Here is a 55,651-nt window from a genome sequence, read left to right on the forward strand (position 1 = left end):
GTGAGGAGGAAATTTCTCTGCGAAAGACGGAACTGAATGCGTTGCAGGCGCAGATCAATCCTCATTTTCTGTATAATACGCTTGACTCCATTGCCTGGATGTGCGAGGAAGAGAGGACAAAGGAAGCGGTGGAGATGGTGGAGGCGCTTGCGCAGCTGTTTCGAATCAGTATCAGTAAGGGACATGAGCTGATTACGCTGGAAAAAGAGGTGCAGCATGCCCGCAACTATCTGAAAATACAAAATTACCGGTACAAAAATCAGTTTACGTATCATTTTGAGGTGGAGGAAAGTTGTCTGTCTTATCTGTGCAATAAGATCACATTACAGCCGATCATTGAGAATGCCATCTATCATGGGATTGACCGGATGGTGGACGAGGGCAGCATCTCGATCCGTATCTGTGAGGAAGCGCAGGCAATCCGCATGACCGTCACGGACAATGGAGTGGGCATGACGCCGCAGCAGTGTGAGGAAATCCTGTGTCGGGATGCAGGCGACCGTACCGGGATCGGCATCAAGAATGTCAATGACCGTATCAGAATTTATTTTGGAGAGGAATATGGGCTGTGTATCACAAGCGAGCTGGACGAAGGGACAGAGGTAGAGATCCGGATTCCTAAAATACGGGAGGGCGATTATGAAAACAAATAAAGAGAACAGAGTGATGCGCTACTTATTATCTGTCGTCGGTATTGTGCTTTTGATCGTCTGTTATGTGACAGGAATCCGCTATATCGTCCACAGTTTTCAGACGCCGGAGTCTGAGCGGGGCGAGGGCAGCAGACATTATGTGGCTGTGATCACGAAATCGACGACATCCGCTTTCTGGAGATCAGTGTTTGCCGGCGCCAATGCCGCAGGTACGGAATACAATCTGACGCTGTGTATGGAAGGACCGGACAACGAGGAGGATTACCAGACGCAGAACGAGATGATCGAACAGGCTGTGGAGGAGGGGGCGGAAGTGATCGTTTTCTCCGCAGTCGATTATCAGGCCAACGCCAATGCCATCGATGCGGCCGCGGCCGCCGGGGTCAGGATTGTCGTCATTGACAGTGATGTGGACAGCGATATGGTCAGTTGCCGGATCAGTACGGACAACTACCAGGCGGGACGGATGGCGGGCAGAGCCGTCCTTGCCGGCGATCAGGAGAAACTGAATGTTGGCATCGTCAATTTTGATAAAAATACTTCCAACGGACAGCAGCGTGAAAAAGGCTTCCGGGAAGAGATCGGGGAGGACCCGAGAGTGCAGATTGTAGATGCCATCAATGTGATCTCCACGACGGAAGATTCCAGGGAGCAGACAAAGGAAATGCTGCGCCGTCATCCGGAGATCAATGTGATTGCCACGTTTAACGAGTGGACAAGCCTGGGTGTCGGCTATGCCATCCGCGAGCTTGGTTTGTCCGAAGAGACCTTGGTCGTGGCGTTTGACAGTAATGTCGTATCGGTGGGAATGCTGGAGACCGGGGAGGTCGATGCGCTCGTCGTACAGAATCCCTATGCGATGGGGTATCTCGGCGTGGAATGCGCCTATCAGCTGATCAATAATATTCCGGTGGAACAGCCGCAGGTGGATACTTCTACGATGGTGATCACGAGAGAGACAATGTTTGAGGAAGAATGTCAGAAAGTGCTGTTTACGTTTGACTGACAGTTTTCTGACAGATGGTGTAAGATTTTGTACAAAAATCATAAAAATTTACATGGATTTTCCTGTTCTTTGTGGTATACTGATAATCACAACAGAGGTTGTAAATTTTTTAAAGGGAGGATTTTAAAATGAAAAAGAAAATTCTTGCTACATTGCTGAGCATGGCAATGGTAGCGACTCTGCTCGTTGGTTGCGGCAGCAGCTCTGATGCGCCGACAACAGCACCTGCAGAAGATGCGGCTGAGGCTCCTGCGGAAGCAGAAGAGGAAGCACCTGCAGAAGATGCAGCAGAGGCAGAGGACGGCGATGCGGAAGCAGCATCGGGCGATTTCGCTGATAAGAAAGTCGGCGTATGTATTTATCAGTTTTCTGATAACTTCATGACTCTGTTCCGTACAGAGCTTGAGAACTATCTTGTAAGCCTTGGTTTCTCTAAAGACAATATTACAATCGTTGACGGTGCAAATGACCAGGCGACACAGACAGGACAGATTGATAACTTTATTTCTCAGGGCGTTGATGTACTGATCATCAACCCGGTAAACTCTTCTTCCGCAGAGACAATTACGGACAAAGTGGTTGAGGCAGGTATTCCGCTTGTATACATCAATCGTGAGCCGGATGAGTCCGAAGAGAAGAGATGGGCAGATAACAACTGGAATGTTACTTATGTAGGTTGTGACGCTCGTCAGTCCGGAACATTCCAGGGCGAACTGATCTCTGACCTTGGTCTGGAGACAATCGACAAGAATGGCAACGGCAAAGTTGACTACATCATGATCCAGGGTGATCCGGAGAACGTAGACGCACAGTTCCGTACGGAATTCTCCATAAAAGCACTGGAAGATGCAGGATTTGAAGTAAACGAGCTGTTTAATCAGGTAGGTAACTGGCAGCAAGATCAGGCACAGTCTCTTGTTGCGAATGCACTTGGACAGTTTGGTGATGATGTGGAAGTTGTATTCTGCAACAACGATGCAATGGCACTTGGCGCTCTGCAGGCAATCGAAGCAGCAGGACGTACAGTAGGCGAAGACATCTTCTTAGTTGGTGTTGACGCTCTGTCCGAGGCTCTTGAGAACGTTATCTCCGGCAAGATGACAGGTACCGTATTTAACGATCACTTCTCACAGTCTCACAGTGCAGCAGATGCAGCAGTGAACTATCTGACAGGTGCAGGCAATGAGCACTATATTGGCTGCGACTATGTGAAGGTTACTACTGAGAACGCACAGTCTGTACTTGACAGCGTTAAATAATAACGTCTGACAGACAAAACAGATGAATCGGTGCGGGTGTTGGATGACGGCACCCGCACTTTTCTATGTGAAACGGGATACGGAGGGCAAGCGACTGTCCGTATTCACATACATAAACAATAAGGAGAAGCAGAATGGCTGAATACAAACTGGAACTAAAGGGTGTCTGTAAATCATTCCCTGGTGTGAAGGCGCTGGACAATGTAAATTTGTCCCTCCGCCCCGGAACAGTCCATGCGCTGATGGGGGAGAACGGTGCGGGCAAATCTACCCTGATGAAATGCCTTTTCGGCATCTATAAAATGGATGAGGGAGAGATCTTTCTCGACGGGAAAAAGATCGTGATCGGAAATCCGGATGAGGCGATGAAACACGGAATTGCCATGGTGCATCAGGAATTGCAGCCGGTACCCGCAAGAAGTGTGGCGGAAAATCTTTATCTGGGACGATTTCCCACCAAAAATTTCGGTCCGCTGAAGATGATCGATCATAAGACGATGTATGCGGAGACGGAAAAATGGCTGAAAGAAGTGAAAATGGATTTTGACCCGAAGGCACAGCTTGGAACATTGTCGATCGGGCAGATGCAGTCTGTGGAGATCGCGAAAGCAGTTTCCCAGCAGGCGAAAGTCGTTATCTTTGATGAACCGACTTCTTCACTTTCCGATAATGAGGTGGAGGCTTTGTTCCGTATTATGAATGATCTGCGGGATAAAGGCGTGACGATGGTATATATTTCTCATAAGATGGATGAGATTAAGAGAATTGCTGATGACATTACGATCATGAGGGATGGTACTTACGTAGGGACATGGCAGACAAAAGATCTCACAACCGACCAGATCATTGCCAAAATGGTTGGCCGGGAGCTGACAAATGTATATCCGCCGAGGCAAAATGAACCCGGTGAAGTTATCATGGAAGTGAAAAATCTCTGTTCCATTCATGCCAATTCTTTCCAGAATGTCAGTTTCACCCTTCGAAGGGGCGAGATTCTCGGATTTGGCGGTCTGGTAGGTGCACAGAGAACAGAGCTTATGGAAGGCATCTTCGGTATCCGCGGCGTGGAGTCCGGAGAAGTTTACATAAACGGGAAAAAGGTGAAGACGAAACATCCGATCGATGCGATGAAAGCCGGCATCGGTCTGATCACAGAAGACCGGCGCGGAAACGGTATTTTTGGCTGTCTGTCGATCAAAGATAACGTAGGTGTGTCGATCTATAATAAATACCTCAAAGCAGGATTTGTACTGGATCACAAAAGGATCAACGGTATCGTTGATGAAAATATTGAGAAGCTCAGAATTAAGACGCCGAGCATGAAAGAGCATATTTCCAATCTGTCGGGCGGCAATCAGCAGAAGGTTATTGTTTCCAGATGGCTGGCCAATGATCCGGACGTACTGATCATGGATGAACCGACCCGTGGTATCGACGTGGGGGCAAAGCACGAGATCTATGAGATCATGAACGAGCTGGCGAAACAGGGAAAGGCGATTATTATGATCTCTTCCGAAATGGCAGAACTCCTTGGTATGGCTGACAGAGTCTACGTGATGTGTAATGGCAGGATGACCGGTGAGATCACGGAGAAGGAAGAGATGAATCAGGAACGTGTCATGAGTTTTGCGACCCAGTTCTGACAGAGAAGGAGGATAAAAAAGAATGGATAAGACAAAGAAGAAAAAAATAACAGACTTTCTGATCAATAACGGTGTCATTATCGTTATGTTTGTGCTGGTAATCTATACCGGTCTGACAGCGGATAATTTCTTTACAAGCAACAATCTGTTGAATACATTGATGAACATGAGCTTCCGTCTCGTCATCGCACTCGGCATTGCCGGCTGCGTGATCACTGCCGGCTGCGACCTGTCCGCAGGACGTATGATCGGTTTTGGCGGCTGTATCGCCGGTGTGCTGTTGCAGAGAATGGATTTTTCCGGTAAGTTCTTCCCGGATATGGAACCGATGAATGTTTTTCTGGTAGCGATCATTGTTATGTTGATCTGTGCGGCTTTCGGTTCCGTTACCGGATTTTTCATCGCGTATCTGAGCGTGCCGCCTTTTATTGCGACGCTGGCGATGATGGAGATCGTTTATGGTATCAATATGATCTTTACGAATGCGACCCCTCTTGGCGGCTTTGTGAAGGAATATACGGACGTAGCGAGCGGCAAGTTCCTCGGTATCAGTTATCTGATCTGGATTGCGGTCATTGTGGCGGCGATCACCTGGTTTATCTTTAATATGACCCGTCACGGAAAATATATGTATGCGGTAGGCGGAAATCCGCAGGCGGCGGAAGTAGCCGGTGTCCCCGTAAAGAAAACGCTGATTCTGATTTATATGAAAGCGGCTGCGATGTATGGTCTGGCTGGATTTATGCTCGGGGCGAAGTCCGGAGGCGCTTCCGTGCAGCTTGGATATGGTTATGAGATGGAAGCCATCGCTGCATGTACGATCGGCGGAGTATCCGTTACCGGCGGACGAGGCAGAGTGTCTTCCGCGATCGTCGGTGTTGCCGTGTTTGAACTCTTAAAAGTGGCATTGCAGTATCTTGGCGTCAATGCGAACGCACAGTGGATCGCGATCGGTATCGTTATCTTTATCGCAATCTCGCTTGACATCAGAAAATACATTGCGAAGAAATAAACATAAAAATAACAAGAACTATAACAAGAATAAGATATTGTTGTTATTTATGTTCCAGAGCGGCCGGAGAGAATATCCGGCCGCTTTTAGGTGTGCGGGGGGGCATCGGTTGATATAATAAATTCCGTGCATAATTTTAGTACAACCTGTATAGAATTATATGGGTGAAGAATTATGTATAAAAAATATGGACTTTTACTTGTTCTCAGTAATCTGGTCGTGCTTGCGTCCTTCTGCTGTCTTAAAATTGCGGAGAGGAGTCAGTATGCGGCCACACCGGCGTTTCAGCTACAGCTTGAAAATATCATGCTGGAAGAGGAAGCGAGCAGTATGATCGGCAGTATGGAGCGCGCCGAATCAGGGCAGCGTATTGTGGATTATCAGGTGTTGGAGCGGCCGGAATTTTCCTTTACGGACAATGAGTTCCAGATTCTGTGCAGGATCGTGGAGGCGGAGGCTGGAGGCGAGGATATGAATGGCAGGATACTGGTGGCCAATGTGATCCTAAATCGGGTGGAAAGCCAGTCATTTCCGAATACGATTGAGGGTGTTGTGTTTCAAAAAAATAACGGGACATTTCAGTTTTCTCCGATTCGTGACGGACGCTATCAGAATGTTAAAGTGTCGGAGGAGACAAAAGAGGCGGTGCAAAGGGCGCTTTTGGGAGAAGATTACTCAAAAGGGGCTCTCTATTTTGTTTCCAGAAAGGGAGCGGCACCGGACAAGATGCGCTGGTTTGACAATCATCTGACACGACTGTTTCAATATGGCGGACATGAGTTTTTTCTCTGATCGCCCGCCCCCCTGAGAGGTTCGGCCAAAGTTTCATTGCGGGGAAAGTTGCTTTATGATATAATATCGAAGGATATTAGATCGCCGGATGGCGTTGATTTTCATGTCTGAAGGACAATAAAAGGAACGCAGATTACGGGTACATAAGAAAGGAACGGAAACAGGATGGAAGTTTTATATAAGAGCACCAGGAGCGACAGCAGATCGGTTACGGCATCGGAAGCCATTTTAAAGGGACTTGCCGATGACGGGGGACTGTTTGTTCCGGAGCGCATTCCTGCGCTGGATAAGACGCCGGATGAGCTGGCGGGGATGACATACGCGGAGACAGCTTATGAAGTGATGAAGCTGTATCTGACGGATTTTACAGAAGAAGAACTGAAGGCGTGTATTGCAGGCGCCTATGACAGTAAGTTTGACACAGAGACGATCGCTCCGCTTGTGGAGGCGGAAGGCGCCTATTATCTGGAACTTTTTCATGGCGCGACCATCGCTTTTAAAGATATGGCGCTTTCTATCTTACCGCATCTGATGACGACAGCCGCCAAAAAGAATCAGATCAAAAATGAGATTGTGATTCTGACGGCGACTTCAGGAGATACGGGCAAGGCGGCGCTGGCAGGATTTGCCGATGTGAAAGGAACTCGGATCATTGTCTTTTATCCGAAAAACGGAGTCAGCCCGATCCAGGAGAAGCAAATGGTAACGCAGAAGGGGGCCAATACGTCTGTCGTCGGTATTCACGGTAACTTTGACGATGCGCAGACAGGTGTGAAGCGCATTTTTTCTGACGCGGAGATGAAGCGGAAACTGGCGGATAACGGATTTCAGTTTTCCTCGGCCAATTCGATCAATATTGGCCGTCTCGTTCCTCAGATCGTATACTATGTGTACGCCTACGGTGTTTTGCTGCGGGAGGGGAAGATCAAAAGCGGAGAAGAGATCAATGTAGTGGTACCCACCGGCAATTTTGGAAATATACTGGCCGCTTATTATGCGAAGCATATGGGTCTTCCGATTGCCCGTCTGATCTGTGCTTCCAATGAGAATAAAGTGCTGACAGACTTTTTTCATACGGGTATTTATGACAGGAACAGAGAATTTGTGCTGACAAGTTCACCGTCCATGGATATTCTGGTCTCCAGTAATCTGGAACGTCTGATCTATCGGATCACAGGGGAAGACGCACAGGCAACGGAGCGGCTGATGCGTCAGCTTGGCGGTGACGGGAAATATGAAGTGACGGAAGAGATGAGGAAGGAACTGACTGCTTTTTATGGCGGTTATGCCACCGAGAAAGAGACTGCCGAGCGGATCAGAACTTTGTATGAAAACAGCGGATATGTGATTGATACTCATACGGCAGTGGCGTCTGCAGTGTATGAGACGTACAGACAGGAGACCGGAGACGAGAGGAAGACAGTGATCGCTTCCACGGCCAGTCCCTTTAAGTTTACAAGAAGTGTGATGGATGCCGTTGCTCCGGACTGTAATGAGATGGATGACTTTGCGCTCGCGGACGCGCTTGCGAAAATTTCCAATACGCCGGTACCGGGGGCGGTGGAAGAGATCCGTAATGCGCCGATTCTGCATGACAATGTATGCGGGAAAGAGGAAATGGCGCAGATGGTTTGCCGTCTCCTCCAGACAGAGATCGGATAAGGAGCTTTTACAAAAGAGTTTACGATAAGAAAGGACAGTAGTATGGATTTTATGATGGATGTTCTGATCGTCGGTTTTGGACTGTATCTGATCTATTGTGCGGTCAAGATGAAACGAACGGGAGAACTGACAAAAGGGGTAATTATCAGAAAGGATGCAGATCTTACAAAAGCGCCGGATGTACCGGGATTTATCCGTTACATGTATGCCAAAGTAATTGCAATCGGTATCTGTACCTGTATCTGCGGAACGCTCGGTATCATCAATGATACGTATATGCAGCTTGGCATGATGTATCTCGGTGTGATCGGGATCTTTGTTGTAGCGATCGGAATTTTTGCATTTGTCACAGTGAAAGCACAAAAAAAATATCTGGGAATCTGACGATTCCCGGATATTTTTTTGTATGTTTCTGCCTGTGAAGTTCTGAATGTCAGCGTTCTGTCATTGGTATATATGGATGATCGGTACATAATGTCATATAGGCAGGGCGCATAATCTTACCGTTTGTTGCCAGTTCTTCCAATCTGTGTGCGCTCCAGCCGACGATTCTGGCAATGGCAAAGATAGGTGTATACAACTCCATTGGCAGATGTAGCATTTTATAGACAAAACCGGAATAAAAGTCGACATTAATGCTGACACCTTTGAACATCTGACGTTCCTGGGCGATGATTTCGGGTGCCAGCCGTTCCACGAGGGAGTAAAGGGCAAATTCTTTCTGCAGGCCTTTTTCCTCAGAGAGATTTTTGACAAAATCACGGAAGATCTCGGCACGGGGATCGGATTTGGAATAAACCGCATGTCCGACGCCGTAAATAAGTCCTGCCTTGTCAAAGGCTTCTTTGTGGAGCAGACGGCGCAGATAGTTTCCAACTTCCTCTTCGTCGGTCCAGTCGGATACCTGCTCCATCATATCGTCAAACATTTTTACAACTTTGATATTGGCGCCGCCGTGCCGCGGCCCTTTCAGGGAACCGATGGCGGCTGCGATCACCGAATAAGTATCTGTCATCGTGGAGGAGACAACATGGGTTGTAAACGAGGAGTTATTACCGCCGCCGTGTTCCATATGAATCACGAGAGCGATGTCCAGCAGCTTCGCCTCGAGTGGCGAATAAGAGCTGTCGGGGCGGAGAATGTGGAGAATATTCTCTGCCGTGGACAGGTTGGGCTGCGGCTGATGGACATACAGACTGTCCCCGTTGTGATAATGATTGTAAGCCTGGTATCCGTAGATGGTGAGAAGCGGAAAGAGGCTGATCAGTTCCAGACATTGACGCAGTACATTGGGAATGGAAGTGTCATCCGCGTGTTTGTCATAAGAATACAGTGTGAGTACGCTTCTTGACAGCGTGTTCATCATATCTTTACTCGGCGCCTTCATAATAATATCCCGCACAAAATGAGTGGGCAGGGTACGGTAATCGGATAGTAACTGCGTAAACTCTGCCAGTTCTTTTTCCGTGGGGAGCTTATTGAAAAGGAGCAGGTATGTAATTTCTTCATAGCCAAACTGTTTTCTGGCGGTAAAACCAAGGACCAAATCTTTGATGTCATATCCCCGGTAAAAGAGGCGGCCCTGGGCCGGCACGAGTTCCCCGTCTATCATTTCCTTGGCGCGGACATCGGAAATATTGGTCAATCCGGTGAGAACACCTTTCCCGTTCAGGTCACGAAGTCCTCGATTCACGTTATATTTTGTATAAAGGGCAGGGTCGATAGTACCGGCTTCTTCGCTGAGTTCTGCCAATGCCAAAATTTCCGGCGTAATGCTTGAGTAGATATTGTGGTCCATAATGATCGCCACCTTTCTGAAAAAATAAATCAATTTACAGTATCGGATAATATGTCTCGGGGATATTATGTGTTCAAGTGTTTTCTATTACTTCCTGAAACATAGACTGGTAAAAACCAAACCGAAAGACACAGCGCATACAGGCTGCATTTTGCGAAATAGATTAGTTTATCATATCATAAAAGTTAATTTGCAGGCAAGTAAAAAATCAGATTTCACATAATTTTAATATCACGAAAATTGCTTGTAAAAAACAGAAAAAGAGAATATCATAGTAAAATAGACAGGTAAGAAAACGACGGGAGAGACAGGAGGAATTGCTATGACGAACGAAGAAATGCTGTGTCATGTTGACCATACGCAGTTAAAACCATTTGCCACATGGGAAGATATTGAGAAATTATGCGAGGAGGCGGTAAAATATCAGACAGCCTCGGTCTGTGTGCCTCCGGCATACATCAAACGGATTGCGGATCAATACGCCGGCCGGCTGACGATCTGTACCGTAGTCGGATTTCCACTGGGATACAGTGTAACGGCGGCCAAAGTGACGGAAGTGCAGGAGGCGCTGCGCGATGGTGCCAGTGAGATTGACATGGTAGTCAATATCAGTGATGTAAAAAATCATTTGTATGACAAGGTGGAGGAGGAGATCCGGACATTAAAAGAAGTCTGCAAAGATCATATTCTGAAAGTAATCATTGAGACATGCTTCCTGACGGAAGAGGAAAAAATTGCCATGTGCCAGGCAGTGACAAAGGCGGGAGCGGATTACATTAAGACGTCCACCGGCTTCGGGACTGGCGGCGCCACGATGGAGGATGTGCAGCTGTTTCAAAAGAATATCGGTCCTGATGTAAAGATCAAGGCGGCCGGCGGTGTGAAGACGAAAGCGGATCTGGAGGCTTTCTTACAGGCCGGGTGCGACAGGATCGGCACTTCCTCTGCGGTGAGTATTTTAAATGGGGAATCGGCGAAGGGATATTAAAAAGGGAAACCATATGATGGAAAAGAAGATAATCAGGCAGAGAATACGAATGATGCGCACCGCCATGCGGGAGATGAGGATTGACTATTATCTTGTGCCGACGGCGGATTTTCATAATTCGGAATATGTGAACGATTATTTTAAGGCGCGTGAGTTTTTATCCGGATTTACCGGTTCTAACGGGACACTTGTCATCTCTCAGGAGGAAGCGGGCCTGTGGACGGACGGGCGCTATTATGTGCAGGCGCAGAGGGAGCTGGAAGGTACGGAGATCCGGCTTTTCCGCATGAATGAAGAGGGAGTACCGGATATTCCCGCATATCTGTGTCAGCATATGTGGGAAGGCCAGAGCCTTGGCTTCGACGGAAGAGTGGTCGACGCCGGGTTCGGGAAACGGCTGGAAGCCGCTCTGTCAGAGAAAAGGATCCGCTTTGCGTACGAGAGAGATGTCGTGGACACAATATGGCAGGAACGTCCGGCTTTTCCATGCAGCAGGGCGGAGATCGTCCCTGAGCGGTACTGCGGGGAAAGCGTGAGAGAGAAGCTGTCCAGGGTGCGGGAAAAAATGAGAGCGCACAGGGCTTCGTGCTTTTTCTTAAGCCGTCTGGACGATCTGATGTGGCTTTTTAATCTGCGGGGCAGTGATGTGGCCTGCAATCCGGTTCTCATGTCCTATGGATTTATTACGGAAAGTGACGCCTGGCTTTTTCTCCAGGCACAATCTCTGCACAGGGAGACGATAGACAGTATGCGGGATTCACAGGTGCAGATCAGAGACTACCGGGTGATTCTTCCGTTCCTGCGGGAATATCTGTTCGGAGGAAATGGCAGTGTCTCTGCCGGTGGATATGGTTCAGGGCGGGGCGGCGCCAGAAACAGGGGGCTTTTGCTATGTGACAGCAGGAATATCAGCTATTCCATGTACCGGCTGTTCAGAGAGTATGGGAATTATGTGGAGCGGAGCAACCCCACGGAGCTGATGAAAGCCGTAAAGACGGACACAGAGCTGGAATTTATTCGCAAAATCTATCTCAAAGACAGTGTGGCGGTGACGAAGTTTATTTACTGGATTAAAAATGCAGTCAACGGACAGATGGCAGAAGATCAGACAGCAGAAGACCAGGCAGCAGACAGTCAGCCGATGGACAGCCAGAGTCTGGAGTCAGGCGATCAGGAAACGCCGGCCTGCAGGCTGACGGAGTACACAGCCGCACAATATCTGGATGATCTGCGCAGGGCGATCCCGGAATTTCTTGACAGTTCGTTTCCGACGATCAGCGCTTATATGGAAAATGCTGCCATGATGCACTATGAGGCCGACCCTCAAGCGTGTAGTCAGCTGGAGGCGAGAGGAATGCTCCTTGTTGACTCTGGCGGCCAATATCTGGGCGGGACAACCGATGTGACGAGAACGATTGTGCTCGGAGAACTTTCGCAGGAGATGAAAGAACATTATACGGCAGTCGCCACCGGGATGCTGAGGCTGGCGCGTGCGCAGTTTCTGCACGGCTGCACGGGAAGGAATCTGGACATTCTTGCCCGCAGCCCTCTGTGGGACAGAGGACTTGACTATAAATGCGGCACGGGACATGGGATCGGCTATATGCTCAATGTACATGAGGGCCCTCACAATATCCGCTGGAAATATCAGGAAGGCATACCGGAGACAGTTCTGGAGGAAGGAATGCTCGTGACGGACGAGCCGGGCGTTTATCTGGAAGGAAAGTACGGAATACGGATCGAAAATGTCCTGGAGATCAGGAAGTCGCTGAAAAACGAAGAAGGACAGTTTATGCAGTTCGCGCCTCTGACATGGGTACCGCTTGATCTCGATGGCATTTTGCCGGAGCAGATGCCGGAGCAGGAGAGACTGGCGCTGAATGCTTACCACCGGGATGTCCGTGAGAAGCTATCTCCCTATCTGACGGAGGAAGAGAATGCGTGGCTGGAAACAGCCACCCGGGAAATCTAAAAAGATTGTGAAACTTTAGAAAAATCCCCGGTTCATTCTTGACTTTTTGCAGGGGGTTTGAGATAATACTTACGGTGTACTGGAAGCCGGTACATCAGGTGAAGCATATATCTGTCCGGGACTTTTGAGGGGCCGCGGACATGATATGAAATACATATTTTTTAAGGAGGACGTAGTATGTCAACAAAAGCGTATTATCCGTTAAACGAGATCGGTGCTGGAAAACCGGGTTTTTCCAAGACACGTTCTATCGTTGAGGCAGCTTTCTATGGCAATAATGTTGTGAAAGTCAACACATTAAAGGAAGCGTATGAATTAGCGAAAAATTCTCCGGGCACTGTTGTAACAGACATGCCGGTATATCACGGAGAGGAATTTGGTCTTGAGAGAGACGCAAAGGTTCTTTTGTTCAATGACGGCGCCGTTACGGGACGTTATGCAGCAGCGCGCCGTATTAAGGGAGAACCGGGCGTAGACGAAGCAAAACTCGATAAAGTAGTAATGGATGCTGTCTATGAGACACGCTGGAAAACGATGTATCATGCAGAGTGCTTTATCGGACTTGATCCTGAATTTATGGCAAAAGCTCACCTCCTTATTCCGGAAGGTGAAGAGAACATCCTTTACAACTGGATGTTGAACTTCCAGTATATGTCTGACGAGTATGTGAAGATGTACAAGAACTCCAAACCGATCGGAGACGGCAAAGAGCCTGATATTTATATTTTCTCCGATCCACAGTGGGCACCGCACGATGCACCGGATGTGGATTACAGCTGCCTGAGCGATCCGCTGACACTTTGCTATTTTGATACGAACCAGAACTGCGCGGCAATTCTCGGTATGAGATATTTCGGCGAGCATAAGAAAGGTACGCTGACAATGGCATGGGCACTTGCTAACAGAAACGGTTATGCTTCCTGCCACGGTGGTCAGAAAGAGTATACGCTTGCGGACGGTTCCAAGTTCGTTGCTTCCGTTTATGGTCTGTCAGGTTCCGGAAAATCCACACTGACACATGCAAAACATGGCGGCAAATATCCGATCACGGTTCTGCATGATGATGCGTTCATCATCAATACGGATACCTGCTCTTCCGTAGCGTTAGAGCCTACTTATTTTGATAAGACTGCAGATTATCCGACAGGCTGCCCGGACAATACCTATCTTTTGTCCGCACAGAACTGTTCCTGCACGATGGATGAGGACGGCAAGATCCAGCTTGTGACAGAGGATGTAAGAAACGGTAATGGCCGTGCAATCAAATCCAAACTTTGGTCTCCGAACCGTGTAGATAAGATCGATGCACCGGTTAATGCGATCTTCTGGATTATGAAAGATCCGACGATTCCGCCGGTACTGAAATTAAAAGGTTCCGCACTTGCTTCTGTTATGGGTGCTACACTGGCTACAAAGACTTCCACTGCAGAGCGTGTTGCAGCAGGTACCGATCTGAACGCACTCCGTATCGTGCCTTATGCAAACCCGTTCAGAACATATCCGCTCGTACATGACTATGAGAAGTTCAAAAAACTGGTGGAAGAGAAGAATGTTGCCTGCTATATCGTAAACACAGGTGACTTCATGGGCAAGAAGGTAAAACCGGCCGATACACTTGGTATTCTTGAGACGATCGTAGAAGGAAAGGCTAATTTCGAAAAATGGGGTCCTTTCGAAGACATCGAAATCATGAACGACTGGTCCGGTAAGACAGGCGACTTTACACCTGACCTGAACGATAAAGATTATGCGGCAGCACTGAAGAATGCTATGCAGAATCGTGTTGATGCGGTAGAAGGTTTCGCAACGAAGAAGGAAGGCTATGACAAACTTCCTGATGAAGCACTGGAAGCAGTGAAGAAACTGGTAGATGCGTTGAAATAATTCCGCTATATCAATTTTTATAAACAGAGAGGAATCTGCCTGAATACAGGCAGATTCTCTTTTTTGTCTGAGCTGGAGCATATAGACGGATGTCGATTCAGGGAATTAGAAATAATATTCTCAACACGCAAATTATGGTAGAAGATCGGAGGATTTTTGTATGAAAAAACTGGTCGCAGATCTGCATACACATACGATCGTCAGTGGACACGCATACGGAACGATTCGTGAGATGGCGGCGGCTGCCGCTGAAAAGGAACTGAAGATTCTGGGAATCAGTGAACACGCGCCAGGGATTCCCGGGACGGTGGCTCCCTTCTACTATGGAAATTTGCAGGTCATTCCCCGCATCTTATATGGAGTGAAGATTCTTCACGGCTGCGAGGTCAATGTGCTCTCCGGCGGACGGCTTTCTCTGGAACAGCAATATCTGGATTGGCTGGACTATGCGATCGCGGGGATACATCGCCCATGTTATGAGGATGAAGGGCGGGAGAAAAATACAGAAAATGTGATCGCCTGTATGAAGAATGAAAAAATTCGTTTTATCTCTCATCCGGATGATGATCATACGCCGTTTGATTATGTAGAGCTGGTAAAAGCTGCAGAGAAGTATCAGGTGGCGCTTGAAGTGAACAACAGTTCTCTGGTAAAGAAGGAATTGCGGCAAAACTGTTATGAGAATTATAAAACGATGCTGCAGCTCTGCATGAAACATGGCGTCCATATCATTGTAAACTCTGATGCCCATGATCCGAGCTGGGTCGGTGAATTTCGTCTGGCAGAGGAATTGTTGTCAGAGCTGAAATTTGACGAGAGTCTTATTTTAAATAATAATATGGAAAAAGTGGAGCAATTTCTTCTTGCAAAGGAAAAGCGTAATTTCCCTGAGAAATCGTACAAGAACTGACAAAGCAGCCATTTAGAAAATATTTTCCATCGCCTACATATTGTAATTTTTGAACTGTTTGGGTATAATGATAGTAACCTCAGATGTGGATAAAATTCTTGTTATTTTTGAACCTACATTTACTTTAAACGGGATTCCTATATCGCCGGACTAATGTCAGGCCTTCATTGCGCAGAGGAAGACAGGCATCCGTGCTGCGGTCACCCACCTGGCGTCAGCTAGGAGTCAAAAGACAGGAACCACATTTTGGGGATACAGAAGATAAAGGCAGTTGCGGGACAGCAACTGCCTTTTTTTCATATCAGCAGGCGCGGCGAAGAAGTCTGTGCGAACAGGGACGAAGCCCATGAAATGCAGGCGCGGCGAACAAAACGGTAAATTCAGGAGGCGGAATGGAAAAGAGACATAGAATGTGGCTGAAAGCGTTTATGATTATAGCGGGCCTTTTGCTTTTCTGTTTTCTGGCGGGAAAGCGTGGACCGGAGGTGGATTACGAAAAAGAGGCGCGGATCAGGCAGTATGAGGAAGATGAGAGCATTACGAAGACAGAAACAACACTGTTGGCATACGGGGATATGATACAGGGAACTGCGACAGGACCGGAGGACAACACGGTACTGACAACAGACGGAATCTTTACATATGAGAACGAGGAAGTGGAAAGCTGCAGATTCAAGCAGGTGACAGCCTACGTCAGGGATAACAGGATTCTGGAAGTGGTAGAACGCGAAGATCAGAAAGAGGTGGTGCTGCCTAACCTGTGGATCAGTGAAGTGGAGGAGGACACCATTCTCTGTTTTCTGTCGGGGATCAGTTTCTATGTACCGTATCAGGCTGAAAACAGCGACCGGGAGCAGGTGGCAGATCTCATACTCTATGACGGGGCAGTGAAAGACTGCATCTTCAAAAAGGAAAAGGTGACAGGGAAGCTACTCGGTGTGACAGAGCAAGAGATCAGGCTGGCAGGGCAGAACTTTGCATTGTCGGAGGATGTCAGGGTATACCGGCTATATGGGGAGATGAAAGAGATTACCCTGCAGGATTTGCCGATTGGTTATGAGAATACGGACTATGTGATAGAGGATGGAGAAGTATGTGCCTGCCTTGTGACCTGTGAGGAGAACATGGAAACGATTCGCGTCCTCTTACAGAGTGGAAATTATAACGGGCGTTATCATGATAGCGTTCTGTTATCGGCGGATTGTGAGTATACGCTGCGCTATGGAGAGGAAGAGGAACGGCATGGATCAGGGGAAGGCATCACCATCGATGCAGACAGTAGTTATTTTAAAGAAAATGAAAGAATAACTCTGACTCTGGCAGTCAATACAGGCAAGATTACCTTACATTCGATTCAGCGGGGACGTGAACAGACAGATTACAGGGGAAGCATGGAGATCATAAAGACAGAAGAGGGGCTTGTCGTGATTAACGAGCTTTTGCTGGAAGAGTATCTGTATGGGGTCGTTCCGAGTGAGATGCCGGCTTCCTATCCTCCGGAAAGTTTGAAGGCACAGGCAGTCTGTGCCAGGACATATGCTTATCGGAATATGGAGAAGGCAGGTCTGCCGGAACTTGGTGCACATGTAGACGACAGTACGGCATTTCAGGTATATGGCAATACGGACGAAAAAGCGGAGACGACAGCAGCGGTGAAGGCGACAAAAGGAGAACTTTTGCTGTATGAAGGAGAGCCTGTCAATGCCTATTATTATTCCACTTCCTGCGGATATGGGACAGATATGCGGGCGTGGAACGGATCGGAGGCAGACACGCTTCCTTATCTGCAGGCGAGAAGCATCTGCCAGGGCGGAGCGGAAATTGTCACTGCTTCCGGACAGACGACAGCAACACCGACTCCGGAAGAGATTCAGGAAGAATCATTGTTTGCACAGTTTATCATGCAGGAACAGACAGATTTTTTTGAGAGCGAAGAGGCATGGTACCGATGGAAGTATATTGTCGATGAAGTCGATGTGGAAGAGATCGAGCGGCGGCTTGCGGAGCGATATGCGCTTCAGCCACAATTCATACTCACAAAAACGGGAGAGGATGACTATTCCAGTCTGCAAACCGAAAAGATCGGTGACCTGAAGGAAATCAGCATTGTCGGGAGAACTGCGGGAGGGAATGCGGCAGAGCTGCTGATTGAAGGCAGTGAGAAAACGTATCTCGTAATGACAGAATATAATATCAGGTGTATTTTAAATAGCGGTCAGCATCCGGTAATCCGTCAAGATGGAAGTGAAGTCGCATCTGCCACCTTGCTTCCAAGCGCTTTCTTTACAATAACGACTGCTAAGGAAAACGGAAAGGTAACAGGATATAGCATAACAGGTGGTGGCTATGGTCATGGGATCGGTATGAGCCAGAACGGGGCCAGACAGATGGCTTTGGCAGGTATGAGTGGGGAAGAAATACTGGCATTTTTTTATAACGGGAGTTATTTGGAAACAATTTATTAAAAGGTGATTTACAACGGAAATTGATTTGTTAAAATATGATTTAGAGAGAAAATTGGTTTGTTAAAGGACAATTTATGACCAAATCGGTCATTAAATGGCGATTTATGAAGGCAAGAAAGGTATGTGGCGTAAAATATTTAATATCATACGTAATTTTACAAGAAAGGTGTCACGGGACAATGTGAGCGCCCATGCGGCCAGCACAGCTTTTTTTCTTTTTCTGTCTCTGATCCCGCTGTTGATGCTGGTCTGTTCAATTCTTCCCTATACGCCGGTGACAGAATCGATGCTGATGCAGTTCATGGTCGATCTGACACCGGATTCCGCGGATGGTTTGATGGTATATCTTGTGGGAGAAGTTTACGATCAGTCTGCGGGCGTTATTTCTATCGCGGCTGTGGCGACGATATGGGTGGCTGCCAAGGGAATGCTGGCATTGATGCGGGGGCTGAATGCTGTCAACGGCGTGACAGAGCGGAGAAATTATTTTCTCCTGCGGGTGGAAGCCTGTTTCTATACTGTGTTGATGCTCATCTCGATGATAATCGCTCTGCTGATTCTTGTATTTGGCAATAAACTGTCAGGAGTCCTTTCTGATCAGGTACCCGGGATTGGCGCATTTTTGCGTATCTTCATGTATATCCGGTTTGTGCCGGTCTGGCTCATACTGACAGCCGTGTTTGCAGTTCTCTATACATACATTCCAAGAGTGAGGACGCGGCTGCTCTATCAACTGCCGGGCGCTCTGCTTGCGGCTGTGGCATGGAGCTGTTTTTCCTGGGGATTTTCCATCTATGTTGATAAATTTAACGGTTTCAGTATGTATGGAAATCTGACGACGGTCATCATTGTGATGTTATGGCTCTACTTCTGCATGTATCTGCTGCTTATAGGGGCCAACATTAACCGCTACTTTTTGCCGGCGATTGAGTTTCTGCACAAAAAACACCGTTATCAGAGAAGCGCTGGTCATTAGAGAGGTCAATGCGTATGGATGAATTTTCCTGTGTGAGAAAGCAAGGGATGGGAGATCAGCGGATGGGAAGAGGATTCAGAAATCAGGGGACAGGGTCCGCCGCTGAAAATAGTATTTGACAATCTCCGGCGTTCCGGCTAGAATAGAACTCAGATTTATTTATGAAAAAGGCAGAGATGGTGTCAGTAGAAGTACATTTTCTTCCAGAGAGAGGAGGTCATCGGCTGTAAGCCTCCTTAAGTGCAGATGTATGTTCGAATTTCCCACCGGAGCCGTCTGGCGGAAAGCAGCAATGCCTGTCAGTAAGCCGGGCCGTGAGCGCACGTTATGCGTATGGAGTGCCTGCCACAGAGCAGGAATATTGGGTGGTACCGCGGAGAATTTCGTCCCTTGCATAGAGTTATGCAGGGGATTTTTTATCGTAACAGGAAATTCCTAATACGATGAAAATCAAAATGTGCAGCTCGCGGAGTGGAAACAAATATGACAAGGAGAAGAATATGAGAGAGAAATTAAAGCAGATCAAAGAAAAAGCACTGGAGCAGATTCGGGAGGCGCAGGCTCCGGAAATGCTGAATGAAGTGAGAGTGAATATTCTCGGAAAAAAGGGTGCGCTCACTGCCGTGCTGAAAAGTATGAAGGAAGTGGCTCCCGAAGACCGGCCCAAGGTCGGACAACTTGTCAATGAGACGAGAGAAGAGATCGAGAGAGTGCTGGAAGATGCCAAAAGAAAGATGGATCAGATTATCCGCGAGCAGAAGATGAAAGAAGAGGTCATCGACGTCACGCTGCCGGCTGAGAGAAATATTCTTGGACACAGACATCCCAATATGATCACGCTGGAGGAAGTGGAGCGGATCTTTATCGGCATGGGCTATGAGGTCGTGGAAGGGCCGGAAGTGGAAAAGGATTATTATAATTTTGAGGCGCTCAACATTCCCGCCGACCATCCGGCGAAAGATGAGCAGGATACCTTTTATGTGAACGGCGATATTTTGCTGCGGACGCAGACTTCTCCGGTGCAGGTGCGTGTGATGGAGCAGGGGAAACTGCCGATCCGTATGATTGCGCCTGGGCGGGTATTTCGCTCCGACGAGGTGGATGCCACCCATTCGCCCTCTTTCCATCAAATCGAAGGGCTTGTTGTTGACAAAAACATTACCTTTGCCGATCTGAAAGGGACGCTGGCAGAGTTTGCCCGGGAACTGTTCGGGGAGGATACGAAAGTGAAATTCAGACCGCATCACTTCCCGTTCACGGAGCCGAGTGCGGAGGTGGATGTGAGCTGCTTCAAGTGCCATGGCAAGGGCTGCCGGTTCTGTAAGGGAAGCGGATGGATCGAAATCCTTGGCTGTGGTATGGTGCATCCTCATGTGTTTGAAATGTGCGGCATTGATCCGAAGGAATATACGGGTTTTGCGTTCGGGATGGGTCTGGAACGGATTTCTTTGTTAAAATATGAGATTGACGATATGCGTCTGCTGTATGAGAATGATATTCGTTTTTTAAGACAGTTTTAGAAGGCAGACAATCCAAAACCGGCCGCTGTGTTTTTTATTGACACGGCATAATATCAGAAAAGGAGAAAATAATAATATGAATACAGCATTATCATGGGTGAAAGCATATGTACCGGAGCTTTCCTGCACGGATCAGGAGTATTGCGATGCCATGACGTTATCCGGTACGAAAGTGGAAGGGTTTCAGCGCAGCGATAAAAATCTGGAAAAGATCGTCATCGGAAAAATTCTGAAGATCGAGAAACATCCGGATGCCGACAAACTGATCGTCTGTCAGGTGGACATTGGTGGGGAAACGATTCAGATTGTCACCGGTGCTCCCAATGTGAAAGAAGGAGATAAAGTGCCTGTCGTGCTGGACGGCGGGAAGGTGGCAGGCAGCGCACACAGCGATGGACCGCTCCCGGAGGAGGGCATTGCGATCAGGGCCGGCAAACTGCGGGGCGTACCTTCCAACGGAATGATGTGTTCCATCGAGGAACTTGGCTCTGACAGGGGTATGTATCCGGAGGCGCCGGAGCTTGGTATTTATATTTTCCCGGAAGATGCGGAAGTCGGCGCAGACGCTGTGGAAGCGCTGGGACTCAGAGATACCGTATTTGAGTATGAGATCACGTCCAATCGGGTGGATTGTTACAGTGTGCTCGGCATCGCCAGAGAGGCGGCAGCGACCTTTGGTAAACCGTTTGTGCCTCCGGTTGTGGAGATCAAAAACGAGAAGGGCAGCGCACAGGACTATATCAGTGTGGAAGTACAGGACAGCGATCTGTGTACGCGCTATTGTGCGCGGGTATGCACCAACATCAAAATCGGGCCTTCCCCGAAATGGATGCAGCGCAGGCTGGCAGCCAGCGGCATTCGTCCGATCAACAATCTTGTGGACATTACCAATTATGTGATGGAAGAATATGGACAGCCGATGCACGCTTATGATCTGGATACAATCGCGGGACATAAGATCATCGTGCGCCGGGCAGGGGACGGAGACGAATTCCAGACGCTTGACGGGCAAGTCAGAAAGCTGGATCATGACGTGTTGATGATCTGTGATGCGGAGAAGGAGATTGGCATCGCCGGGATCATGGGTGGTGAAAACTCGAAGATCACGGACGAGGTGAAAACGGTGCTCTTTGAGGCGGCCACGTTCCATGGTCCCAATATCCGGAAATCGGCAAAGAGGATCGGTCTGCGCACGGACGCCTCAGGCATATTCGAAAAAGGTCTGGACCCGCGCAATGCACAGGCGGCGATTGACCGGGCCTGCCAGCTCATCGAAGAGCTTGGCTGCGGGGAAGTCGTGGGCGGTATGGTGGATGCCGGTGCGCCGCTTGCGCCTTTGCGTAAAATCCCCTTTGAGCCGGAGCGGATCAATCAGCTGCTCGGCACGGACATTTCTGCGCAGGAAATGCGGAACATATTCGAGAAATTAGAACTCGTCTATGCGGAAGAAAAGAATGCGCTGATCATTCCTTCATTCCGCCAGGATCTGGAAGGGTTTGCCGATATTGCCGAAGAAGTGGCGAGATTTTTCGGTTATGATAAGATTCCGACGACACTGCCGCGGGGAGAAGCGACGACGGGGAAACTGCCGTTTAAGCTGCGTATCGAGCAGAAAGCGAGAGATATTGCCGAGTACTGCGGCTTTTCGCAGGGGATGAGCTATTCCTTCGAGAGTCCGAAAGTATTTGACAAACTGCTGCTGCCACAGGACAGCGGCCTGCGGGAAACCGTGACGATTTCCAATCCACTCGGAGAGGACTTTTCCGTGATGCGAACGACATCGCTGAATGGGCTTCTGACATCGCTGTCCGTCAATTACAATAGAAGAAATAAAGATGTGCGGCTGTATGAGCTTGGCAATGTGTATCTGCCGCATCAGGTTCCGGTAACGGAGCTGCCGGACGAGAGAATGCAGTTTACACTCGGTATGTACGGGGCGGGCGATTTCTTTACGATGAAAGGTGTCATCGAAGAATTTTTCATAAGTATCGGGATGACGAAGCGCGTACAGTATGATCCGCAGGCGGGGAAACCATTCCTGCATCCGGGCAGACAGGCGCTCATCCGCTATGAAGAGATGGAAGTCGGTTTCCTTGGGGAGCTTCATCCGCAGGTAGCCGACAACTATGAGATCGGTACGAAAGTATATGTGGCGGTACTTGATATGCCGGAAGTGACCAAGTTTGCCACATTTGACAGGAAATACACCGGAGTTGCCAGATTCCCGGCGGTTACCAGGGACATCAGTATGGTCGTGCCGGGAGATGTGCTTGCGGGTCAGATCGAGACAATGATCGAACAACGGGGCGGTAAGATTCTGGAGAGTTATCACCTGTTTGATATTTACGAAGGGGAACAGATCAGGAAAGGCTTCAAGTCCATGGCATATTCGATCACGTTCCGTGCACAGGACCGGACGCTGAGCGAGAGCGATGTTTCGGCATCGATGAAAAAGATTCTGCACGGGCTGGAAGGAATGGGTATAGAACTGCGGCAGTAGACGCGAAAGCAGTGTGGGGAAACAGGCGAAAGAGAGACTGTTTCTCTGTGGTTTGCCGCCGGAATCCTCCGGCGTAAAACCAGATAAAAGCAGAAAGAAGGAATTATGTATGGAAAATAAAAATATATGGGAGACGTACGACGCGGAGCAGCTTGCGGAGATGGAACGTTTCACAGAGCAGTACCGTCAGTTTCTTGATGAGGGAAAGACAGAGCGGGAGTGTATCGACAGCATTGTCAACCGCATTGAAAAAGAAGGCTACCGGGAACTGGATGCGTTGCGCAGAGAAAAGCGGACGCTGAAAGCGGGAGATAAAGTTTATACTGTCTGTATGAACAAATCGATCATTCTGTATCAGATCGGCAGCCGTCCGCTGGAGGAAGGCATGAATATTCTGGGAGCGCACATCGACTCCCCGCGTCTTGACATTAAGCAAAATCCCCTGTATGAGGATGGGGGCTTTGCCTATCTGGATACTCACTATTATGGCGGCGTAAAGAAATATCAGTGGGTGACGATGCCGCTTGCCCTGCACGGGGTCATTGTCAAAAAAGACGGCACGACGATTGAAATGAAGATTGGAGAGGATGAGGACGATCCGGTATTTTTTATCTCCGATCTGCTCATTCATCTGGCCGCAGAACAGCTGGAGAAAAAGGCAGGTAAGGTCATCGAGGGAGAGGCGCTCGACATTATCATCGGTAACCGTCCGCTTACCATTGATCGTGATGACAGTGGAAAAGAGAATGAGGACGATGACCGGAAGAAGAAAAAAGATCCGGTGAAAAAGGCCATATTGCATCGCCTGAAAGAAGACTACGGCATCGAAGAAGAGGACTTTCTCTCCGCGGAGCTGGAGGCAGTGCCGGCCGGCCGGGCGAGAGAAGCCGGATTTGACCGCAGCATGATACTGGCCTATGGACAGGACGACAGGGTATGCGCATTTGCATCTCTGCAGGCAATGTTGGAGATGGGCTTGCCAGAGCGCACGGCATGTTGTATTCTTGTAGATAAAGAAGAGATTGGCAGTGTGGGAGCTACCGGTATGCGTTCCATGTTTTTTGAGAACAGCGTGGCAGAGCTGCTTGCACTGTGCGGCGGATATAATGATCTGACACTGCGCAGGTGCCTGGCATCGTCTCTGATGCTCTCCTCCGATGTGAGCAGCGCCTATGATCCGGCTTTTGCCAGCAGTTTTGACAAGAAAAATGTGGCGTATCTCGGAAAAGGCATGGTATTTAACAAGTTCACCGGTTCCAGAGGCAAGTCGGGGTCGAACGATGCCAATGCGGAATATCTGGCCTATATCCGCAATATTTTTGAGAAAGAAAAGGTGCATTTTCAGACGGCGGAGCTTGGCAAAGTCGATCTTGGCGGAGGCGGTACGATCGCCTATATTATGGCGTTGTATGGGATGCAGGTCATAGACAGCGGTGTGGCGGTGCTGAACATGCACGCGCCATGGGAAGCAACGAGCAAGGCGGACGTCTATGAGGCGAAACGGGGCTATGCCGCTTTTCTGAAATATAACGGTATGACATGGCAAGGATAACAGAAAGTAGAAAAAGACATCATGGAAGGATTGAAAACTTCGGATTATGATTTTGATCTGCCGCCGGAGCTGATCGCTCAGGACCCGCTGACCGACCGCAGCGGGTCCCGGCTGCTGACACTGGACAGAGACAGCGGGGCGGTCGGACATCATCAGTTCCGGGAGATTACGGATTACCTGCGGCCGGGTGACTGCCTTGTATTAAACAATACAAAAGTCATCCCTGCCAGGCTCTATGGCGTAAAACAAGAGACAGGAGCGGTGATCGAAGTGCTTTTGCTCAGGCGCAGGGAGAATGATCTGTGGGAGACACTTGTAAAGCCCGGGAAGAAAGCGCGGGCGGGGACACAGCTTATCTTTGGCGACGGAGAATTGACCGGAGTGGTCAGCGATGTTCTGGAGGACGGCAATCGTCTGATCCGTTTCACATATGAAGGTATTTGGGAGGAAGTGCTGGACCGTCTGGGAGAGATGCCGCTGCCTCCCTATATTACCCATAAACTACAGGACAGAACCCGTTATCAGACCATATATGCACGATATGAGGGATCTGCGGCGGCGCCTACCGCCGGGCTGCACTTTACGGAACAACTGTTGCGGGAGATAGAGGCGAAGGGTGTCTCACTTGTCTATGTGACGCTGCATGTCGGGCTTGGCACGTTCCGCCCGGTAAAAGTGGAAAATATTCAGGAGCATCTGATGCACTCGGAATGGTATGAGGTGACGGAGGAAGCTGCGGAACGCATCAATCGCTCAAAGAGAGAAGGTGGGCGCATCCTCTGTGTGGGAACGACGAGCTGTCGCACGGTTGAGAGTGCGGCAAACGAGAGCGGGATCGTCAGGCCTGGACAGGGCAGTACGGAAATCTTTATTTATCCGGGCTACCGGTTTCGGGTACTCGACGGTCTGCTCACGAATTTTCATCTGCCGCAGTCGACATTGCTGATGCTCGTATCCGCGCTGGCTGGCAGAGAGCATGTGCTGGCGGCATATGAAGAGGCAGTCAGGGAGAGATACCGGTTTTTCAGCTTTGGCGACGCGATGCTTATAATTTGACACAAAATGTTACATTTGTGAAGTAGAGGGTTCAGAGTTGCCCGGTAGGTAGAGATTACCTACCGGGTAATTTTTTTGAAATTTTCCGAAAAAAATTTCCGTAAAACCATTGACAACGTAGGTGGCAGTGTTAGAGTACGAGTACGATAAAACAAAGGAAATAACCAGGAGGTAGAGGTCATGGAAGAAAAGATTAGAGAAGAAATCAGAAGCATCGAAAGAAGGATGGAATGGAAGTTGGAAAGCCTTAATAAAGCAGTTGAGGAATTTAAGGAGTCCGCAGCTTCATATGATGCCTACCATATCACGACATTCCTTCCTGGAAAGATTGAGGAAATTGCAAGATGCAAAGCAGAAGTCGAAAAGTTGGCAGAACAGAAACAGATGTTAGAGTATATGCTCGGAAAGTAAAGGAGGAAAAGATTATGGATAACAAGAAAATGATTGAGACAATCGAAAAGAAGCTGGAAGTTAAGGTTGAAAAGGTTCTGGAAGTAAAGCAGGATGGCAAGGAAGTCATCGCCGATGTGAAGGTTGGAGAGACCAGCTGCCGCAAGGTAGTCCTCAAAGAGTCGAAAAACCAGTATGGTACATATTACAGATTTGTTTCTGCCAGCGAGTATGAGCTGAAGGTCGAAGCTGAACCGAAGAAAGCAGAGAAGAAGTCATCCGGAAAGCTGAGAACAAAGACAGAGCAGCTTTGCGGTGCAAGAAGGCAGGAGATTATCAGTTTCGCAGAGAAGACAATCAGCAAGGTGGCAGATGGCACAGCCCGGATCAAGGAAATTGAAGGTGCTGCACTGGAGAATACAGTTATCCGGTTCGTCCTTCTGATGAATGAGGATGACAGCCGCTTCAAAGAGGACATCGCAGTCAGCACCATCAGAGAAGCCGTTGCCAGTGCATAAATCCCATCTGCAAGAAAAATGCGAAAATGAGACAGATAAGAAACCCAGGAGATATGCGGTCTCCTGGGTGTTTTTGTCTCACTACTGCTTGAAGATGAAAGAATGAGACAGTCCGTTTTTGAAAGTGATACGCTGCACCATACCGTCCGTCACGATAATGCTGTCGATTATGCTGGTGAGGAAGTTTCGTAGGACTTCGGCATCTACGGACTGAGCCAGCCGTTTGTAGTTGATATAGTTCCGGTCGGTCAGCTTCTGGCTGATGATGAACTCGCTCGCCTTGGCGATGAACATTTCGTCTGTCACTGATTGCTGCCATTCGTCCGACTGCATCATGCCGATCTCGTCATTGATTTCATCCAGTTTTTCGGTAAGGGTTGTCCGCTGGATGATGTATTCCTTCTCAGACATGGCATCCTCAGAATAAAGGTAGAGGTTGCGGAGTCTGTCTAATGCACGTTCCGTCTTCTGCTTTTCGGCTCTCAGAGAGGCGATTTCGCTGTCTTCAGCATCCTTTGGTTTGATGCTCGCCCCCTTGCCGAATACCGCTCCCTGGACCTTCCCCGAAGTCAGAATATCGTATAAATCAAGCACTCCATCCGGCTCTATGCTGTCGATGTATGAAAAGGTGTTCCCGGTCAGCAGGACAGCTTGCAGGTCATCCGGAGAGGAAATATTCTCGAAGTTCTTCTGTGCGTTCAGCATATTGAGTATGTAGTTCATGGCAAACTCCCCAACGACAGGATCAGATGTTGACTTGCCGGTACAAGTGTATGCGTTCTTCCGCCGAGTAGGGCATGAGTATTTCGAGTACCGCCAGCCGTCCGCCCGGAGGGAAGCCGGGGCAGCACCCATAGGACAGCCGCAATTTCCGCAGAAACACAGCCCGGAGAATATGTGAGTGTACTTTCCGGATTTGTAGTTGTTCTTCTTCTTGTTTATCCGGGAGTTGGCATCCAGCATGGTGATGACACGCTGCTTTTGCTCCCTGGTGATGATAGGTGGATGGTGTTCCTCAATCGTTATCCATTCGGACTCGTCCTTGACTTTCTGCCGGTCGCCTTCCTTCAGCACATTGTACCGATAGTCTCCACAGTAGAAGATATTGTGAAGGATGATATGGAGGGAGACCGGGTTCCATTCATTGCCGGCTCTTGTGCGGTATCCTTTGGAGTTCAGTATGCGAGACTCCCGGACCAGGGAGCGCTCCTTCTCGTAAAGGTCATGGATCAGCTGAACGATAGGCGCTTCCGTTTCGCTCGGAGTGAAGTCGTGGGTATCGTAGTCATAGTCGTAACCGTAAGGTATCCTGCCGCCGTTCCACTGACCGTTATTTGCCCTGGAAATCATGGTGGCTGTCACACGCTCGGAAGTCATGTTCCGCTCCAGCTCCGCAAAGACCAGGATGATTTTGAGCATTGCCTCGCCCATAGCGGTAGATGTGTCAAACTGCTCGTTTTTGCTGACGAATATCACGCCCAGGTCCTTCAGTTCGTTATACATGGTTGCGAAGTCCAGAAGGTTCCTGGAGATACGGTCAATCTTCCATACCAGGAGGTGAGTGAAGCCGCCTGCCCGGATTTGCGACATCATTTCCTGGAACTTCGGACGGTCAGTGTTCTTGCCGGAGTACCCGGCATCCTCGAAGATAACGCAGTCCTCAGTACCGAGCATGAGTTTTGCGTATGCCAGCAGGTCCTGCTTCTGCATTGGAAGCGAGTCCTTGTCTACCTGGTGAAGGGTAGACACCCGGACGTAGATAGCCACCCTCGGATTTGTTTGCTTTAGCTTGGCATAAGCCATAGTACCACCTCCATAAAGAAACGCCCGATTTCTCAGGCGTTCTTCTCCATTGCTTTCTGTATTGCTTCCCCTATTCCGTAATAGTCGCACCATACCGGCTCCAGCTTCATAAGTGATGGGAGCGTTATTGTTTTCTGAACAGGCTTCATCTCGTCCAGTACCGAAGTTGGAAGCACATAGAACTCCCAAAGGTCCAGGTCCAAAGGAGACTCGTCTTTTTCCATAGCCTTGTATATGCAGAAGATATATACATCTAATTTCCGTTGTAGAGGAGTGTCCAGTTTTGGCTTTCCGGAGCTGTCCGGCATCCTGGAAGGAGCTATCTGAAAAGAAACGTGATCCGGATGCTCCGTATCCCATGACTGGACGTATGCAGCTGATTGGACCTCCAGCTTGTAACCGTCCGGAGATAGCAGACTGTATTGTTTCCATGCCGATCTGGATGTATCTGTATCTAAGTGAGCCGCCCCGATGGACGATGCCACGATGAACTCTGCCATCACAGAACGGTTGCGGCTGTCGGCAAGGTCTGAGTAAGCCCACCTCCAGTAATCGTTCATGGTGATGCTTATTGGTTTGCCGCCTACCAGGAATGGCTCGTTTCCGATGTATGTCAATATTACCGCCTCCTTTTGTAATCACTCAGCCGGACAATTTCGCAGCGTCTTCCGTAGAAGCAGATGAAGGCATGGCTGCCAACATTCCTTCAATGTAGCCAGTTGCCTTCAAGCGGAGTTCCGGAGAGAGCCGATGGAATGACTCCAGCAGCGCATCGTCTTCCGGATTGGAAATTTCCACTATGTTCTGATTTTGATGCTCCTTGCCATAGACAAGGTAGTCCAGCGATACATCAAAGTATTCAGCGAACTGCATAACTGCCTTTAGGGAAGGAGAACCCTTGCCTTTGCTCCAGTCTGTAAATGTTGAAGTTGACATCCCAAGCTGTTTCGCCAGTTGGGTAGGCTTGATGTCATGCTTGTTCATAAGCCGGTAAACACGTTCCAGTAAGTCAGACATAAAATCACCTCGTAAAATTATTTGGAAAATTCCAGTATTCTCTATTGACAAACTCGAATTTTCCAGTTACGATGTGTATTGTAAATTACAAAACACTACAACCAATCGTAAGGCAAAAGCATACTTGGGAAGGTTAGCAAAAAGCCATACGAAAGGCAGTTTACATTTCCATTCTACCAAAAGATTGCGGAAATGTAAATTACAAATCCGTAACGGAAGGAGGAAAGCTGAATGGGAAAAGTGTTATCGCCTTGGTGTAAGCAGGCAAAGATAGCGATGATCGAACTGGATATGACGGTTGTGGAGTTGGCTGAAAAAATCGGTAAATCCAGGGAATACACTTCCGCCGTAGTCAATGGTCGAATTTACGCCGAGCCGGTGGTAAAAGCAATCAGTGATGTGCTTAATATCCCGGAAACTGCCTGCTCGTTAAATGGTAATTAGATTATAGCAAGAAAGGCTGGTGACGAACATGGGAAAAGACTCCGCGAAAGGCAATGATAATGTGTACTTTCGGGCGAGGAAAGAGGCTGCAATATACAATGAGAGGCTATTCAGTAGGGAAGGAGCCGCAGAGCTGCTTGGAATTTCCGTTTCCACCCTGGCTGATTACGAGTTGGGGAATACGAAGGTAGTTCCAGTAGATAAAGTGGTCTTGATGGCTGATCTGTATAACTGTCCGGAATTGAAGTATGGATACTGCAAGCATGAATGCCCGATTGGGAAGCAGATGCCACTCGCAACTGAGGCGAAAGGCATTGAAGGAATTGCATTGCGGATGATACAGAAGTTCGATCCCGAAGGACTGAGCGAAATGAAGAACAGCCTGGTGGATATTGCCGCCGATGGAATTATCAGCGATGACGAGAAGCCGAAGCTGGAAGCTATTCTCCGTAAGCTGGATGATATGGCAGTTGTCATCAATGAGATGAAGCTCGTTGGCGAGAAAGCATTAAAAGGATAGGTGTTATCAATGGATGCTGCCAAAATGAAAGAAATTCTGAAAACCGAATATGGAATATGCGATGAAGCAGAGTTCAATGCGGCAGTGTCTAAGTCAGCCGGTATCAACCTGGGGATATTCACCATGCCGCTAACCGAAAGGAGTGTCAGATGTGAACAGACGAACAAAAAAGTGGCTACGGCGTAATGCCAAGATACTCGCCGTATGTGGAGGAGTAGTATACCTCACAGCCGGCGTTGCTAAGTTGGCAGCGGAGCCGCAGGAGTCGGAGGTTCCTAGAATGGTGTTTGCACAGATACCGGAAGAAACCGTTGTACCGACAGAAACACCGGAAGTTCCGGAAGAAACAGCAGAGCCGGTAGAAGCTGGATGCCATACGATTGTGATGTCGAGAGATTGGGATGCCGATGACTCATACCGCCTTGCTAAATTGGCTATGGCTGAAGCGGAAGGCGAAGATACTGAAGGAAAAGCACTTGTGGTTATGGTAGTTCTGAACCGGGTGTGGAGCGATGATTTCCCCGGAACGATTGAGGAAGTCATCATGGAAGAACATGGCGGAGTCCACCAGTTCAGTGTCACGCAGAAAGAAGGAAGATGGTGGAAAGTAGAGCCGGATGCCGATTGCTATGAAGCAGTCGAGATGGTGATGACCGGATGGGATGAAAGCCAGGGAGCGTTGTACTTTGAAAGCAGGAGCGACTCTGTATGGCATCAAAAGAACCTGGACTTCCTATTTCAGCATGGCAGCCACTTTTTCTACAAGGATAAGGAGGAGTAGGCAATGAAAAAGATGGAGAAGTACATCGTCCGGAATTGGATATGGCTTGTGACTGGATTGATCCTCACTCGGAAGGCTGTTGAGTTTGCCTATGCTGAGAGAGGATGTGTAGCTTTTGGAGGAGAATGGCTTGTATTGCCGGTAATGATGATGCTGGTCCACATAGTAAGAGATGTGAGAAGCAGCCTTTTCGCAACATTTGGGGAGGAGGTCGATGCTGGTGACAGAAGAACTTCAAGGCATCATCGCAGAATGGCGAAATAAGGACGTTCCCATATCAGACGAGGAGGCAGAGTACATCTTGTGGTATTGCAACCGGAAGATGGATGTTTGCAAGACAGAGAACCGGAAGGAGTATCTGCCGCTTTTGTATGCGGATGAAGTCAAGAATTATCTTTTCCGGAGGGCAGTTAATGCAACAACGATGCTCCGGAAGCTGGAGAAAGAATTGAAGGAGGAAGGCAAATGTGCAGTATGTGTCTGAGTTCACCTTGCCATCCGAGATGTCCGAACGCTCTGGAACCGGTGGCGATTTTTATGTGTTGCAAATGCGGAGAAGGAGTTTTCGAGGGTGATAAGTACCTCGATACTTCAGAAGGGCAGATTTGCGAGGACTGCCTGGATGATATGACAGCCGATGAATGGCTGGAATTGTTTGGAGAAAGCCTCGCAATAGCAGAAAAGGAGGAAATGTAGATGGCTGAGAATAAGCAGGCACCGGCGGCGCCGCAGCCTAAGAAGGTTCCGGTCGTGAACCAAGTCAAGAGCATCCTGGGAGAGGAGAATGTCAAGAAAAGGTTCCAGGAGGTGTTGGGGAAGAAAGCCCCTCAGTTTATGGCATCAATCGTCAATGTAGTAAGTGCCACACCTGCATTGAAGAAGTGTGAGCCGAACTCTATTATTGCGGCGGCGTTTGTTGCTTCATCATTTGATCTGCCGATTGACAGTAACCTGGGATTTGCTGCGCTGGTTCCGTATGATAAGAGCTTCAGAAACCCGGCTACTGGAGAATGGGATAAAGTGAAACTGGCACAGTTTCAAATGATGTATAAAGGTTTTATCCAGCTGGCAATCAGAACTGGCGAATACGAGAAGATGAACTGTTCTGCGGTGTACCAAGACGAAATCGTAGATTACAACCCTATCACCGGGGAGTGCCAGTTTGTTACAGAGTTTAGCGCCTGCGAGCAAAGGAACAATGGAGAAACGGATAAGATTGTCGGATATTACGCATGGTTCCGGCTGAAGTCCGGCTTCACTAAGGAACTGTATATGAGCAAGAATGAGGTTCTCAATCATGCGAAGAAATACAGCCAGTCATACAGATATGATCTGAATGACAATAAGAATAGCAGCAAGTGGTCTACTGATTTCGATGCGATGGCATTAAAAACAGTGATTAAGCTGCTGTTAAGCAAGTGGGGCATCCTCTCCATAGAGATGCAGAAAGCAATCCAGGACGATCAGAAGACGTTCGATGAAGACGGAAACGAGAGTTATGGAGATAATGAACCGGATTTGGATGACGAGCCGGACCCGTTCGTAACGCCTGCACTGGAGGATAACCAGGGAGCGGCGGAAACACCGGCAGATGAAGTAGAGGAAATAGATATTACCCAGTAAAGGAGGAATATGACACATGGAGTTGTCGGCAGAGAATTATTATAGCCAGGAAGCGAACCTGGAGTATATGTCTGTCAGCCAGTTCAAGGACTTCGCCGGAACGTATGGGAAGATGCAGTGCGAGTTCTATGGAATGGAAAAGCTGGCTGGAAGATGGGAAGACGAAGAAACCACCGCATTGCTGGTTGGAAGTTATGTAGATGCTTATTTTGAAGGAAGCCTGGAGAAGTTTAAGAAGGAGCATCCTGCATTATTCAAGAAGGATGGCGGTCTGAAAGCTGATTACGTCAAGGCAGATGAAATCATTGCCCGGATAGAGCGAGATGAATATTTCATGCGGTGTATGTCCGGGCAGAAGCAGGTCATTATGACCGGCGAAATGTTTGGAACCAAGTGGAAGATAAAGATGGACTCATACCTTCCTGGATCAGCAATAGTCGATTTGAAGGTGATGGCATCCATTACAGACTTGAAGTGGGTGAGAGACCTCGGATACCTGGATTTTGTGAGGTATTGGGGATATGACGTACAAGGGGCAGTGTATCAGAAGATTGTTGAACTGAACACTGGAAAGAAACTGCCATTCTTCATAGCAGCCGCCACCAAAGAGAAAGAGCCGGATATTCGAGTGATTAAGATTGAGCAGAACTATCTCGATGAAGCACTCATTCTGGTGGAGCATAATATCCAGCGCATCCTCAGAGTGAAGAACGGAGAAGAAGCGCCGGATAAATGCGAGCTTTGCGATTGTTGCAGACACAGCCGGGTACTGAAAGGCTATATCTCCATCAATGATCTGACTGCAAACATCTGATGTACGCAATTTAGGATGGAATGGTGGTGATAAGATGGCGTGGATAAGCGTACATGAGCAGGTTATTGGAGGGAAGCTGAGAAATCTGGCAAAGGAAATCGGCTGTTCGCAGAATGAGGCGTTGGGTATTTTGATACGGCTATGGCTGTGGGCGATTAACAATGCCGGGAAGGATGGCTGCATTGTCGGGGCAGACAAAGATGATGTGGCAGAAATCCTTAATATCGGCATCGACAGAAGATACAGTGCTGATGACGTTGTTGATGCCTTAATCGCTACAAATTGGATTGATATGGAGAACGGCTTGTATATCCATGATTGGGAAGAATGGCAGGAGCAATGGTACAAGGCAATCGAGGTCAGAGAAAGGGATGCGGCCAGGAAAAGGGAAGAAAGGAAGCGGAAGCGGATGACTAAGCAGATGGCAGAGCAAAGTGTTCCACCAGCAGAACCGCCGCCAGCGGAAGATATGGAGCATGATTTACCGACTCCGCACCTTAATATTCCACTTGAAGAAGCACCAAAACAGAAACCAGCAGAATACTCAAAAGACTTTGAAGCATTTTGGGAAGTATACCCAAGAAAAGTCGGGAAGGGAGAGGCTTATAAGAAATATAAGGCAAGGTTGAATGACGGATGGAGTGAAGCAGAACTGTTAGAAGCTGCCAAGAATTATGCCGGAAGAGTTGCCAGGGAAAGGACAGAGCAGAAGTATATCAAACACGCAAAGACATTTCTGTCGGAGAATACTCCGTTTACAGATTTCCTTCCGAAAGACAGAGGCATAGGGCAGAAGGCATCAGCGGATGACGGTGATGATCCATACGCAGAATGGAGGAATTAGATGGAGACAAATGAGGTTGTTGGAGAAGTAAGTCTCTGCAAAGTCTGCGGTGAACGCACTGAAAGAGAGATAGACTTTCCGATTATGGATGGGAAAGGCGGCACCAGGAAAATGAAGGTGCATTGTATGTGCCGGTGCGAAAGAGAGCGGAAGGAGGCGGAAGACCGAAGGCTTGCGTATGAGGAAGAACAGCGGCAGATTGATAATCTGAAACAGCTGAGCCTCATTGATGCAAAGTCCAGGAATGTACGCTTCTCAACATACCAGGTGAATGAGGAAAATGCGAAGGTGTTCGGGATTGCGAAGCGGTATGTGGAGAATTTTCCGGAAATGTATAGCCAGAACCAGGGAATGTTGTTTTGGGGCGATGTCGGAACCGGGAAAAGCTACACAGCCGCCGCCATAGCGAATGAGCTGATGGAAAGGCTACATCCGGTGATTATGACATCCTTCGTGAAGCTGTTGCAGGATATGCAAGGTTTTGACAATGACGATGGTGCGTACATGAACCGTCTGAATAGGGCAAAGCTGCTGATTATTGATGATCTTGGAGCTGAAAGGGGAACCGACTTCGCATTGGAAAAGGTGTATGACATTATCGACAGTAGATACCGAAGCGGAAAGCCGGCAATCTTCACTACGAATTTGACAATGGGGCAGATGAAGGAGTGTACCGACATCCGCTATAACCGTATCTATGACAGAATTTTTGAGATGTGCTATCCGGTCAAGTTCAGTGGATTGTCCTGGAGGAAGCGTGAGGCGGCAGGACGGTATGCCAGCATGAAGAAGATACTGGAGGGTTGATTATGGCAGAGGCAATGGAACTGAAGATTTACAGTAAGGAGGACCGGCTGAAAGTGGCAGCGATTTTGATTGACAACGGATATACGGTCAGCCAGGGGAAACGGCAGCGAACCCCTACCGGGAAAACGCTTGACTATTTCCTCAAAGTGACAGAGGACGGTGATAATGCAGATACGTCCAAATAGGAGGTGAGTGGTGCATGGCGAAGCAAGTTAGGTTTACGGTCTTGGGAGAGCCGAAAGGGAAGGGAAGACCCCGGTTCAGCACTCAGACTGGCAGAGCCTTCACACCGAAGCAGACAGTCAACTATGAGACATTGGTACATACCGAGTATATGGTTCAGTGCAAAGGCTTCCGGTTCCCGGATGATGCAATGCTGGATATGAGGATACTGGCGTATTACTCCATACCGAAAAGCGGCAGCAAGAAAGTAAAGGCTCAAAAGCTGGCGAACGTCATCCGTCCGACAAAGAAGCCGGATATGGATAATGTGGTGAAGATGGTGGCGGATGCCCTCAACCAGGTGGCGTACAAGGATGATACTCAGATTGTGGATTGCCAGGTCCGGAAGTTCTTTTCAGAGGAGCCGAGGATCGAGGTAATCATCCGGGAGGTAGTTCCGAAGGAGGTGAAGGAGGAAGCATGAACATATTTCTTATGGTTGCTGGCGGCATTTTCGGTATCGGAGTGATTGCTGAAAAACATGAAAAGAAGTGTAAGTGTATGCTGGCAGGATTTACAGTGTGTGTTATCGGGCTGGTTGCCCTGCAAATTTTATGATTAGGAGGAAGAAGACATGGCTGAAGAATTGAGTTTGGTGATTGAGAACCCACACGAAGGGGAGTTCCTCAAACACATCGACTGGAACAAAGAGGAGTTTATGGAGTTGGTGGCATCCATAACGGAGCAGTATGAAGGTCTGACCTATACAGAGGATCAGATGAAGGCGGCGAAGGCGGACAGAGCAAGGCTGAACGCTATGAAGAAGGCAATATCTGACCGCCGTATCCAGGTGAAGAAGGCTGTCATGGAACCGTACACGAAGTTTGAGGCGGAGGTCTCAGAGGTTACGGCTCTCATTGATAAGCCTATTGCCATGATTGACGGTCAGATAAAGGAGTATGAGGATCGCACCAAAGAGGAGAAGAAGGCGGCATTGAAGAAGCATTTCGAGGAGATTGCTGCCGACCTGGAAGGCATCCTCACATTCGACAGGGTATTCGACCAGAGGTATCTGAATGTGTCTGTCAGTCTGAATAAGGCAAAGGCTGACATCCAGGAGAAGGTTGATCGGGTGCATACGGACCTTAGAAGTCTGGAAGGTTTCTGTGAGGAGAAGTATCTCACCATAGCGAAGGATGCTTACATCCGGACGCTGAATGTATCGGATGCCCTGGCAGAGGCGAGGCGGTTGCAGGAGTTTGACCGAAAGGCAGAGGAGGAACGGCTCCGCCGGGAGGAGGAAGCGGAAGAAGCAAGGCTTGCCGCTGAAGCGAAGGCGGCTGCGGCGAAAGCTGCTGAGACCAAAACAGCCGAAAGCGTTACCGAAACTCCGGAAAATGTAACCAAAGGGGCTGAAAATGTGACCGAACCGGCGAAAAGCGTATCAGAACCTATCGAAAACGTAACGAAGCAGGCTGAAGTTATTCCTCCTGCCGCCCCGGTAGGACCGTCTATTGATACACCGGATACATCCGCAGGAAGCAAAAAGGCGGTGGAGGCAGACAGTAAGCCTTGCAAGGCATCTTTCACCGTATACGGTACAAAGGCTCAAATCATGGCACTCAGAGAGTACATGGTTCAGCATAACATCAAATTTGGAAAGGTGGAAAAGTGATATGGAATGTTATGAGCAGGAGTTGCACATCAATGATGAACTGTTCGCCGGCATGAGAGAAGATGCAGACAGAGTTTTGCAGAAGCTGCTGAAGAACATGGTCGAGAAGGACAGCCTGGAAGGAAAGGTGACTATCGGAATTGATGTCACGCTCGTCCAGGAGTTCATTCCCAATCGTGATCCAAACATCGAAGGCGAGACAAGGAGGATTTTGACACCTAAGTTTTCTCATAAAGTCGGCTCTGTGATGCAGATTAAGAATGAGGCGAAGGGTGATCGCAACTGCGATGGCACTGAACTGGTATGGGATGAAGAAAGAGGTGAATACGTCCTCAGACCGATTGCCAATACCGAGCAGATGACGATTTTCGATGCCGACTTTCGCTGCGTCAACGATGAAACCAGTGAAGCAGGCGGAGGAGATGAAGAAGGACAGCCAGCCCTCGAAGGGCGGCGTATTGCAGCTTTACCTGGACCTTCTGATACAGAAGGCGATGGAACGGAGGGAGAAGTAGCTGAGGAAGCTCCTGGCGGAGATACGGAAGGCATGGACGGTACTGAAGAAGGGGAGGCAGAAGATATGTCTGAAGCCTTCGATCCGAGTGAAATGCCTTTTGCAGGCGGCGATGATGATGGATACGGATATGAAGAACCGGGAGAGGAGGAATAAGCATGAGTACAATGAGAAGCCTGGCAAGGACGGTTGCAAGAAACCAGAGTTACAAGAAAAGCCACACCACCGATATGTTCCAGTATTTCTTCACGAAGCTGTGGAGAGAGAAGGGGCATCCGGCAAGCGGAATTGACAGACCTACCAAGAATCGGAGGGGGAGATAGCATGGAGATTAAAAGACCGAACACGCCGCAGGATGGACCTGCCGATGGAGTCATGGGAGTTGTTGAGTGTATCAGAACGGACTTCCTGGAAAATCCGGCGGAGGGCGAAGCTGCCTTCCAGCAGAGAGATAAGAGCCAGGCACATATTACGGCGAGCGTTGAGATTGGAACCTTCGGGATCAGAGATATGGCAACTGGAGTTATGCTTACTGTCTGCCTGGAGGATGCTATGGAGATTATGAAGGAAGCTATTGATGCTTCCAAGAAGGAGTAGTTTATGGGAGATGTATCACAATGTAGAAGTTGCGGTGAGAGGATCATGTTCATCCGTATGAAGTCCGGAAAGAGTATGCCGGTCAACCCTATATTCGTGAATTTCAAGAAGAACCCTGGAGGCAAGGACAGAATTGTCCTTCCTTCTGGGGATGTAATAGCTTGTGATGCGAATGTGAGTGTTGACGAAGCCGATGGCTATGGCTATGTATCGCACTTCGCCACCTGCCCTATGGCAGGAAAGCACAGAAACAAGAGGTGAAAAATGTGAGCGAATTTAACAGAGGAGCGGCTTATTGCAAAGATTGCATTATTGCAAATATTATAGGACTCCAGAATGAGGTTGGTCTTGATGAAAGCAATGAGCAGTATCAGATATTACAGAAGCTGCTGGTTCACATTGAGGAAACCTACGGCGGTTGTTGTAGAGACTTCAAGGGATAGGGCAAAAGAAAAAGACCATGCCGCCTATGCAGCACAGCCTTCGTTCTCTAATACGTTTGCAACTCCTATTATAGGAGGTTATTAAGAGAATGTCAAGGAGGTAATGCACAGATGGGAAGTAATGTGAAGAAATATGTGGTAACGGAGAGTGAACTGGCAATGATTGCCGAGGTTGCCGCTGAAAAAGCAATCAGTACATACAAGAGGGAGCAGGAGGAGCAGATACAGCAGCAAGCCGAGAAATGCCGGTACAGTGCAAAGCTGCTCATTATCCATTACAAGCGGCTGAAGCGGATGAAGGATACCTCAGTGTACGATGCAAATACCGTCACTGATGCCACGCTTGCGGAGATTTTTGATAATATGCTCGGAAAAATCCGTATGAATGAGTTTGATCTCACAAGTACAAACCGGAACCGGATAATTACCGGGATGCTGATGAACCATGTCGATGTTCAGCTGGAGAATTACCAAAAGGAGTGCGAGAAGTCTAAGGAGCAGGATGTAGCCCGAAGATACCGCATAGTTGAAATGATGTATCTCCGGGAGGAGTCTCTGACAGCAGATGAAGTTGCCGATGTGGAGAGCATTGATAAAAGCAATGTGTACCGCACTTTAGAGAGAGCGTATGATGACCTGGCAGTCCTGTTTTTTGGAGTTGATGGGGCTAAGATGGTAGAACTGAGAAAGCGTGAAATCAAGGCAAAAAGGGAGCGTTCAAAGAAAAACAGAGGCAAGTGAAGGCATCGTGCGAAAAAGTTGCACTTTACCTGCGAATGGGAAAGTTGTAATATGATAAACAGCCAACAACCCATAATGTCACCACCGACACAGAGCCATGTAGTTTTTCTTCCCAAAAGTGCATGAAAGAACGCCCAAGGATAACCTCCCTGGGCGTTTTGCTGTGCGGTGTACCAATTAACGAGCAGGACTGTCTCATTGAGGACGGTCTTTTTTGCTGTCGGAAGAAATGTCCTCGCAAGCACTCAGTATTGCCGGACAGAGTTCATTGAATGACAGCTCCGGAGACCCCAAAGTCTCCAGTTTGGTGAGAGAGATTGTTTTCTGCTCACCGCACTTTTCATTAAGGACAGATGTTTTGATGACATAGAATTTCCAAAGGCTCATGTCGAAAATGTTCTGTTCTTTTGTAGTCGCTGTATAGATAGCGAAAACGTATATGTCGGAATTGCGCTGGCGTTCTGCATCCGGACGGTAATCGCCGATTTCGTCTGGCACTTTTGCCGGTGCTATGCTGAAAGAAATTCTAGGCGTAGTTCCAGGATGCGGTTCCCATGCCTGGACGTAGGCAGCCGATTTCACTTCTATGCGGCATGGCAGAAATTCAGTAGAGTTGGAAACTTCCAATTTTTCGGGGGGGGGGGTAAACGCTTGTTCGATATTTGGTCCTACGAGGTCGTAAGGCTCAAAGTTGGAACGGATGTCGGTGTTGGTGTAAATTCCCCCTAGTTCCAGGGCAGCTTTTACAACGAACTCCGCAAGCACCCCTCTGTTTGTGTTGCGGAGCATATCGGAATAAGCCCACTGCCAAAACTCGGCAATGTGGAACGGCAGGACTTTACCGCCATCCACAAGATGCTCCAGCCCGGTCAGCTTCCTCTGATAGGAGCCGGAGTAGTTTGCGGTCCTTAAAGGACCAGGGTATGTATTGTTCATTATTGTCTTTCCTCCTTTGGGAAGAATTATAGCATAAAAGGAGAGTGCGATAAACCATGAAAAGAATAGAAGTGTGTAAGATGCGTGTCGGTGATCTGAAACACAATTTTGGAAATCCCAGGAAGATTTCAAAGAAGAAAGCTGAGGAGCTTGAACGGTCGATGGATTTGTTCGGTGACTTCGGCGTTTTTGTTGTTGACGAACACAATAATGTGATTGCTGGAAACCAGAGGTCCATCATACTTGCGAGGCGTGATCCGGACATCGAAGTCGATGTTAAGAAACTGATAGGATATTCGGAGGCAGAACTTCGCTCAATCAACATCATGGATAACACCCATGCCGGCGAATGGGATTTGGAACTGTTGGCTGACTGGACTGCGGACCTCAACCTGGATTTGGGAATTGACCTCAACAATGAAAATCCGGAAGAACGGAAGATTGAGGACATGGAACTGATCCGGTACGAGAAGTACAACTATGTGATGATAGTCTGTAAGAGTGAGATTGACTATAACGATTTGATAAGGAAACTCGGTATCGAAGGCAGGAAGGTTGCTATCACCAAAAAGCGGAAGATAAAGGCAAGGGCAATCTGGTACGATCAGATGAAGGCACAGATAGTCGAGAAACCGCCGGAAGCAAACCAACCTTCCGAAGATGATGAAAAAGATGGTGAAAATGGAAAGGAGGAGCAGGAATGAGGTATTTGATAGTTGCGGCACATCCGGATGATGAAGTCCTGGGAGCCGGTGCGATGATGCACAAGGCAGCTGGAAACGGCGATGAAGTCTATGTCTGCCTGCTCAGTCATTGGAGTCCTACCAGGGATGATAACCTGGAGGACGGCATTGCATCCAGCCACGCCATCCTGGGAGTGAAGAAGTCCTATGTCGGAGATTTCGGGTGCATGAGGTTCAAGGATGAAGACCATCATGCCATTGTCCGGTTCATCGAGGCGGCGATTAGAGACTGCCAGCCGGATGTTCTGATTACTCACCACCCGGCGGATGTTCATGTGGATCATGGCATCACATCGGAGTGCTGCATGGAAGCATCGAAGCTCCCTATGAGGCAGATTGCGAATATCCAGCCAATCCGGAAGATTATGTATATGGAGGTTCCGTCCTCTACGGACTGGAATGTAAGTACGGCCAATGGAGTTTTTGTTCCGAATGTGTTTGTCGGCGTAAGCGAGGAAGATTTGGCTGAGAAGGTTAAGGCGGTAGGTGTCTATAAGGATGTCATCCGGAAAGCACCTCACCCACGTTCCAGGGAAGTCATCAATGCTATGGCGGTGCTGAGAGGAAGCCAGTCTGGTTTGATGGCGGCGGAGTCCTTCCAGCTGGTGTTTGGATTGGGGGTGTAGGGCATGATGGTTACAATTCATCAGCCATGCTATCTGCCATACCTGGGAGTGTTTCACAAGATATGGAAGGCTGATGCCTTCGTATTCCTGGATGATGCACAGTATAGCAACGGCTATGTGTTTGAATGGAACCGGATCAAGACACCGCAAGGCGAGTGCCGGCTGAAAGTTCCACTGCATAAGGAGTTCGGGCAGACACTTCGGGAGGTAGTTCCAAAGGACGGTCTCGGCTGGCAGCATAAGCATATAAAGACAGTAGAGATGAATTACAAGAAGGCTCCGTATTTCCCGGAGCTTTTTCCTGCTTATGAAGGAATTGTCAGTGAGTGCTATGATAATTTGGCACAGCTGAACATTGCACTGATGAATTTCTTCCTACTGTGGTTCGGATGGCATGATAAGAAAGTCTATTACGCATCGGATTGGAAGCTGGAAAGCAGATCAGAAGCCAGGGTGATTGAGATATGCAAACGCCTTGGAGCCGATGCCTACCTGTCTGGGACCGGCGGAAGGAATTACCAGGAGGAAGAACACTTCAAGGAGGCTGGCATCAAGCTGGTGTACCAGGAATGGGAGCCGCTGGAGTACCGGCAGTTGTGGGGAGAGTTCCGACCGTATATGTCAATCCTGGACTACGCAATGAATGAAGGGCATGACATAGGCAGCCACTTCAGAAGGATGGAGGAGGTGATGGCAGATGGCAGATGAAGAACTGACATTAGGCATATACGTCCAAAGCTATCACCGTCACAATAAGATACTCACCCAGGATTTGCTGGAACGGTGTACCTATGTGGTGAGGGCGAGCGAAGCGGATTTGTACCGCAAGGCAGGAGTGGAGAATGTATGGGCTGCTCCGGACGAGGAGGTCAACAATGCCATCCGGACGTACTGGTGGATAGTGGATCATGCACCGGAAGACATCGTATTCATTGCAGACGATGATATTGAGGATGTGATGTACCGCATGGATGACACCACCCGGCTGAATAAGGATAAGGAGACCATCATGGCGGAGATTGAACGCATCGCGCAGATGATGGTTGATCTGAATGTAGGATATGCCTGCATAGATGCTACCGGCATCCCTTATGGGTATGACGGTGAATTTGCATTTAAGGGAACGTCCGGCTCTTTGAAATGGGTGTATAAGAAAGTGCTGAAGGCTCGCCCGGATGAAAACTGCAAGTACAATTATGACCTGGACCTGGTATTGCAGGAGTTGCTGCACAATCGCATCATTCTGAAGCCCCGGTACATCATCTGCAAAGATTACCAGGATGTCAATGCCGGTGGAGACAGCTCCAAACTACGGCAGGATCAGATAGACAGCATCGAGAACATGAAGCGGAAGTGGGGAAAGTATTTCAAGTACAATTACAAGAATAACAAGCCTCAGATAAATGTTCCCCGGTAAAATCAGTAATTCCAGCCAATTTCCATTTGACAACGGTGGTGCAGGTGCTACGATGCGGTTACGATAAAAAAATAGGAGGTTGGCGTTATGGCTTACGATTTAGTAACTAAGAACGGTCATAATATGTATGACATGGCATCAATGATGCAGAAGGCGATCCGGAGGAACAATCCGAACCTGGCAGGATATGCCGCCTATGAACTGTTCGGCAATTTCCACACCTATATGTGGAAGCGGCTGGTGGTGGTATCGGCGGAGGACTGCTACGGCATTATGACGAAGGAAGTAATCGCTCTGAAGCTGGCAGATGATTTCTGCAACAAAGGCAGGAAGGGATATGATAAGGACCCTCTGTTTGCGGCGAAGGCGATCACGCTGTTATGCCAGGCGAGAAAGAACCGGGATGCCTGCTATGTAGCCTGTAATTTCATGTTGCCGGACCGTATCCTGGATGAAAGCGAGATTGAACATATCGACATCACGAAATGTCACCTGGGAGTGGAAGGGATACCGGATTGGGTGTTCGATGTTCATACCCTCACCGGGAAAAGGAATGGCAAGACAGACCTTGATATGACAATCGAGGAGCAGGCGGCACTGGAACCGAAGCAGATGTCTCTGTTTGATGACTGCTCATGGGAGAACTACTACACATGGGCGAGGAGCCAGGGCAAGGTAGGGAATAAGGAGTGGGCGGACTTCCAGCAGTTCAAGAAGGGAAGGAAGCTTGAACCGGACTACAACGCATGAGGAGGACATTGCATGAATGAATATGAATTTGAACTGATGGTAAATGGTGTTGCCTGCGGAACCTTCACCAAAGAAGGGAAAACGGAGGCGGAAGCATACGAGAAGGCTCAGGAGGAGATTGACGGCGTTATGGCACAGCTGCCTGCCACTGTTAATGTAGAGTATAGCATTGGAGTGGCGTAAAAAATCAGTATTTTTTCTGAAAAACCTATTGACACCAAAAACGCAGGTGCTACGTTACGAGTACGATAAATAACAGAGGAAAGGCGGTAGCACTTATGAAGGTTAAGGTTAAAGTATATGACGGAGTTAAGTATAACAAGGGAAGCAAGAAGGTAGCAGAGGTTGAATATCAGATTGAAGGATTTGAAGTAGTGACCGGGGACCGGGCTACTGAAATCGGATTGGAAACTGATGAAAACAGCCGGGATGAATACAACGAGTACCTGGTATTGGACCTGGGAAATGGAGAGACCGCTACATTCTGCAATTCCCATGTTGATCTGTTCAGAATATAGGAGGTGTCGGTATGGTAGTAAGAGATGGAAAGCTGGTAAAGCAGTCAGACATAGTAAGGGAGGCAGTAAAATCCGGGGAGTGGAAGAAGGCTCTCCGGATAGCAAAGGACTTCCGGATAAATGTTACGAAGGCACAGAGGGATGCGATGGCAAGGGCGTATGAGTGCATGGTACATCCGGAGTTCTATAAGCAGATAGGCACAGACATACCCGGAGCGATAGCGAAGGGGAAGGAAGTAGTAAGCTGTCTGTATGGGGCGTAGAAGCCCATAAACTGAATAGGTAACAAATCCATCAAGGGAACTCGGAAAAAGGCTGCACAAGGCTACAACGGGTTCCTTTTTCGTGCCTACGGAAAGGTGGTGAGGCAGATGTGGCACAGAAGGACTTAAAGCCGGTACGAACCAAAGAGGAAGCAAAGGCGAGGGGCAGGAATGGCGGCATTAAATCCGGAGAAGTCCGAAGGGCAAAAAAATCCATGCGTGAAACTGCAAAAGCTCTCATGTCAATGGAGGTGGTTGGAGACAACAACAAGAAGAACCTGGAAGCCTTCGGTATCCAAAAGGGAGATCAGAATTATCAAACGGCGGTCGTTGTCCGGCTCATGCAGAAGGCTTTAGTCGAAGGTGACACATCCGCCATCCGGCTGATTGGAGAATTGACCGGAGATTTGAATAGATTTGGACTCATACCGGAAGAAGAAAGCGAGATTGTTGAGCTTGCATACCCGACAATCAATCTGCCGAACAACGGAAGGGATAAGAAGGATGCCTTCCAGCTTGCACCCCAGGCTGGACCACAGACGCAGTTCATGGCATCGTCAGCGGACATCATCATATATGGTGGCGCCGCCGGTGGAGGAAAGACATACGCATTGCTGTTGGAGGCTCTCCGGCACAAAGATGTTAAGAGTTTTGGCGCTGTTATTTTCCGTCACAATTACAATCAGATAACGGCAGAGGGTGGCTTATGGGATGCCAGTCAGAAGATATTCAATCAAGTTCCGGATGCACACTCCAGGAAGTCACCGAAGTTGCACTGGAGGTTTGACGGCGGTGCGAAGCTGAGTTTCGCCCACATCGAAAGAGATGAAGACCTCAAATCATGGCAAGGTACAGAGATTGCCTATATCGGCTTCGATGAATTGACACACTTCACGAAGCACCAGTTTCTGTATATGCTATCCCGAAACAGAACTACTTGCGGCATACGACCGTATGTGAGAGCAACCTGCAACCCGGACTCAGACTCATGGGTGGCAGAATTTATCAGTTGGTGGATAGACCAGGAAACCGGATATGCAATACCGGAGCGATCCGGACAGATACGATGGATGGTTGTGCTGAATGACATCATCTATTGGGGAGATACCCCGGAGGAGTTGGCGAAAAAGTATGAAGTCAATGTGGAGGACTGCAAAAGTGTTACGTTCATTGCAAGCCGCCTGGAAGACAATAAGATACTGATGGAAAGCGACCCTGGATATTTGGCGAACTTGAAGGCGATGACGGAAGTTGACATGGAACGGTTGCTGAGAGGTAACTGGAAGATTAAGGCAGCTGCCGGTTCCTTCTTCAAACGAAGCCAGGTAGGAGAAATCCTTACAGAAGTACCGAAGGATTTGGTTGCTGTATGCCGAGGCTGGGATTTGGCTGCCACAGATAAGGATGAAGATGACGAAGCTGCATTTACTGCCGGTGTCCTCATGGGCAGAAGGGAGAATGGCAGATTTGTCATCATTGACGTTATCAATCGCCAGTTGAAAGCTGGTGATGTACGAAGCACCGTATTGGTGACAGCTAAGATGGATCATGCAAAGTATGCTTGGTGCAGGCAAAGATTGCCGCAGGACCCAGGGCAGGCTGGAAAAGACCAGAAGGCTTCCTACATGGAGATGCTTGCCGGATTTGATGTTCACATGATACCGGAGTCTGGTGATAAAGCAACCAGGGCGGAGCCTATGGCGGCACAATGGCAGCATGGAATGTTCGATTTGGTTGCCGGCGAATGGAATGAAGCATATCTCAATCAGTTGGAGTCATTCCCGGACAGCAAGTGGAAAGATATGGTGGATGCCAGCAGTTCAGCCTTCAACGAGATAACGCTTGGCATGGGCTTCAACATTGACAATTTGCTATAAGGAAGGAGGTAGCGTAAGAAATGAATGAACAGCAGAAAGCTATGCTGGATCGGCAGTTGAAACTGCAAAGGGGAGCCGCAATCATCGAAGGCACCCAGGAAAAGTTCCGGCAGGATGGTTATAGCAACCTGCTGAACAAATACGGAACCGCACAGGACAGCTCCACATCGTACCAGTACAACCAGGAGATTATCACGAATGACATGGAACTCATACGGCTGTATGAAGGAAACGGTCTGTTCACGAAGATTATTGATCGCCCATCAGAGGAAGCAGTAAAGCATGGATTTGACATAGATTTCGGTGATGAAGATGTTACTGAATATGTTGATGACAGAATGGATGACCTGGATTTCGAGTCGAAGTTTGCTACGGCTGAGAAGTGGGCGAGGCTCTACGGCGGCTCCATAATTGTAATGCTTGTTGATGACGGCAGAGGATTGGAGGAACCTCTCGATTGGAAGAATGTCCGGACAATCGAAGAACTCCGGGTGTTTGAAAGGGCGATAGTCCAGCCGGACTACACCTCGATGTATCATTTCCATTTCCTTGATACGATTGACAGTGACCGTCCGTTCGCAGAACCGGAATATTACCAGGTGTTCAGCATCTATGGATACTTCATCGTACACCGAAGCAGATGCCTGGTATTCAGAAACGGCAGACTTCCAGAGCAGACCACCAATGCAATCTATCGGTATTGGGGCATCCCGGAATATGTCAAGATTAAGCGAGCATTGAGGGAGTGCATCACTTCCCATGAAAACGGAACTAAGCTGCTTGAAAGGTGTGTGCAGGCAATCTACAAGATGAAGAACCTGGCGAATATGCTTGGTACGGATGAAGGTGAAGACAAGGTATTGCAGAGGCTCCAGGTCATTGATATGGCGAGGAGCATTTTGAACTCCATAGCCATTGACAGTGATGGTGAAGATTATGATTTCAAGACCTTCTCAATGGCAGGAGTTAAGGATGTCCTAGACTCCACCTGCAATATGCTGTCAGCAGTAACAGAAATTCCGCAGACGATTTTGTTTGGGCGGTCTCCGGCAGGAATGAACGCCACCGGCGAGAATGACATGGAGAACTACTACAACATGGTGGAGAACATTCAGAAGCAGAACATGAAGAAGAACTCCAGGACAGTCATTGATTTGATATTACGCCAAGGGAGGCTGGAAGGAAAGATACCGGAGGAGCCGAAGTACAAAGTCAAGTTTGCTGCCCTTTGGTCCTTGTCTGATACAGAAAAAGCCAATGTCGATAAGACAAAGGCTGATACGGAGTATACGAAGGCTCAGACATCGCAGATTTACATGGATAGCAATGTCCTGGACCCTTCAGAAGTGAGGAAATCGCTGGCATCGGAAGGGGATTTTGAAATCGAGGAGGTTTTGTCAGAGGAAGAACTCAACCTTCCGGAAGATACGTTTGATGTTGGCGAAAAGGCAACGGTCGGAGAACCGATTGAAATTCTCGGACAGACCAATGATGAAGATGATGCCATTGAGATTGATATGCCTGGAAGCCAGTTAAGGACCGGCGAGAAGGTAGTCATCAAAGATACCGAAGGAGATGCCGGAGGCGGTGCTGAAACAATCATCGTGGAAGGTGTTTCTGAAAATGGCGATGGAGCAGATTATCCGGCAGCCGCAGTTATAATCATCAAAGACGGCAAGATTTTATGTGCTTCCAGGAGAAATAACGAAGGCGTGTGTGGACCCGGAGGTCATATAGAAGAAGGAGAAGAACCCGAAGATACGGCGGTGAGGGAGGCGATGGAGGAGTTCAATATTGTTCCCCTCAACCTACAACCGTTAGGCGAATACAAAGGCGGCACTGGTTCATATCTGCCTTCTATGGTGTACTGGACGGATCAGTTCTCCGGAACTCCCGAAGCAGATGGTGATGAAATGCTCAATGCGAGGTGGATGACCTTGGAGGAACTGCAAAGCCAGCTTTTGTTTCCACCGTTCGAGGAAAGTCTCCGGATGCTTGCTGAAACAATGAGCGGCTACATACAGTAACGTAATTTTTTCAGTAAAACTATTGACAACGGTGGTGGTGCTGTTATAGTTCGCCGCGCGATACAAAAAACACAGAAGATTTCAGATAGGAGGTTTTGGACTATGGGCGAATTGAGCAGAGAGCAGTTGGAGAAAATGGCAGATGTTTTGAGCAGCCTGCTCCTTGAATTTGTAGATGCACAGACAGCCGAAAGGCTGCTCCGGGCAAATGGATTTGAGAATGAGGAACTGAAGGCGATTGGTTTCGATGTGGAGGTGGAGTGATATGGATAATGCACTGAAATTCAATGACAAAGCAATCCAGCAGCTGTTCTTCCAGTATATCGAAAGCTGCCAGGATAAGGAAAGGCACTCCGCCGAAGCTGTTCGGTGTGCGGAAGTGTTCGATGATTTTTGTAGCCGGCACATTGAAGGCGATATGCTGAAGAAGATTGAGGCGTACACCAAAATGACAGATGTGGCGGTCGAGTTCGAGGAAGATGGTTTCATCGCAGGCTTCAAGATGGCGATGAATTTGTTATTAGCCCAGGAGCCGAATTTATCAGATGACACACAAAATACTACCGATGAAGCCAGGGAAAGCCGGCATGAGGCTACAAGCGGTTCAAATGAAGGCTCAAAGATGAAATGCTTCATCACATCGTTGCAGATTGCAGAATTGTTTCAGACTCCGAACCATAAGGTGATTAAGCGGATTGAGGAAAGGATCATGCCTCTCCTGGATGAAGACAGCAAGGCGATGTTCAAGAAGGCATCCGGGAAGAACTCGCAGAATAAGGAAGTCACGTTCTACAAACTGAACCAGGCGGCTTGCATGATGTATCTGGAAATCATGGAGCCGAAGAAGACGCAGTTCATCAACATAGCAGGAGGATATGCAAAGCTCCAGGAATTGATGCAGAGTACATTCCGTACAGAAGCAGTTCCGCTCCCGGCATAGGAAGGATAGAAAACAGAATAGAGACTACGAACAGTCTATGTCATCCACATAGGCTGTTTTTGTTTTGAAGGAGGTGGTAGAAGATATGGATGAAGTGCAGATGAACCGGCTGCTCATGCAGAAAGTCGGAAGAAAATTCTACGGTCACGACACATTGAACAGTAAGTATGATCCTCAGATACCGGCATCTGCTGAAAGGGAATACGTCCGGACCACAAACGCATACATGGCAATACTGAAGACTGAACTGGAGGAGCAACTGCCGAAGCTGAAGGAGATTTACAAGGAGAACCGGGATGCAGAAGTCCGGGAGAACCGAAGGAATGACTCAGCAACGGATTTGATGCTTGCCGTTTCTCAGATATTCACCACGATAAAGAACAATGTCATTGCAAAGACGATTGGCTTTGGTCTTCGGCGGAAGTTGGAGTCCCTGGCACACCTCACCCGTAAGCTGACGGTCAAAGAATGGAAGAAAGCAATCAAAGCTACCCTGGGTATCGACATCCGAGAGGACTATTACCTGGGGGATTTTTATGTCGAGCAGCTGAAGAAATGGGTAGAGGAGAATGTCGGACTGATTTCCTCCATACCGGAAGACACCCTGGAAAAAATGAAGGACATCGTATATGACGGCTTTACCAATGGCAAGACCACAACCCGAATGGTAAAGGAGATACAGAGAGCATACGGCATAAGCCGCCGCCGGGCGGAATTGATTGCGAGGGACCAGACGGCAAAACTGAACGGCCAGATACAGAAGACTCAACAGCAGGATGCCGGAATTACGGAGTATGTTTGGTCTACCACCGGTGATGAAAGGGTAAGGAGAAGCCACCGGGAGCTGAATGGGAAAAAGTTCTCCTGGGATGATCCTCCGGAAAATTCAGACGGAAGGAAATGCCACCCAGGTCAAGATTTTCAGTGTCGTTGCATCGGGAGACCGGTGTTCAATCGCAATATCAATCTGCCAGTAGCCGATGATGAACCGGCTCAGATAACCATAAAAAGGAATGGAGGCTAAGTAAATGGATGAAGTAATAAAAAATATCTGCAACGCCTTAAAAGAGGAGGCAGAGGCAGTTATCAGCTACACAGACAAGATTTCCTCTACATCAGCAGTCGAAGGTATGGATGCAACGGTCCAGGCACTTGCTTTGATCCGGCTTGATGAAGTGGAGCATATTCAGAATTTGACTATCGAACTCACCAAGATGATGTCAACTGGTGCATTGTCTGCTTCTTCTATGGGTGAGGGAGAAGGCGAGGAGAATGAGCAATAAGGAAGGATACCCGGACAGGACCGCCGAGGTAGCAATCGCCCATGTAGCCAAGCATGAAAAGCGAAAAAGGAAGGAGAGGACCAATGGAGATAAGAGACAAACCAAAACTGAAAAGAGTAACAAGAATTGACAGCATCCCTATCGGCAACACCAGTTTTGACGAGCAGGGATTTTTGCATGATACGCCTATTGTCACATCGACCGGCATCTTTGAATACGGATTGCCGGATGGCGGAGTAAGGAGGGAACTGAGGCTTCCAGAACACGTTTTCGATAAGAAATCTCTTGCTTCGTATGCCGGGAAGCCGGTAATCATCACTCACGAAGCAGGCTCAATCGACAAAGACAATGTAATGAAAGAGATTGTCGGAACAATTCTAAGCGAAGGGTTCCAGGACGGTTCGGATGTCAGATGCAAGGTTGTCATCCATGACATCGACAAGGTAAAGAAGACACCGTACCGAGAACTGAGTCTCGGATATAATTTGGACCTCATAGAAGAACCTGGCGAATGGAATGGCGAACCGTATGATGCCATTCAGACGAATATTCGCATCAACCACCTGGCGATTGTAGAAAGTGCAAGAGCCGGGGAACAAGCGCATCTTAATCTCGATGGGAAGAAAGTCGAGTTGGATGATAAAAAATCAAAAGGAGGTAACAGAAAAATGGATGGAAACACCACAAGGAAAGATAGTGTTGCCATGACTCCGGAAGAACTGGTCGAAGCAATCAATCAGTATAAAGCCGGGGCAAAGCCGGCAGAGGAAGCAGCACCTGCTCCTGCTGGAGAAGGCGGCACTGGTTCGGAAGCAATTCCGGAAGAAAAGGACGGTGCAGGCATTGAGGAACCGGTTGCAGCACCTGCCGGGGAGCCTTCGGCTATGGGAGAAGCTCCGATGCAGGAGGAGAAAAAGGAAGATGGAGGCGTAGGAAAGCTGATCGGCGTGTTGGAGGAGTTCCTGGCTGAACTGAAGTCCAGTGCAGGCGGCGGTGAAGCACATGACAGCACTGGAACGGATGCCGCAGACGGTGCTTCTGGTGCTGACTCCGCAGATGGAGAATGTACCGATGCCGAGGACAATGCAGACTGCTCCGATGATAAGTCCGGCTCCATGAACAATGACTCTGCTGACGAGATTTTCCGCCAGAGGTTAAGCATTTGCCGCATGGGAGACAAACTCCATCTGGACGGACTGGAGGATAAGTCCATCATCGAAGGCAAGAAAGCCATTGTCAAGAAGGTGTTCCCGGAAATGCGGCTCGATGGTAAGAGTAAAGTTTATGTCGATGCCGCTTACGACCTGGCAGTAAACGCAGCAAACAAGCGTAAGGACGTTGCATATCAGAAGCAGCAGATGTCCTCTACTCCTGCACCACAGCAGAGAGCAGACGGTCAGACCGGGAGCAATGCGGCGGCTGCAAGACAGAGAATGATTGAGAGAGAAGGAGGTAATGAGTAATGGCAGCACAGTTAGATTATGGTTATAGCACTCCGAAAGGTGTGGCAGGTGGCAAGGTAGACATCGCCTATGACGAGGTTATCACTCGCAAGAATGAGGAAGCAGACGGCGTTCTGAAATATGGCATGGCGGCAATGATCGGTACTTCCAAAGGAACCGGCGTGAAGGTTCCTGTAACCGGGGCAACCGCAGACCAGATTGAGGGTATTGTTCTTCATGCAGCAAATACTGAGCAGGACATGAAAGGCAAGGTCATTGTACCCAACAACGCTTCGGTCGGTATTCTCCGCAAGGGCAGAATTTGGGGCAGGACCTCTAAGGAAGCAGCGCCCACATATAAGGCGAAAGCCTACGTTGTGGTGGATGGCGATGATGCCGGATGCTTTACAGATCAGTCTGCTGCATATTCTGCATACGTCAAGGTGGAGTCCGGCGATGCTGGTGCGAAGGAAGTTGTTGCAGATACTGCAACTCCTACCGCAACACAGATCAAGGTGTCCGGAGTGACTCCGGCGCTGGATGGATATGTGCCGGCTGTCGGCGATTATGTAGTCAGCAAACAGCTTCATGGAGCAACCGTTGACATCGGCGCCAAATTTGGCAACGCTTCCGATGATGGCATCGCCGTTATCGAGATCAATATGTAAGAAGGAGGAGAATGACAATGAAAAATCAGTACAATCCGGAGATGCCTTCCACTGGATACGACCAGGCGGACTATGCAGCATTGATGGCATCCAACATCGCACCTACCCTGGCAGGAAATAAGCAGATGCGTTTCGACAGTGCCGAGGACGCTTCTATTTTCTTCGCAAGGGAGCTGGACTACATCAAGTCCAAGTCCTATGACAAGATTTATCCGGAGTTCACCGCTCTGAACAACTTCCCGATCACGCATGAAGTTCCGGAAGGAGCAGAGACGATGACCTATTACAGCTATGAGAAAACCGGCATGGCTGCAATCATCAGCAACTATGCAACTGACCTTCCGAGAGCGGATGTGAAGGGCAGCCCTACCACCGCCTATGTTAAGTCAATCGGTGACAGCTACGGTTACTCCATCCAGGAAATGAGAGCGAGCCGCATGGCAGGAAAGAGCCTGGATACCCGGAAAGCGGAAGCGGCAAGGTATGCTATTGACCGCAAGACCAATGAGATTGCTTTTGCTGGTGACAAGGAGCATAAGCTCATGGGTATGCTTTCCAGCGACAACAATATTCCGCTTTACACCCTCGCTACGGTTGAAACCAAGACTTCCTGGAAAGACAAGAGTGCTGCCGAGATTTTGGCAGACATCAACGGAATGTTCGCATACCAGTCTCGCATCACCCAGGATGTTGAGAGGGCGGACACCCTGGCACTTCCGCCGGCGGTGTTCATTGACATCAGCACAAGACAGATCCCGAATACCGGCTATACGGTGAAAAGGTTCCTGCTGGAGAACGCTCCATATCTGAAGAACATCATTACGGCTCCGGAGTTATCTGCCGAGAATAAAGCCACCAATCCCTACGGCGTTGATGTGGCGATGCTCTATACCAACAGTGCCGATAAGTTCAGCCTGGAAATCCCGATGGCGTTCTATCAGTATCCGTTGCAGAACCGCAACCTGGAGGTCATTGTTCCTTGCGAGGAGCGTGTGGCTGGTATCGTATTGTATTATCCTCTGTCTGCATTGCTGGCAGTAGGTGTCTAAGAAAAGGAGGAACATGGCTATGAAGATCGAGAATACTTCAAGTGGAAAGATTATCGGAATTGGCGAGGTGAGCGTACTGCCTGGGGAGACAAAGGAAATCCCGGAGGCGTATGAGACCAGCCCGATCCTGGAAGTTTACCGGAAGCAGGGGTTCGCAAAGATTACCGGAAAGCCGAAGGCGGTTCAGAAAGCAGAGGAGAAGGCAGCTGCCGATAAAGCGGCTGCCGAAAAGAAGGCGGCGGAGGAGGCAGAAGCACTTCGCCAGTCTCGCCTTGCATCGCTGGAAGGCATCAGCGAGGAGGACCTCGGAAAGCTGGCGAATGAACTCGGCATCAATCCTGCTGAGTGCAAGGACCAGGCTGATGTGCTGAAAAAGGTGAAGGCTGCACTGAAGAAGTAAGGAAGGTGAACGGCATGGATGCACTCGCAATTTTTCGCCTGGTGGCAACCGAGTTTGCCGATATGCCGGACGATGATATTGTTGATGCCGACACCGGAAAGGTCACTAAGTATGGAGTCAATTCGTTCCTGCAACTGTACTCCGATCAGATTTCAGAGAAACGCTTTGGAAAGTCATATCAGAAAGCACTGGCATATCTGACCGCCCACAAGCTGAAGATGAATGGTTATGGGAACAATGAGAACGGTGTAATTGGTGACAGTCTCCGGGTCGGCTCGTATTCCGAGGGAGAAACCTCAATAAGTTATACCACGAACCAACAGACGAACCTCCAGGTCGATGCTGAGTATGCACTCACAGTCTACGGCCTGGAGTTTCTTACGCTGCGGCGAAATGCGGTCATTCCGATTATTTCAGCCGGGGAAGGACCTGGCTATGGCTGCTAGGACAACGGACAGAATAACTCCAGACGGTATCAAGTTTCAGAGGATGCTAAAGGAACTTGCAGACAAAGAGGTCCGCATCGGCTTCCAGCATGGTAAAGCCACTGAGGAAAACGGAGCGGATGTATGCGATGTTGCGGCATGGAATGAACTTGGTACTGAACGGATGCCTTCTCGTCCGTTTCTCCGCAAAAGTGTAGATGAAAACGAAAGCAAGATTAACGCCTTCTTGCAATCAAAGAAGAAAGATTTAATCAGAGGCGTATCTGCCGAACAGGTGCTGAAGGAGATAGGAATTTTTCAGAAAGACTTGATCCAGGAAAAAATCACTGATGGAGACTTCGCCCCAAACGCTGAGTCCACCATACGGCAGAAAGGCAGTAGCAAACCATTGATTGACAGTGGCAGGATGCGGCAGTCGGTCAACTATGTCATCCAGAAGAAAGGAAGTGGGGACTGATGAATTTCTTGAAAAGACCGCACACGCTACGGCGTTATTCCGAGCCGGTTTTTGTGAAGGGGTATTCTTCTATACCTTATGAAGATTTAACGCTCCCTATGGACGTACAGACGTTGGAGGACGTAGTTATCACCACACCGGACGGTTCTAAGTCGGTGCAGAAGCTGAAAGTATTCTGCGACAGCGAGATATTTGTGGAAAGCGAAGCGAAGCAGCAAAAGGCGGATAGGTTATGGTTTCAGAATAAGTGGTTTGAATGTAAGTCATGCAGACTCAGCGAGAACACTCCGCTGCGGCATTACACAGCTACATTCATTGAATGTCTGGACCAGGAGCCTCTCAATGATGCCGAGGAAAGTGGGGGAACGGAAAATGAACCTGGCGGAAGTTAAGGATAGGCTCTATGAATTGACAGACTCGTTCTTCAAAGGAGCAACGGTGATATGGTCCGAACAGATTAACACGAAA

68 protein-coding genes, 1 other RNA gene and 1 other annotated feature (2 of these 70 running past the window's edge) are annotated in these 55,651 nt (G+C 48.6%); of the genes, 64 read left to right on the forward strand and 5 right to left on the reverse strand.

Features of this window, described 5'->3' with window-relative positions:
- The 8 genes from V1224_07400 to V1224_07435 form a co-directional block, all read left to right on the forward strand.
- Nucleotides 1–653, forward strand: partial view of a sensor histidine kinase gene (locus V1224_07400; protein ID WWR17241.1) — the end only. It extends 1,063 nt beyond the left edge of the window; the window shows 653 of its 1,716 coding nt (coding positions 1,064–1,716); its start codon lies off the left edge, out of view; the stop codon is at nt 651–653.
- Nucleotides 640–1,659 carry a substrate-binding domain-containing protein gene (locus V1224_07405; protein WWR17242.1) on the forward strand — a complete coding sequence of 340 codons (1,020 nt, stop codon included), beginning with the start codon at nt 640–642 and terminating at the stop codon, nt 1,657–1,659. Before V1224_07400 ends, V1224_07405 begins: the two co-directional genes overlap by 14 nt.
- Nucleotides 1,660–1,787: 128 nt before the next feature.
- Nucleotides 1,788–2,918: a galactose ABC transporter substrate-binding protein gene (locus V1224_07410; protein ID WWR17243.1), complete on the forward strand. Its 1,131-nt coding sequence runs from the start codon at nt 1,788–1,790 to the stop codon at nt 2,916–2,918.
- Nucleotides 2,919–3,052: 134 nt separating this feature from the next.
- Nucleotides 3,053–4,561, forward strand: a complete 1,509-nt coding sequence (locus V1224_07415) for a sugar ABC transporter ATP-binding protein (GenBank protein WWR17244.1) — start codon at nt 3,053–3,055, stop codon at nt 4,559–4,561.
- 22 nt (nt 4,562–4,583) lie between these two features.
- Complete coding sequence (locus V1224_07420) at nt 4,584–5,573, forward strand: beta-methylgalactoside transporter (protein WWR17245.1); 990 nt, start codon at nt 4,584–4,586, stop codon at nt 5,571–5,573.
- 174 nt (nt 5,574–5,747) lie between these two features.
- Nucleotides 5,748–6,365, forward strand: coding sequence for a cell wall hydrolase (locus tag V1224_07425; protein WWR17246.1), 618 nt, complete (start codon nt 5,748–5,750; stop codon nt 6,363–6,365).
- Nucleotides 6,366–6,530: 165 nt separating this feature from the next.
- Nucleotides 6,531–8,027 carry a threonine synthase gene (gene thrC / locus V1224_07430; protein WWR17247.1) on the forward strand — a complete coding sequence of 499 codons (1,497 nt, stop codon included), beginning with the start codon at nt 6,531–6,533 and terminating at the stop codon, nt 8,025–8,027.
- Between the two features lie 42 nt (nt 8,028–8,069).
- Complete coding sequence (locus V1224_07435) at nt 8,070–8,411, forward strand: hypothetical protein (GenBank protein ID WWR17248.1); 342 nt, start codon at nt 8,070–8,072, stop codon at nt 8,409–8,411.
- A 49-nt stretch (nt 8,412–8,460) separates the two neighbouring features.
- Here the strand turns inward: V1224_07435 and V1224_07440 are convergent, their stop codons facing one another.
- Nucleotides 8,461–9,825 (reverse strand): citrate/2-methylcitrate synthase, encoded by a 1,365-nt coding sequence (locus V1224_07440; protein WWR17249.1) that lies wholly within the window; start codon nt 9,823–9,825, stop codon nt 8,461–8,463.
- A 322-nt stretch (nt 9,826–10,147) separates the two neighbouring features.
- On the opposite strand from V1224_07440, the gene deoC reads away from it, so the two are divergent.
- From deoC to V1224_07505, 13 genes are all read left to right on the forward strand, one after another.
- Complete coding sequence (gene deoC, locus V1224_07445; GenBank protein ID WWR17250.1) at nt 10,148–10,813, forward strand: deoxyribose-phosphate aldolase; 666 nt, start codon at nt 10,148–10,150, stop codon at nt 10,811–10,813.
- A gap of 13 nt (nt 10,814–10,826) precedes the next feature.
- Nucleotides 10,827–12,785: an aminopeptidase P family protein gene (locus V1224_07450; protein WWR17251.1), complete on the forward strand. Its 1,959-nt coding sequence runs from the start codon at nt 10,827–10,829 to the stop codon at nt 12,783–12,785.
- 177 nt (nt 12,786–12,962) lie between these two features.
- The gene (locus tag V1224_07455; protein WWR17252.1) at nt 12,963–14,669 is read left to right on the forward strand and encodes a phosphoenolpyruvate carboxykinase (ATP); all 1,707 of its coding nucleotides are present in this window, start codon (nt 12,963–12,965) and stop codon (nt 14,667–14,669) included.
- Between the two features lie 160 nt (nt 14,670–14,829).
- Nucleotides 14,830–15,579, forward strand: a complete 750-nt coding sequence (locus V1224_07460; protein WWR17253.1) for a phosphatase — start codon at nt 14,830–14,832, stop codon at nt 15,577–15,579.
- Between the two features lie 72 nt (nt 15,580–15,651).
- A non-coding RNA gene (gene ssrS, locus V1224_07465) (6S RNA) lies at nt 15,652–15,837 on the forward strand.
- A gap of 134 nt (nt 15,838–15,971) precedes the next feature.
- Nucleotides 15,972–18,044, forward strand: a complete 2,073-nt coding sequence (locus V1224_07470; GenBank protein ID WWR17254.1) for a SpoIID/LytB domain-containing protein — start codon at nt 15,972–15,974, stop codon at nt 18,042–18,044.
- 94 nt (nt 18,045–18,138) lie between these two features.
- Nucleotides 18,139–19,020 carry a YihY/virulence factor BrkB family protein gene (locus V1224_07475; GenBank protein WWR17255.1) on the forward strand — a complete coding sequence of 294 codons (882 nt, stop codon included), beginning with the start codon at nt 18,139–18,141 and terminating at the stop codon, nt 19,018–19,020.
- 164 nt (nt 19,021–19,184) lie between these two features.
- Nucleotides 19,185–19,414, forward strand: a binding site (T-box leader).
- 106 nt (nt 19,415–19,520) lie between these two features.
- Nucleotides 19,521–20,540, forward strand: coding sequence for a phenylalanine--tRNA ligase subunit alpha (gene pheS, locus V1224_07480; GenBank protein ID WWR17256.1), 1,020 nt, complete (start codon nt 19,521–19,523; stop codon nt 20,538–20,540).
- A gap of 76 nt (nt 20,541–20,616) precedes the next feature.
- Complete coding sequence (gene pheT, locus V1224_07485) at nt 20,617–23,040, forward strand: phenylalanine--tRNA ligase subunit beta (protein WWR17257.1); 2,424 nt, start codon at nt 20,617–20,619, stop codon at nt 23,038–23,040.
- Nucleotides 23,041–23,092: 52 nt separating this feature from the next.
- Nucleotides 23,093–24,592 carry an aminopeptidase gene (locus V1224_07490; GenBank protein WWR17438.1) on the forward strand — a complete coding sequence of 500 codons (1,500 nt, stop codon included), beginning with the start codon at nt 23,093–23,095 and terminating at the stop codon, nt 24,590–24,592.
- A gap of 30 nt (nt 24,593–24,622) precedes the next feature.
- Nucleotides 24,623–25,648: a tRNA preQ1(34) S-adenosylmethionine ribosyltransferase-isomerase QueA gene (gene queA, locus V1224_07495; GenBank protein WWR17439.1), complete on the forward strand. Its 1,026-nt coding sequence runs from the start codon at nt 24,623–24,625 to the stop codon at nt 25,646–25,648.
- Nucleotides 25,649–25,828: 180 nt separating this feature from the next.
- A complete protein-coding gene (locus V1224_07500; GenBank protein WWR17258.1) occupies nt 25,829–26,059 on the forward strand; it encodes a hypothetical protein in 231 nt (76 codons plus the stop codon).
- 14 nt (nt 26,060–26,073) lie between these two features.
- A complete protein-coding gene (locus V1224_07505) occupies nt 26,074–26,556 on the forward strand; it encodes a hypothetical protein (GenBank protein WWR17259.1) in 483 nt (160 codons plus the stop codon).
- 81 nt (nt 26,557–26,637) lie between these two features.
- On the opposite strand, the gene V1224_07510 is transcribed toward V1224_07505, so the two are convergent.
- Genes V1224_07510 through V1224_07520 form a run of 3 tightly spaced genes read right to left on the reverse strand, consistent with a single transcriptional unit; the run spans nt 26,638 to nt 29,376 of the window.
- Nucleotides 26,638–28,359 (reverse strand): recombinase family protein, encoded by a 1,722-nt coding sequence (locus V1224_07510; GenBank protein ID WWR17260.1) that lies wholly within the window; start codon nt 28,357–28,359, stop codon nt 26,638–26,640.
- 32 nt (nt 28,360–28,391) lie between these two features.
- Entirely contained in the window at nt 28,392–28,976 is a 585-nt protein-coding gene (locus tag V1224_07515) for a hypothetical protein (GenBank protein ID WWR17261.1), read from the reverse strand.
- 25 nt (nt 28,977–29,001) lie between these two features.
- Nucleotides 29,002–29,376: a helix-turn-helix transcriptional regulator gene (locus V1224_07520; protein ID WWR17262.1), complete on the reverse strand. Its 375-nt coding sequence runs from the start codon at nt 29,374–29,376 to the stop codon at nt 29,002–29,004.
- A gap of 231 nt (nt 29,377–29,607) precedes the next feature.
- Here V1224_07520 and V1224_07525 point away from each other — a divergent pair, with 231 nt between their 5' ends.
- The 21 genes from V1224_07525 to V1224_07625 all read left to right on the forward strand — a co-directional run bounded on the left by V1224_07525 (nt 29,608) and on the right by V1224_07625 (nt 39,341).
- Nucleotides 29,608–29,820 carry a helix-turn-helix transcriptional regulator gene (locus V1224_07525; protein ID WWR17263.1) on the forward strand — a complete coding sequence of 71 codons (213 nt, stop codon included), beginning with the start codon at nt 29,608–29,610 and terminating at the stop codon, nt 29,818–29,820.
- Between the two features lie 28 nt (nt 29,821–29,848).
- On the forward strand, nt 29,849–30,340 hold the full coding sequence (locus V1224_07530) for a helix-turn-helix transcriptional regulator (protein WWR17264.1): 492 nt from the start codon (nt 29,849–29,851) through the stop codon (nt 30,338–30,340).
- Between the two features lie 24 nt (nt 30,341–30,364).
- Nucleotides 30,365–30,526 carry a hypothetical protein gene (locus V1224_07535; GenBank protein ID WWR17265.1) on the forward strand — a complete coding sequence of 54 codons (162 nt, stop codon included), beginning with the start codon at nt 30,365–30,367 and terminating at the stop codon, nt 30,524–30,526.
- Nucleotides 30,492–31,121 carry a cell wall hydrolase gene (locus tag V1224_07540; GenBank protein ID WWR17266.1) on the forward strand — a complete coding sequence of 210 codons (630 nt, stop codon included), beginning with the start codon at nt 30,492–30,494 and terminating at the stop codon, nt 31,119–31,121. The genes V1224_07535 and V1224_07540 overlap by 35 nt, the downstream gene beginning before the upstream one ends.
- 3 nt (nt 31,122–31,124) lie before the next feature.
- Entirely contained in the window at nt 31,125–31,385 is a 261-nt protein-coding gene (locus tag V1224_07545) for a hypothetical protein (protein WWR17267.1), read from the forward strand.
- Nucleotides 31,336–31,605, forward strand: coding sequence for a hypothetical protein (locus tag V1224_07550; protein ID WWR17268.1), 270 nt, complete (start codon nt 31,336–31,338; stop codon nt 31,603–31,605). The genes V1224_07545 and V1224_07550 overlap by 50 nt, the downstream gene beginning before the upstream one ends.
- The gene (locus V1224_07555; protein WWR17269.1) at nt 31,587–31,817 is read left to right on the forward strand and encodes a hypothetical protein; all 231 of its coding nucleotides are present in this window, start codon (nt 31,587–31,589) and stop codon (nt 31,815–31,817) included. Before V1224_07550 ends, V1224_07555 begins: the two co-directional genes overlap by 19 nt.
- Entirely contained in the window at nt 31,818–32,744 is a 927-nt protein-coding gene (locus V1224_07560) for a recombinase RecT (GenBank protein ID WWR17270.1), read from the forward strand.
- Between the two features lie 16 nt (nt 32,745–32,760).
- On the forward strand, nt 32,761–33,558 hold the full coding sequence (locus tag V1224_07565; protein ID WWR17271.1) for a PD-(D/E)XK nuclease-like domain-containing protein: 798 nt from the start codon (nt 32,761–32,763) through the stop codon (nt 33,556–33,558).
- A gap of 34 nt (nt 33,559–33,592) precedes the next feature.
- Complete coding sequence (locus V1224_07570; GenBank protein ID WWR17272.1) at nt 33,593–34,402, forward strand: hypothetical protein; 810 nt, start codon at nt 33,593–33,595, stop codon at nt 34,400–34,402.
- A complete protein-coding gene (locus V1224_07575) occupies nt 34,403–35,209 on the forward strand; it encodes an ATP-binding protein (protein ID WWR17273.1) in 807 nt (268 codons plus the stop codon). It abuts the gene before it with no gap.
- A gap of 2 nt (nt 35,210–35,211) precedes the next feature.
- Entirely contained in the window at nt 35,212–35,394 is a 183-nt protein-coding gene (locus V1224_07580; GenBank protein WWR17274.1) for a hypothetical protein, read from the forward strand.
- A gap of 14 nt (nt 35,395–35,408) precedes the next feature.
- Nucleotides 35,409–35,855: a RusA family crossover junction endodeoxyribonuclease gene (locus V1224_07585; protein ID WWR17275.1), complete on the forward strand. Its 447-nt coding sequence runs from the start codon at nt 35,409–35,411 to the stop codon at nt 35,853–35,855.
- A complete protein-coding gene (locus V1224_07590; GenBank protein ID WWR17276.1) occupies nt 35,852–35,989 on the forward strand; it encodes a hypothetical protein in 138 nt (45 codons plus the stop codon). The genes V1224_07585 and V1224_07590 overlap by 4 nt, the downstream gene beginning before the upstream one ends.
- Nucleotides 35,990–36,005: 16 nt before the next feature.
- Nucleotides 36,006–37,046 (forward strand): DUF1351 domain-containing protein, encoded by a 1,041-nt coding sequence (locus V1224_07595; GenBank protein ID WWR17277.1) that lies wholly within the window; start codon nt 36,006–36,008, stop codon nt 37,044–37,046.
- 1 nt (nt 37,047) lies between these two features.
- Nucleotides 37,048–37,716, forward strand: a complete 669-nt coding sequence (locus V1224_07600) for a hypothetical protein (GenBank protein ID WWR17278.1) — start codon at nt 37,048–37,050, stop codon at nt 37,714–37,716.
- A gap of 2 nt (nt 37,717–37,718) precedes the next feature.
- Nucleotides 37,719–37,883, forward strand: a complete 165-nt coding sequence (locus V1224_07605; protein ID WWR17279.1) for a hypothetical protein — start codon at nt 37,719–37,721, stop codon at nt 37,881–37,883.
- Nucleotide 37,884: 1 nt separating this feature from the next.
- Nucleotides 37,885–38,157, forward strand: coding sequence for a hypothetical protein (locus V1224_07610; GenBank protein ID WWR17280.1), 273 nt, complete (start codon nt 37,885–37,887; stop codon nt 38,155–38,157).
- 3 nt (nt 38,158–38,160) lie between these two features.
- Nucleotides 38,161–38,418: a hypothetical protein gene (locus tag V1224_07615; GenBank protein ID WWR17281.1), complete on the forward strand. Its 258-nt coding sequence runs from the start codon at nt 38,161–38,163 to the stop codon at nt 38,416–38,418.
- Nucleotides 38,419–38,423: 5 nt separating this feature from the next.
- Nucleotides 38,424–38,600, forward strand: coding sequence for a hypothetical protein (locus tag V1224_07620; protein WWR17282.1), 177 nt, complete (start codon nt 38,424–38,426; stop codon nt 38,598–38,600).
- A gap of 111 nt (nt 38,601–38,711) precedes the next feature.
- The gene (locus V1224_07625) at nt 38,712–39,341 is read left to right on the forward strand and encodes a hypothetical protein (protein ID WWR17283.1); all 630 of its coding nucleotides are present in this window, start codon (nt 38,712–38,714) and stop codon (nt 39,339–39,341) included.
- A 195-nt stretch (nt 39,342–39,536) separates the two neighbouring features.
- Here V1224_07625 and V1224_07630 read toward each other — a convergent pair whose 3' ends face one another.
- Entirely contained in the window at nt 39,537–40,277 is a 741-nt protein-coding gene (locus V1224_07630) for a hypothetical protein (GenBank protein WWR17284.1), read from the reverse strand.
- A gap of 56 nt (nt 40,278–40,333) precedes the next feature.
- Here V1224_07630 and V1224_07635 point away from each other — a divergent pair, with 56 nt between their 5' ends.
- The 22 genes from V1224_07635 to V1224_07740 all read left to right on the forward strand — a co-directional run.
- Complete coding sequence (locus tag V1224_07635) at nt 40,334–40,981, forward strand: hypothetical protein (protein ID WWR17285.1); 648 nt, start codon at nt 40,334–40,336, stop codon at nt 40,979–40,981.
- Nucleotides 40,978–41,646, forward strand: a complete 669-nt coding sequence (locus V1224_07640) for a PIG-L deacetylase family protein (GenBank protein WWR17286.1) — start codon at nt 40,978–40,980, stop codon at nt 41,644–41,646. Before V1224_07635 ends, V1224_07640 begins: the two co-directional genes overlap by 4 nt.
- A gap of 3 nt (nt 41,647–41,649) precedes the next feature.
- On the forward strand, nt 41,650–42,354 hold the full coding sequence (locus V1224_07645) for a WbqC family protein (GenBank protein ID WWR17287.1): 705 nt from the start codon (nt 41,650–41,652) through the stop codon (nt 42,352–42,354).
- Entirely contained in the window at nt 42,344–43,063 is a 720-nt protein-coding gene (locus tag V1224_07650) for a hypothetical protein (GenBank protein ID WWR17288.1), read from the forward strand. The genes V1224_07645 and V1224_07650 overlap by 11 nt, the downstream gene beginning before the upstream one ends.
- A gap of 87 nt (nt 43,064–43,150) precedes the next feature.
- Nucleotides 43,151–43,813 carry a hypothetical protein gene (locus V1224_07655; protein WWR17289.1) on the forward strand — a complete coding sequence of 221 codons (663 nt, stop codon included), beginning with the start codon at nt 43,151–43,153 and terminating at the stop codon, nt 43,811–43,813.
- A 12-nt stretch (nt 43,814–43,825) separates the two neighbouring features.
- Nucleotides 43,826–43,996: a hypothetical protein gene (locus tag V1224_07660; GenBank protein WWR17290.1), complete on the forward strand. Its 171-nt coding sequence runs from the start codon at nt 43,826–43,828 to the stop codon at nt 43,994–43,996.
- Between the two features lie 95 nt (nt 43,997–44,091).
- Nucleotides 44,092–44,331: a hypothetical protein gene (locus tag V1224_07665; GenBank protein WWR17291.1), complete on the forward strand. Its 240-nt coding sequence runs from the start codon at nt 44,092–44,094 to the stop codon at nt 44,329–44,331.
- A gap of 11 nt (nt 44,332–44,342) precedes the next feature.
- On the forward strand, nt 44,343–44,594 hold the full coding sequence (locus V1224_07670; protein WWR17292.1) for a hypothetical protein: 252 nt from the start codon (nt 44,343–44,345) through the stop codon (nt 44,592–44,594).
- A 110-nt stretch (nt 44,595–44,704) separates the two neighbouring features.
- Nucleotides 44,705–46,471 (forward strand): phage terminase large subunit, encoded by a 1,767-nt coding sequence (gene terL, locus V1224_07675; protein WWR17293.1) that lies wholly within the window; start codon nt 44,705–44,707, stop codon nt 46,469–46,471.
- Between the two features lie 20 nt (nt 46,472–46,491).
- Nucleotides 46,492–48,498 carry an anti-CBASS Acb1 family protein gene (locus V1224_07680; protein WWR17294.1) on the forward strand — a complete coding sequence of 669 codons (2,007 nt, stop codon included), beginning with the start codon at nt 46,492–46,494 and terminating at the stop codon, nt 48,496–48,498.
- A gap of 102 nt (nt 48,499–48,600) precedes the next feature.
- Nucleotides 48,601–48,762, forward strand: coding sequence for a hypothetical protein (locus V1224_07685; protein WWR17295.1), 162 nt, complete (start codon nt 48,601–48,603; stop codon nt 48,760–48,762).
- Nucleotide 48,763: 1 nt separating this feature from the next.
- A complete protein-coding gene (locus V1224_07690; GenBank protein ID WWR17296.1) occupies nt 48,764–49,438 on the forward strand; it encodes a hypothetical protein in 675 nt (224 codons plus the stop codon).
- A gap of 85 nt (nt 49,439–49,523) precedes the next feature.
- Nucleotides 49,524–50,462, forward strand: coding sequence for a minor capsid protein (locus V1224_07695; protein ID WWR17297.1), 939 nt, complete (start codon nt 49,524–49,526; stop codon nt 50,460–50,462).
- Nucleotides 50,463–50,466: 4 nt separating this feature from the next.
- A complete protein-coding gene (locus tag V1224_07700; GenBank protein ID WWR17298.1) occupies nt 50,467–50,721 on the forward strand; it encodes a hypothetical protein in 255 nt (84 codons plus the stop codon).
- Between the two features lie 83 nt (nt 50,722–50,804).
- The gene (locus tag V1224_07705; protein WWR17299.1) at nt 50,805–52,184 is read left to right on the forward strand and encodes a DUF2213 domain-containing protein; all 1,380 of its coding nucleotides are present in this window, start codon (nt 50,805–50,807) and stop codon (nt 52,182–52,184) included.
- Nucleotides 52,184–52,831, forward strand: a complete 648-nt coding sequence (locus V1224_07710; protein WWR17300.1) for a hypothetical protein — start codon at nt 52,184–52,186, stop codon at nt 52,829–52,831. Before V1224_07705 ends, V1224_07710 begins: the two co-directional genes overlap by 1 nt.
- A gap of 17 nt (nt 52,832–52,848) precedes the next feature.
- On the forward strand, nt 52,849–53,880 hold the full coding sequence (locus V1224_07715; GenBank protein WWR17301.1) for a DUF2184 domain-containing protein: 1,032 nt from the start codon (nt 52,849–52,851) through the stop codon (nt 53,878–53,880).
- Nucleotides 53,881–53,899: 19 nt separating this feature from the next.
- Nucleotides 53,900–54,280: a hypothetical protein gene (locus V1224_07720; protein ID WWR17302.1), complete on the forward strand. Its 381-nt coding sequence runs from the start codon at nt 53,900–53,902 to the stop codon at nt 54,278–54,280.
- Nucleotides 54,281–54,294: 14 nt separating this feature from the next.
- On the forward strand, nt 54,295–54,726 hold the full coding sequence (locus V1224_07725) for a DUF4054 domain-containing protein (protein WWR17303.1): 432 nt from the start codon (nt 54,295–54,297) through the stop codon (nt 54,724–54,726).
- The gene (locus tag V1224_07730) at nt 54,716–55,183 is read left to right on the forward strand and encodes a hypothetical protein (GenBank protein ID WWR17304.1); all 468 of its coding nucleotides are present in this window, start codon (nt 54,716–54,718) and stop codon (nt 55,181–55,183) included. The genes V1224_07725 and V1224_07730 overlap by 11 nt, the downstream gene beginning before the upstream one ends.
- Before the next feature lie 98 nt (nt 55,184–55,281).
- Nucleotides 55,282–55,575, forward strand: a complete 294-nt coding sequence (locus tag V1224_07735; GenBank protein WWR17305.1) for a hypothetical protein — start codon at nt 55,282–55,284, stop codon at nt 55,573–55,575.
- Nucleotides 55,556–55,651, forward strand: the 5' end (the start) of a protein-coding gene (locus V1224_07740; GenBank protein WWR17306.1) for a hypothetical protein. 498 nt of this gene lie beyond the right edge of the window; 96 of the gene's 594 nt are visible here — the first part of the coding sequence; it begins with the start codon at nt 55,556–55,558; the stop codon falls past the right edge of the window. Before V1224_07735 ends, V1224_07740 begins: the two co-directional genes overlap by 20 nt.

This window comes from Lachnospiraceae bacterium JLR.KK008 (assembly GCA_037015955.1).
Lineage (GTDB): Bacteria > Bacillota > Clostridia > Lachnospirales > Lachnospiraceae > VSOB01.

What these genes read in the sequence shown, in the direction of transcription:
- V1224_07405 (WWR17242.1), top strand. Translation starts at nt 640, where the DNA reads ATGAAAACAAATAAAGAGAACAGAGTGATGCGCTACTTATTATCTGTC.
- V1224_07410 (WWR17243.1), top strand. Translation starts at nt 1,788, where the DNA reads ATGAAAAAGAAAATTCTTGCTACATTGCTGAGCATGGCAATGGTAGCG.
- V1224_07415 (WWR17244.1), top strand. Translation starts at nt 3,053, where the DNA reads ATGGCTGAATACAAACTGGAACTAAAGGGTGTCTGTAAATCATTCCCT.
- V1224_07420 (WWR17245.1), top strand. Translation starts at nt 4,584, where the DNA reads ATGGATAAGACAAAGAAGAAAAAAATAACAGACTTTCTGATCAATAAC.
- V1224_07425 (WWR17246.1), top strand. Translation starts at nt 5,748, where the DNA reads ATGTATAAAAAATATGGACTTTTACTTGTTCTCAGTAATCTGGTCGTG.
- thrC (WWR17247.1), top strand. Translation starts at nt 6,531, where the DNA reads ATGGAAGTTTTATATAAGAGCACCAGGAGCGACAGCAGATCGGTTACG.
- V1224_07435 (WWR17248.1), top strand. Translation starts at nt 8,070, where the DNA reads ATGGATTTTATGATGGATGTTCTGATCGTCGGTTTTGGACTGTATCTG.
- V1224_07440 (WWR17249.1), bottom strand. Translation starts at nt 9,825, where the DNA reads ATGGACCACAATATCTACTCAAGCATTACGCCGGAAATTTTGGCATTG.
- deoC (WWR17250.1), top strand. Translation starts at nt 10,148, where the DNA reads ATGACGAACGAAGAAATGCTGTGTCATGTTGACCATACGCAGTTAAAA.
- V1224_07450 (WWR17251.1), top strand. Translation starts at nt 10,827, where the DNA reads ATGATGGAAAAGAAGATAATCAGGCAGAGAATACGAATGATGCGCACC.
- V1224_07455 (WWR17252.1), top strand. Translation starts at nt 12,963, where the DNA reads ATGTCAACAAAAGCGTATTATCCGTTAAACGAGATCGGTGCTGGAAAA.
- V1224_07460 (WWR17253.1), top strand. Translation starts at nt 14,830, where the DNA reads ATGAAAAAACTGGTCGCAGATCTGCATACACATACGATCGTCAGTGGA.
- V1224_07470 (WWR17254.1), top strand. Translation starts at nt 15,972, where the DNA reads ATGGAAAAGAGACATAGAATGTGGCTGAAAGCGTTTATGATTATAGCG.
- V1224_07475 (WWR17255.1), top strand. Translation starts at nt 18,139, where the DNA reads ATGGCGATTTATGAAGGCAAGAAAGGTATGTGGCGTAAAATATTTAAT.
- pheS (WWR17256.1), top strand. Translation starts at nt 19,521, where the DNA reads ATGAGAGAGAAATTAAAGCAGATCAAAGAAAAAGCACTGGAGCAGATT.
- pheT (WWR17257.1), top strand. Translation starts at nt 20,617, where the DNA reads ATGAATACAGCATTATCATGGGTGAAAGCATATGTACCGGAGCTTTCC.
- V1224_07500 (WWR17258.1), top strand. Translation starts at nt 25,829, where the DNA reads ATGGAAGAAAAGATTAGAGAAGAAATCAGAAGCATCGAAAGAAGGATG.
- V1224_07505 (WWR17259.1), top strand. Translation starts at nt 26,074, where the DNA reads ATGGATAACAAGAAAATGATTGAGACAATCGAAAAGAAGCTGGAAGTT.
- V1224_07510 (WWR17260.1), bottom strand. Translation starts at nt 28,359, where the DNA reads ATGGCTTATGCCAAGCTAAAGCAAACAAATCCGAGGGTGGCTATCTAC.
- V1224_07520 (WWR17262.1), bottom strand. Translation starts at nt 29,376, where the DNA reads ATGTCTGACTTACTGGAACGTGTTTACCGGCTTATGAACAAGCATGAC.
- V1224_07525 (WWR17263.1), top strand. Translation starts at nt 29,608, where the DNA reads ATGGGAAAAGTGTTATCGCCTTGGTGTAAGCAGGCAAAGATAGCGATG.
- V1224_07530 (WWR17264.1), top strand. Translation starts at nt 29,849, where the DNA reads ATGGGAAAAGACTCCGCGAAAGGCAATGATAATGTGTACTTTCGGGCG.
- V1224_07535 (WWR17265.1), top strand. Translation starts at nt 30,365, where the DNA reads ATGAAAGAAATTCTGAAAACCGAATATGGAATATGCGATGAAGCAGAG.
- V1224_07545 (WWR17267.1), top strand. Translation starts at nt 31,125, where the DNA reads ATGAAAAAGATGGAGAAGTACATCGTCCGGAATTGGATATGGCTTGTG.
- V1224_07550 (WWR17268.1), top strand. Translation starts at nt 31,336, where the DNA reads ATGCTGGTGACAGAAGAACTTCAAGGCATCATCGCAGAATGGCGAAAT.
- V1224_07555 (WWR17269.1), top strand. Translation starts at nt 31,587, where the DNA reads ATGTGCAGTATGTGTCTGAGTTCACCTTGCCATCCGAGATGTCCGAAC.
- V1224_07560 (WWR17270.1), top strand. Translation starts at nt 31,818, where the DNA reads ATGGCTGAGAATAAGCAGGCACCGGCGGCGCCGCAGCCTAAGAAGGTT.
- V1224_07565 (WWR17271.1), top strand. Translation starts at nt 32,761, where the DNA reads ATGGAGTTGTCGGCAGAGAATTATTATAGCCAGGAAGCGAACCTGGAG.
- V1224_07570 (WWR17272.1), top strand. Translation starts at nt 33,593, where the DNA reads ATGGCGTGGATAAGCGTACATGAGCAGGTTATTGGAGGGAAGCTGAGA.
- V1224_07575 (WWR17273.1), top strand. Translation starts at nt 34,403, where the DNA reads ATGGAGACAAATGAGGTTGTTGGAGAAGTAAGTCTCTGCAAAGTCTGC.
- V1224_07580 (WWR17274.1), top strand. Translation starts at nt 35,212, where the DNA reads ATGGCAGAGGCAATGGAACTGAAGATTTACAGTAAGGAGGACCGGCTG.
- V1224_07585 (WWR17275.1), top strand. Translation starts at nt 35,409, where the DNA reads ATGGCGAAGCAAGTTAGGTTTACGGTCTTGGGAGAGCCGAAAGGGAAG.
- V1224_07590 (WWR17276.1), top strand. Translation starts at nt 35,852, where the DNA reads ATGAACATATTTCTTATGGTTGCTGGCGGCATTTTCGGTATCGGAGTG.
- V1224_07595 (WWR17277.1), top strand. Translation starts at nt 36,006, where the DNA reads ATGGCTGAAGAATTGAGTTTGGTGATTGAGAACCCACACGAAGGGGAG.
- V1224_07600 (WWR17278.1), top strand. Translation starts at nt 37,048, where the DNA reads ATGGAATGTTATGAGCAGGAGTTGCACATCAATGATGAACTGTTCGCC.
- V1224_07605 (WWR17279.1), top strand. Translation starts at nt 37,719, where the DNA reads ATGAGTACAATGAGAAGCCTGGCAAGGACGGTTGCAAGAAACCAGAGT.
- V1224_07610 (WWR17280.1), top strand. Translation starts at nt 37,885, where the DNA reads ATGGAGATTAAAAGACCGAACACGCCGCAGGATGGACCTGCCGATGGA.
- V1224_07615 (WWR17281.1), top strand. Translation starts at nt 38,161, where the DNA reads ATGGGAGATGTATCACAATGTAGAAGTTGCGGTGAGAGGATCATGTTC.
- V1224_07625 (WWR17283.1), top strand. Translation starts at nt 38,712, where the DNA reads ATGGGAAGTAATGTGAAGAAATATGTGGTAACGGAGAGTGAACTGGCA.
- V1224_07630 (WWR17284.1), bottom strand. Translation starts at nt 40,277, where the DNA reads ATGAACAATACATACCCTGGTCCTTTAAGGACCGCAAACTACTCCGGC.
- V1224_07635 (WWR17285.1), top strand. Translation starts at nt 40,334, where the DNA reads ATGAAAAGAATAGAAGTGTGTAAGATGCGTGTCGGTGATCTGAAACAC.
- V1224_07640 (WWR17286.1), top strand. Translation starts at nt 40,978, where the DNA reads ATGAGGTATTTGATAGTTGCGGCACATCCGGATGATGAAGTCCTGGGA.
- V1224_07645 (WWR17287.1), top strand. Translation starts at nt 41,650, where the DNA reads ATGATGGTTACAATTCATCAGCCATGCTATCTGCCATACCTGGGAGTG.
- V1224_07650 (WWR17288.1), top strand. Translation starts at nt 42,344, where the DNA reads ATGGCAGATGAAGAACTGACATTAGGCATATACGTCCAAAGCTATCAC.
- V1224_07655 (WWR17289.1), top strand. Translation starts at nt 43,151, where the DNA reads ATGGCTTACGATTTAGTAACTAAGAACGGTCATAATATGTATGACATG.
- V1224_07660 (WWR17290.1), top strand. Translation starts at nt 43,826, where the DNA reads ATGAATGAATATGAATTTGAACTGATGGTAAATGGTGTTGCCTGCGGA.
- V1224_07665 (WWR17291.1), top strand. Translation starts at nt 44,092, where the DNA reads ATGAAGGTTAAGGTTAAAGTATATGACGGAGTTAAGTATAACAAGGGA.
- V1224_07670 (WWR17292.1), top strand. Translation starts at nt 44,343, where the DNA reads ATGGTAGTAAGAGATGGAAAGCTGGTAAAGCAGTCAGACATAGTAAGG.
- V1224_07680 (WWR17294.1), top strand. Translation starts at nt 46,492, where the DNA reads ATGAATGAACAGCAGAAAGCTATGCTGGATCGGCAGTTGAAACTGCAA.
- V1224_07685 (WWR17295.1), top strand. Translation starts at nt 48,601, where the DNA reads ATGGGCGAATTGAGCAGAGAGCAGTTGGAGAAAATGGCAGATGTTTTG.
- V1224_07690 (WWR17296.1), top strand. Translation starts at nt 48,764, where the DNA reads ATGGATAATGCACTGAAATTCAATGACAAAGCAATCCAGCAGCTGTTC.
- V1224_07695 (WWR17297.1), top strand. Translation starts at nt 49,524, where the DNA reads ATGGATGAAGTGCAGATGAACCGGCTGCTCATGCAGAAAGTCGGAAGA.
- V1224_07700 (WWR17298.1), top strand. Translation starts at nt 50,467, where the DNA reads ATGGATGAAGTAATAAAAAATATCTGCAACGCCTTAAAAGAGGAGGCA.
- V1224_07705 (WWR17299.1), top strand. Translation starts at nt 50,805, where the DNA reads ATGGAGATAAGAGACAAACCAAAACTGAAAAGAGTAACAAGAATTGAC.
- V1224_07710 (WWR17300.1), top strand. Translation starts at nt 52,184, where the DNA reads ATGGCAGCACAGTTAGATTATGGTTATAGCACTCCGAAAGGTGTGGCA.
- V1224_07715 (WWR17301.1), top strand. Translation starts at nt 52,849, where the DNA reads ATGAAAAATCAGTACAATCCGGAGATGCCTTCCACTGGATACGACCAG.
- V1224_07720 (WWR17302.1), top strand. Translation starts at nt 53,900, where the DNA reads ATGAAGATCGAGAATACTTCAAGTGGAAAGATTATCGGAATTGGCGAG.
- V1224_07725 (WWR17303.1), top strand. Translation starts at nt 54,295, where the DNA reads ATGGATGCACTCGCAATTTTTCGCCTGGTGGCAACCGAGTTTGCCGAT.
- V1224_07730 (WWR17304.1), top strand. Translation starts at nt 54,716, where the DNA reads ATGGCTGCTAGGACAACGGACAGAATAACTCCAGACGGTATCAAGTTT.
- V1224_07735 (WWR17305.1), top strand. Translation starts at nt 55,282, where the DNA reads ATGGACGTACAGACGTTGGAGGACGTAGTTATCACCACACCGGACGGT.